Source organism: Rhodoplanes sp. SY1, assembly GCF_046000175.1.
Lineage (GTDB): Bacteria > Pseudomonadota > Alphaproteobacteria > Rhizobiales > Xanthobacteraceae > Rhodoplanes.
The window spans coordinates 1-56330 of record NZ_JBEOMB010000061.1 but is presented as its reverse complement, the minus strand read 5'-3'; the positions used below and the strand labels follow the sequence as shown (position 1 = coordinate 56330).

Annotated in this window: 48 protein-coding genes, 1 tRNA gene and 1 riboswitch (1 of these 50 running past the window's edge); of the genes, 27 read left to right on the top strand and 22 right to left on the bottom strand. The window is 70.9% G+C overall.

Features of this window, described 5'->3' with window-relative positions; translation table 11 throughout:
• The 3 genes in view from ABTU92_RS17040 to ABTU92_RS17030 are tightly spaced (at most 40 nt apart) and all read right to left on the bottom strand, a layout consistent with a single transcriptional unit that may run on beyond the window.
• Positions 1-411, bottom strand: partial view of a glycosyltransferase family 2 protein gene (locus ABTU92_RS17040; protein WP_408092684.1) — the 5' portion only. Its footprint begins 342 nt before the window's first position; only the first 411 of its 753 coding nucleotides appear in the window; the start codon lies at positions 409-411; the stop codon falls past the left edge of the window.
• A 40-nt stretch (positions 412-451) separates the two neighbouring features.
• Positions 452-1300 (bottom strand): phosphatase PAP2 family protein, encoded by an 849-nt coding sequence (locus ABTU92_RS17035; RefSeq protein WP_408092682.1) that lies wholly within the window; start codon positions 1298-1300, stop codon positions 452-454.
• On the bottom strand, positions 1297-3039 hold the full coding sequence (locus ABTU92_RS17030) for an ArnT family glycosyltransferase (RefSeq protein ID WP_408092680.1): 1743 nt from the start codon (positions 3037-3039) through the stop codon (positions 1297-1299). The genes ABTU92_RS17035 and ABTU92_RS17030 overlap by 4 nt, the downstream gene beginning before the upstream one ends.
• Positions 3040-3437: 398 nt before the next feature.
• On the opposite strand from ABTU92_RS17030, the gene ABTU92_RS17025 reads away from it, so the two are divergent.
• Both ABTU92_RS17025 and ABTU92_RS17020 read left to right on the top strand, forming a co-directional pair.
• A complete protein-coding gene (locus tag ABTU92_RS17025) occupies positions 3438-4637 on the top strand; it encodes an amidase (protein WP_408092678.1) in 1200 nt (399 codons plus the stop codon).
• A gap of 366 nt (positions 4638-5003) precedes the next feature.
• Complete coding sequence (locus tag ABTU92_RS17020; RefSeq protein WP_408092676.1) at positions 5004-5180, top strand: hypothetical protein; 177 nt, start codon at positions 5004-5006, stop codon at positions 5178-5180.
• Positions 5181-5364: 184 nt separating this feature from the next.
• Here the strand turns inward: ABTU92_RS17020 and ppk2 are convergent, their stop codons facing one another.
• A complete protein-coding gene (gene ppk2 / locus ABTU92_RS17015; RefSeq protein WP_408092674.1) occupies positions 5365-6375 on the bottom strand; it encodes a polyphosphate kinase 2 in 1011 nt (336 codons plus the stop codon).
• Between the two features lie 139 nt (positions 6376-6514).
• Positions 6515-8005 (bottom strand): IMP dehydrogenase, encoded by a 1491-nt coding sequence (guaB, locus tag ABTU92_RS17010; RefSeq protein WP_408092672.1) that lies wholly within the window; start codon positions 8003-8005, stop codon positions 6515-6517.
• Between the two features lie 269 nt (positions 8006-8274).
• Here guaB and ABTU92_RS17005 point away from each other — a divergent pair, with 269 nt between their 5' ends.
• Complete coding sequence (locus tag ABTU92_RS17005) at positions 8275-9246, top strand: tetratricopeptide repeat protein (RefSeq protein ID WP_408092670.1); 972 nt, start codon at positions 8275-8277, stop codon at positions 9244-9246.
• An 81-nt stretch (positions 9247-9327) separates the two neighbouring features.
• Here the strand turns inward: ABTU92_RS17005 and ABTU92_RS17000 are convergent, their stop codons facing one another.
• Positions 9328-9588, bottom strand: a complete 261-nt coding sequence (locus tag ABTU92_RS17000) for a hypothetical protein (RefSeq protein ID WP_408092668.1) — start codon at positions 9586-9588, stop codon at positions 9328-9330.
• A gap of 403 nt (positions 9589-9991) precedes the next feature.
• Here ABTU92_RS17000 and ABTU92_RS16995 point away from each other — a divergent pair, with 403 nt between their 5' ends.
• Positions 9992-11374: a DHA2 family efflux MFS transporter permease subunit gene (locus ABTU92_RS16995; RefSeq protein WP_408092746.1), complete on the top strand. Its 1383-nt coding sequence runs from the start codon at positions 9992-9994 to the stop codon at positions 11372-11374.
• Between the two features lie 101 nt (positions 11375-11475).
• On the opposite strand, the gene ABTU92_RS16990 is transcribed toward ABTU92_RS16995, so the two are convergent.
• Positions 11476-12369, bottom strand: a complete 894-nt coding sequence (locus ABTU92_RS16990; RefSeq protein WP_408092666.1) for a helix-turn-helix domain-containing protein — start codon at positions 12367-12369, stop codon at positions 11476-11478.
• A gap of 180 nt (positions 12370-12549) precedes the next feature.
• On the opposite strand from ABTU92_RS16990, the gene ABTU92_RS16985 reads away from it, so the two are divergent.
• The 4 genes from ABTU92_RS16985 (at position 12550) to ABTU92_RS16970 (ending at position 15946) form a co-directional block, all read left to right on the top strand.
• Positions 12550-13656 (top strand): aldo/keto reductase, encoded by a 1107-nt coding sequence (locus tag ABTU92_RS16985; RefSeq protein WP_408092664.1) that lies wholly within the window; start codon positions 12550-12552, stop codon positions 13654-13656.
• Positions 13657-13781: 125 nt separating this feature from the next.
• Entirely contained in the window at positions 13782-14459 is a 678-nt protein-coding gene (locus ABTU92_RS16980; protein ID WP_408092662.1) for a formylglycine-generating enzyme family protein, read from the top strand.
• 64 nt (positions 14460-14523) lie between these two features.
• Positions 14524-14667, top strand: coding sequence for a hypothetical protein (locus ABTU92_RS16975; RefSeq protein WP_408092660.1), 144 nt, complete (start codon positions 14524-14526; stop codon positions 14665-14667).
• A gap of 427 nt (positions 14668-15094) precedes the next feature.
• Complete coding sequence (locus ABTU92_RS16970) at positions 15095-15946, top strand: hypothetical protein (protein ID WP_408092658.1); 852 nt, start codon at positions 15095-15097, stop codon at positions 15944-15946.
• Between the two features lie 135 nt (positions 15947-16081).
• On the opposite strand, the gene ABTU92_RS16965 is transcribed toward ABTU92_RS16970, so the two are convergent.
• Positions 16082-16771 (bottom strand): RlmE family RNA methyltransferase, encoded by a 690-nt coding sequence (locus tag ABTU92_RS16965; RefSeq protein ID WP_408092656.1) that lies wholly within the window; start codon positions 16769-16771, stop codon positions 16082-16084.
• A gap of 269 nt (positions 16772-17040) precedes the next feature.
• The gene (locus tag ABTU92_RS16960) at positions 17041-18147 is read right to left on the bottom strand and encodes a Ppx/GppA phosphatase family protein (RefSeq protein ID WP_408092654.1); all 1107 of its coding nucleotides are present in this window, start codon (positions 18145-18147) and stop codon (positions 17041-17043) included.
• Positions 18148-18430: 283 nt separating this feature from the next.
• On the opposite strand from ABTU92_RS16960, the gene ABTU92_RS16955 reads away from it, so the two are divergent.
• Together ABTU92_RS16955 and ABTU92_RS16950 are read left to right on the top strand one after the other, a co-directional pair.
• Positions 18431-20779 carry a xanthine dehydrogenase family protein molybdopterin-binding subunit gene (locus tag ABTU92_RS16955; protein ID WP_408092652.1) on the top strand — a complete coding sequence of 783 codons (2349 nt, stop codon included), beginning with the start codon at positions 18431-18433 and terminating at the stop codon, positions 20777-20779.
• Positions 20780-20995: 216 nt separating this feature from the next.
• Complete coding sequence (locus ABTU92_RS16950; protein ID WP_408092650.1) at positions 20996-22222, top strand: MFS transporter; 1227 nt, start codon at positions 20996-20998, stop codon at positions 22220-22222.
• Between the two features lie 24 nt (positions 22223-22246).
• Here ABTU92_RS16950 and ABTU92_RS16945 read toward each other — a convergent pair whose 3' ends face one another.
• On the bottom strand, positions 22247-22501 hold the full coding sequence (locus tag ABTU92_RS16945) for a hypothetical protein (protein WP_408092648.1): 255 nt from the start codon (positions 22499-22501) through the stop codon (positions 22247-22249).
• A gap of 255 nt (positions 22502-22756) precedes the next feature.
• Here ABTU92_RS16945 and ABTU92_RS16940 point away from each other — a divergent pair, with 255 nt between their 5' ends.
• The 4 genes from ABTU92_RS16940 to ABTU92_RS16925 all read left to right on the top strand — a co-directional run bounded on the left by ABTU92_RS16940 (position 22757) and on the right by ABTU92_RS16925 (position 26604).
• Positions 22757-23164, top strand: a complete 408-nt coding sequence (locus tag ABTU92_RS16940) for a globin family protein (RefSeq protein ID WP_408092744.1) — start codon at positions 22757-22759, stop codon at positions 23162-23164.
• Between the two features lie 201 nt (positions 23165-23365).
• Positions 23366-23439, top strand: a tRNA-Thr gene (locus ABTU92_RS16935).
• 375 nt (positions 23440-23814) lie between these two features.
• Entirely contained in the window at positions 23815-26364 is a 2550-nt protein-coding gene (locus ABTU92_RS16930) for a CHAT domain-containing tetratricopeptide repeat protein (RefSeq protein ID WP_408092646.1), read from the top strand.
• Between the two features lie 87 nt (positions 26365-26451).
• Positions 26452-26604, top strand: coding sequence for a hypothetical protein (locus tag ABTU92_RS16925; RefSeq protein WP_408092644.1), 153 nt, complete (start codon positions 26452-26454; stop codon positions 26602-26604).
• A 52-nt stretch (positions 26605-26656) separates the two neighbouring features.
• Here ABTU92_RS16925 and ABTU92_RS16920 read toward each other — a convergent pair whose 3' ends face one another.
• Positions 26657-28231, bottom strand: a complete 1575-nt coding sequence (locus ABTU92_RS16920) for a caspase domain-containing protein (RefSeq protein WP_408092642.1) — start codon at positions 28229-28231, stop codon at positions 26657-26659.
• Between the two features lie 341 nt (positions 28232-28572).
• On the opposite strand from ABTU92_RS16920, the gene treZ reads away from it, so the two are divergent.
• Together treZ and ABTU92_RS16910 are read left to right on the top strand one after the other, a co-directional pair.
• The gene (gene treZ / locus ABTU92_RS16915; RefSeq protein ID WP_408092640.1) at positions 28573-30450 is read left to right on the top strand and encodes a malto-oligosyltrehalose trehalohydrolase; all 1878 of its coding nucleotides are present in this window, start codon (positions 28573-28575) and stop codon (positions 30448-30450) included.
• 266 nt (positions 30451-30716) lie between these two features.
• A complete protein-coding gene (locus tag ABTU92_RS16910) occupies positions 30717-31439 on the top strand; it encodes an MgtC/SapB family protein (protein WP_408092638.1) in 723 nt (240 codons plus the stop codon).
• 21 nt (positions 31440-31460) lie between these two features.
• On the opposite strand, the gene ABTU92_RS16905 is transcribed toward ABTU92_RS16910, so the two are convergent.
• The 5 genes from ABTU92_RS16905 to ABTU92_RS16885 all read right to left on the bottom strand — a co-directional run bounded on the left by ABTU92_RS16905 (position 31461) and on the right by ABTU92_RS16885 (position 35910).
• Positions 31461-32807 carry a sensor histidine kinase gene (locus ABTU92_RS16905; protein WP_408092636.1) on the bottom strand — a complete coding sequence of 449 codons (1347 nt, stop codon included), beginning with the start codon at positions 32805-32807 and terminating at the stop codon, positions 31461-31463.
• 354 nt (positions 32808-33161) lie between these two features.
• Entirely contained in the window at positions 33162-33458 is a 297-nt protein-coding gene (locus ABTU92_RS16900) for a hypothetical protein (protein WP_408092634.1), read from the bottom strand.
• Between the two features lie 273 nt (positions 33459-33731).
• Entirely contained in the window at positions 33732-34517 is a 786-nt protein-coding gene (locus ABTU92_RS16895) for an SDR family oxidoreductase (RefSeq protein ID WP_408092632.1), read from the bottom strand.
• Between the two features lie 65 nt (positions 34518-34582).
• Positions 34583-35167, bottom strand: coding sequence for a DUF3365 domain-containing protein (locus ABTU92_RS16890; RefSeq protein ID WP_408092630.1), 585 nt, complete (start codon positions 35165-35167; stop codon positions 34583-34585).
• Positions 35168-35319: 152 nt separating this feature from the next.
• On the bottom strand, positions 35320-35910 hold the full coding sequence (locus ABTU92_RS16885; RefSeq protein ID WP_408092628.1) for a hypothetical protein: 591 nt from the start codon (positions 35908-35910) through the stop codon (positions 35320-35322).
• 258 nt (positions 35911-36168) lie between these two features.
• Between ABTU92_RS16885 and ABTU92_RS16880 the strand changes: the two genes are divergently transcribed.
• From ABTU92_RS16880 to ABTU92_RS16860, 5 genes are all read left to right on the top strand, one after another.
• Positions 36169-36693 (top strand): EF-hand domain-containing protein, encoded by a 525-nt coding sequence (locus ABTU92_RS16880; RefSeq protein WP_408092626.1) that lies wholly within the window; start codon positions 36169-36171, stop codon positions 36691-36693.
• A gap of 167 nt (positions 36694-36860) precedes the next feature.
• Entirely contained in the window at positions 36861-37958 is a 1098-nt protein-coding gene (locus tag ABTU92_RS16875) for an NADH:flavin oxidoreductase/NADH oxidase (RefSeq protein WP_408092742.1), read from the top strand.
• Positions 37959-38004: 46 nt separating this feature from the next.
• Positions 38005-39420, top strand: a complete 1416-nt coding sequence (locus tag ABTU92_RS16870; protein ID WP_408092624.1) for a TIGR03808 family TAT-translocated repetitive protein — start codon at positions 38005-38007, stop codon at positions 39418-39420.
• 333 nt (positions 39421-39753) lie between these two features.
• Positions 39754-39999, top strand: coding sequence for a hypothetical protein (locus tag ABTU92_RS16865; RefSeq protein ID WP_111359412.1), 246 nt, complete (start codon positions 39754-39756; stop codon positions 39997-39999).
• Positions 40000-40457: 458 nt separating this feature from the next.
• The gene (locus ABTU92_RS16860; protein ID WP_408092622.1) at positions 40458-43859 is read left to right on the top strand and encodes an acyl-[ACP]--phospholipid O-acyltransferase; all 3402 of its coding nucleotides are present in this window, start codon (positions 40458-40460) and stop codon (positions 43857-43859) included.
• Positions 43860-44063: 204 nt separating this feature from the next.
• Here the strand turns inward: ABTU92_RS16860 and ABTU92_RS16855 are convergent, their stop codons facing one another.
• Positions 44064-46274, bottom strand: coding sequence for a TonB-dependent receptor (locus ABTU92_RS16855; protein ID WP_408092620.1), 2211 nt, complete (start codon positions 46272-46274; stop codon positions 44064-44066).
• Positions 46275-46460: 186 nt separating this feature from the next.
• Positions 46461-46668, bottom strand: a riboswitch (cobalamin riboswitch).
• A gap of 227 nt (positions 46669-46895) precedes the next feature.
• Complete coding sequence (cutA, locus tag ABTU92_RS16850) at positions 46896-47231, bottom strand: divalent-cation tolerance protein CutA (RefSeq protein WP_408092618.1); 336 nt, start codon at positions 47229-47231, stop codon at positions 46896-46898.
• Between the two features lie 77 nt (positions 47232-47308).
• Between cutA and ABTU92_RS16845 the strand changes: the two genes are divergently transcribed.
• The 3 genes from ABTU92_RS16845 to ABTU92_RS16835 all read left to right on the top strand — a co-directional run bounded on the left by ABTU92_RS16845 (position 47309) and on the right by ABTU92_RS16835 (position 49603).
• Positions 47309-48091 carry an NAD kinase gene (locus ABTU92_RS16845; RefSeq protein ID WP_408092616.1) on the top strand — a complete coding sequence of 261 codons (783 nt, stop codon included), beginning with the start codon at positions 47309-47311 and terminating at the stop codon, positions 48089-48091.
• Between the two features lie 239 nt (positions 48092-48330).
• A complete protein-coding gene (locus ABTU92_RS16840; RefSeq protein ID WP_111358567.1) occupies positions 48331-48879 on the top strand; it encodes a response regulator in 549 nt (182 codons plus the stop codon).
• 13 nt (positions 48880-48892) lie between these two features.
• A complete protein-coding gene (locus tag ABTU92_RS16835; protein WP_408092614.1) occupies positions 48893-49603 on the top strand; it encodes an Hpt domain-containing protein in 711 nt (236 codons plus the stop codon).
• Between the two features lie 128 nt (positions 49604-49731).
• Here ABTU92_RS16835 and ABTU92_RS16830 read toward each other — a convergent pair whose 3' ends face one another.
• Both ABTU92_RS16830 and ABTU92_RS16825 read right to left on the bottom strand, forming a co-directional pair.
• Positions 49732-50898, bottom strand: a complete 1167-nt coding sequence (locus tag ABTU92_RS16830; RefSeq protein WP_408092612.1) for a DUF2336 domain-containing protein — start codon at positions 50896-50898, stop codon at positions 49732-49734.
• A gap of 187 nt (positions 50899-51085) precedes the next feature.
• Entirely contained in the window at positions 51086-52411 is a 1326-nt protein-coding gene (locus ABTU92_RS16825) for a transglycosylase SLT domain-containing protein (protein ID WP_408092610.1), read from the bottom strand.
• A gap of 164 nt (positions 52412-52575) precedes the next feature.
• Between ABTU92_RS16825 and ABTU92_RS16820 the strand changes: the two genes are divergently transcribed.
• Positions 52576-53061 carry a MaoC family dehydratase gene (locus ABTU92_RS16820; RefSeq protein ID WP_408092608.1) on the top strand — a complete coding sequence of 162 codons (486 nt, stop codon included), beginning with the start codon at positions 52576-52578 and terminating at the stop codon, positions 53059-53061.
• A gap of 13 nt (positions 53062-53074) precedes the next feature.
• Positions 53075-53959, top strand: coding sequence for an HpcH/HpaI aldolase/citrate lyase family protein (locus tag ABTU92_RS16815; protein ID WP_408092606.1), 885 nt, complete (start codon positions 53075-53077; stop codon positions 53957-53959).
• A gap of 305 nt (positions 53960-54264) precedes the next feature.
• Here the strand turns inward: ABTU92_RS16815 and ABTU92_RS16810 are convergent, their stop codons facing one another.
• On the bottom strand, positions 54265-55155 hold the full coding sequence (locus ABTU92_RS16810) for an SMP-30/gluconolactonase/LRE family protein (protein ID WP_408092604.1): 891 nt from the start codon (positions 55153-55155) through the stop codon (positions 54265-54267).
• A 9-nt stretch (positions 55156-55164) separates the two neighbouring features.
• Complete coding sequence (locus tag ABTU92_RS16805; RefSeq protein ID WP_408092602.1) at positions 55165-56145, bottom strand: Bug family tripartite tricarboxylate transporter substrate binding protein; 981 nt, start codon at positions 56143-56145, stop codon at positions 55165-55167.
• Between ABTU92_RS16805 and ABTU92_RS16800 the strand changes: the two genes are divergently transcribed.
• Positions 56144-56330: hypothetical protein (locus ABTU92_RS16800; protein WP_408092600.1), on the top strand; the 187-nt coding region annotated here is incomplete at its 3' end. The genes ABTU92_RS16805 and ABTU92_RS16800 overlap by 2 nt on opposite strands.

The window sequence follows — 56330 nt, the reverse complement described above, 5'->3', positions numbered from 1 at the left end:
CTTGAAGCCGGTGTCCTTGCGGCCGACCCGCTGGCCGGCGACGAGACCGACATGACCGTCCTTGCGCAGCCGGTCGAGCATCGCCGGGATGAAGCTCGGGTCGTTCTGGCCGTCACCGTCCAGGGTGGCGACGAGCGGCGCGCGCGCCGCGCCGACGCCGGTGCGCACCGCCGCCGACTGGCCGCACGACGTGGCGTGCCGCACGTGGCGCAGCCACGGCCGCTCGGCGCGCAGCCGGTCGAGCACCGCGCCGGTGTCGTCGGTCGAGCCGTCGTTCACGTAGATCACCTCGAACGGGCCCTCGGAGGCGAGGCTCGTCACGATCTCGGCGAGGAGCGGCGCGACGTTCTCGGCCTCGTTGCGCACCGGCACCACCACGGCCACGGCCGGTCCCGATCCAGTCTGGGTCATCGACGAAACAGCTCCTGAAGGTGTCGGCGGCGCCCGGCCCTCACCGCTCGGTCGCGGTGGCGAGCGCCCGCAGGACACGGGGCAACGAAGGTCCGGGCAGCGCCCGGACGGTGCCGTCCGGCGCGGCCGAGAAGCCGAGCCGGCGCGACGCGAACCATTCGCGCACCAGCACGGCCCCGAAGGCGCCGAACGCGGCGCCGGCGATCACGTCGCTCGGGAAATGCGCCGAGACGATCACCCGGCTGAGCGCGATGAGCAGCGCGTAGATCCACATCACCGGCCGCAGCGCCGGCCATACGGCTCCGATGGCGACCAGCGCCGCGAAGGCCGTGACGGTGTGACCGGACGGCAGGCTCGCCCATTCGGCGCGCCACGACAGCGGCTGATAGGCGAACGGGCCGAGATCGGAGGGGCGCACCCGGCCGATCCAGCGCTTGAGGATGGTGGCGACGAGACCCGGCAGGCCGACCGCGACGAACACGAAGCCGAGCCGCACGACCACGGCCGCCAGCACGGCGCGCGAGACGCGGTCGAGGCCGGGCCGCACGAGCGCCGCGATCCACACGATCACGCACGCCGCTGGGATGAGGATCCAGCCCGAACGGCCGAAATCGGTGATGTCCTCGAACAGGTCGATCACCCAGCGCGGCGACGCCTTCACGTGCGGGGCGAGCGGATCGACCACGACCATGGCGGCGAGGACGAGGCCGAGCGCCACCGCCGCCTGCCAGCGATGCGCCAGCACCAGGGCCTTGAAGCCGGGCGTCCGCGGCGGTTTTCGCGGGGCGACGAACAGGACGGCGAGCCAGGCGGCGAGGTTGCGGCCCAGCAGCGCGAGCGCGTTCGGCCGGCGCCCGGGAGCCGCGCCGTATCCGCTCGCCACGGTCACGGATCGACCCCGACGAAGGTCTGGATCGAGACCGCACGGCCGCTCGAATAGTTGACGCCGTCGATCCGGACCCCCTGCGCGTAGCGCAGCCCGATGGCGTCGGCACGCTGCACGAAGGCGCGCTCGTGGCCCTTCTCGACGAAGGCGTAGCGGCACCGCCCGCCGCGCGCCAGGAAGTCGGCGGCGCCGGCCCCGGAGACGTGGCGCACATCGGTGCCGACCAGGAAGACGAGGCTCGGCTCGTGATAGCCGGCCGTCGCGGCGAGCACCTGGTCGCAGCGGCCGAAGGCGACGAAGCGGGCGAGCTGCAGCGACGGGAACAGCGTCCCGATGGTCGGAAAGGTCGCCGAGAAGGCCGCCGTGAACAGCACGATCATGGCGATGACCATGCGCATGAACGACACCACGACGCCGTCCGCCTCGAACAGCCACCAGGCGAACAGCGCGAGCGTCAGGGCGATGCCCGACAGCAGCCAGGTCGTCGGCCCGAAGCGCTGGCCGATCCAGATGTTGATCACGATCAGCCCGACCGACACCACGGCGGTGAGGATGAACCACCACATCGGCGCCCGGCGCAGCCAGATGTTGCGCGACAGCGCCTGATGGTCGATCGCCATGGCGAGCAGGATGGCGACGGCCGGATAGACCGGCAGCACGTAGTGCGGCAGCTTGGTCATCGCCGCCTCGAACACCAGCCAGGTCGGGATCAGCCAGGCCAGCAGGTAGCGCACCTCGGGCACGCTACGGCTCTTCCACACCGCGCCGAACGCCATCGGCACCAGGATCGAGGCCGGGAAGAAGGTGCCCCAGAACAGCAGGAAGTAGTAGCCGGGCGGCGCGCCGTGCGCCTCCTGGCCGCTGCCCACCTTCGAGAGGAGGTCGCGGCCGAGCGACTCCTCGAAGAAGCCCGCGCCGCTCTTGAGCACGATGGCGACGAACCAGGGCAGGACCAGAAGCAGCATCCAGGCGAGCCCGGCGAGCGGCCGCAGGCGCAGCACGAAGCGGGCCGACCGGTCGGCGATCGCCAGTGCCGCCACGGTGAGGCCCACCACCATCACGATCAGCGGCCCCTTGATCAGGAAGCCGGCCGCCATCGCGGTCCAGAAGATCGCCGGCAGCGCCCAGGGATGGCCCGGATCGGGGCGCTGCGCGCGCTCGATCAGGTAGGCGCGCGCCATCGCCCCCATGGAGGCCACCGTGGTGGCGAACAGCACCGCGTCGGTCTTGGCGAGACGCGCCTCGACGGCGAGCAGGATGCAGCTCCCCATCATCAGGCCGGCCAGCACGGCGCCCCGCCGCGACACGAAGGCGAGCGCCGTCCAGTAGGTCAGCAGCACGGCGCCGACCGCCCCGAGGATCGACGGCACGCGGTAGAGCCAGATCCGGGTGCGCGCCTCCGGCAGGCCGAGCGTCTCGGCGGCGCCGACGACGGCCGCCTGCAGCCAGTAGATGCCGACCGGCTTCTTGTAGCGGCTCTCCTCCTGGAAGCGGATGTCGACGAGGTCGCCGGTCTCCAGCATCTGCTTGGTCGCCTGGGCGAACCGCGCCTCGTCGCGGTCGATCGGCGGGAGCTGGAAGATGCCCGGCAGAAAGGCGAGCAGCGACACCGCGACCAGAAGGATCGCGGCGTTGCGGTGGCGCGCCGCGGCCCAGGCCAGCAGCGCCTCGAGAAGCGCGGCGGTCTTCCGGCTCGTTGCGGTTCCGAAGCTCTTGGCCGTTCCGAAGCTCTTGGCGGACATTCCCGGGTCCTGCTGAAGTCGCGCGGACAATAGAGAAAAGGAACCGCCCGCGAAAGCGCCCGCCGGGCGCAGTCCCGGCCGGTGTCGCAGCGCGGCCACACCGTTCTATTTTCATATTTTTTCAGCGCCGTACCGGTGGCTGCCGAAACTTTGGATCAACTGGAGCGGTGACGACCTGCCATCCCGCCGAGCCGCCGCGGCGCGGCGTCGGCCGGGATCCTCGTGCCAACCCGCTGTGGCGGACCGGGGACTGGACCCTCGACCGGCGCCGACGGTCGGGGCACGACGCTCCGCTTCGCACGAGGGGAAGCGATGCGACCGGCTCGGTTGACTCGGGCGCCCTTCGGGATCATCGACGAAACCCCTCGCCTCGCGCAAAAAACTCCCGGACCCGCCCCATGCCGACCGAGACCTTCCGCTCCGCCTTCGTGCCGCACGACCTCGCCGCGCCCGTGAAAGGTGCGCCGGCCGGACCGCTCGCCGGGCTCTCGGTGGCCGTCAAGGACATGTACGACATCGAAGGCAGCCGCACCGGCGGCGGCAACCCGGACTGGCTCGCCGCCCATCCGCCGGCGACCGCGAACGCCGCCGTGGTGGCCGCGCTGCTCGCGGCGGGCGCCACCATCACGGGCAAGACCGTGTGCGACGAGTTCTTCTTCAGCGTCGCCGGGGTGAACGCCCATTACGGCACGCCGCTCAATCCGCGCGCGCCGGGCCACATCCCGGGCGGCTCGTCGAGCGGCTCGGCCTCGGCCGCCTCCGCAGGCGCCTGCGACGTGGCGATCGGCTCGGACACGGGCGGCTCGGTGCGGGTGCCGTCCGCCTTCTGCGGGCTCTACGGCATTCGCCCGACCCACGGCCGCGTCTCGCTCGCCGGCGCCATGCCGATGGCGCCCTCCTTCGACGTCGCCGGCTGGATGTCGACGGCGCCCGGGGTGCTTCGTGCGCTCGGGCCCGTTCTGCTCGACCACCATCCGGTGGCCGGGGCGGTCGAGAAGCTGATCGTGCTCGACGACGCTTTCGCGCAGGCCGACGAGCCGGTCGCGGCCTTCCTCCAGGACGCGCTCGACGTCATGGCAGCCGCCCTGCCCGCCCCGACCCACGGGGCGATCGCGCCGGACGGCTTTGACCCGTGGCGCGAGGCGTTCCGCATCATCCAGGGCCGCGAGATCTGGCAGGTCTACGGCGACTTCGTCGAAACGAAACGGCCGCGCTTCGGCCCCGGCGTGCGCGAGCGCATGGCGTTCGCCGCGACCGTCACCGAGGCGGCCGCCAACGAGGCCTATGCCGTGAAGGCGGCGGCGCTCGCCTGGATCCGCGGCGTGGTCAAGCCCGGCACCGTGCTGGCGCTGCCGACCGTGCCTTGCGTCGCCCCGAAGGTCGACGCGCCGCAGGACCTGCTCGAGTCGTTCCGGGTACGGGTGATGCGACTCACCTGCACGGCCGGAATGGCCGGGCTGCCACAGGTGACGATCCCGGTCGGCACGCTCGACGGCTGCCCGGTCGGCCTCTCCTTCATCGGCTGGGCCGGCGGCGACGAGGCGCTGCTCGACCTCGCGGTACGGCTCGCCCCCTTCGTCGGGGCCACGGCCGGGTAGCAGCGGCGACCTTTCTCTCGGCTTGGTATACGCTTGGTATACGAAGCGTCGACGCGGCGTCCGTTGCACGGGCGCAACGCGCGGCGGCAATCGCGCTCGCGCCTTCGTGATCAGGACGGGGTTTCCTCCGGCGAGCTGCGCAAGACATCCTTCACCGCCGTCGCGGACAGTCTGCAGCCTCGCGGACACTGCCGCGATCGCGCCCGGGATCGAACCATTCCGGTCACCGCCGCACCTTATTTGCGCCCGATCGGCCCACCAGATGACAGGGGCCGGCCGGGCGGAACGACCGCCGGGCCGGCGACAGAAGGCCAGACCGAAAGATCCCCCGGCACGCATCCGGCGTGCCTTTCCGGAGACTGCGCAATGCCCCGTACCGAGCTGCGAACCTTCGACACCGACGCGCCCCAGCAGACCGGCCGTGCCCCGGCCGACAGCAAGGTCGAGCGCGCCGAGACCGGTCGCCCGACCGGCCGCGAAGCCCGCCGCACCCCCGCCGACCGTTCCGCCGTCGCCTACTGCGTCGACAACGACCTGATTTGATCGGTTCTAGACCGTTTCCGGTTGATCAGTTCGCCGTCATTCCGGGGCGCGGCGAAAGCCGCGAACCCGGAATCCAGCGGCGAACTCCGAAAGCTCCGCTGGATTCCGGGTTCGGCGCGACGCGCCGCCCCGGAATGACCACCGAGCTGAAAGGCCGGATCGCGTATAAGCTCGACGACCTCCCTCAATACTTCATCGGCACGTAGAGCTCGGCCGGGAGCGTGCGGCGCTCGTAGTTCGGGTTGAACACCCGATCCGGCAGCGCGATCGGCACGTGCGGCACCGGCGCGTAGGGAATCTGCTTCAGCAGGTGGTCGATGCAGTTGAGCCGCGCGCGCTTCTTGTCGTTGCCCTCGACGATGAACCACGGCGCCTCGCGGATGTTGGTGCGGAACAGCATGTCCTCCTTGGCGCGCGTGTAGTCCTCCCAGCGCACCCGCGACTGCAGGTCCATCGGGCTCAGCTTCCACTGCTTCATCGGATCGTGGATGCGCATGAGGAAGCGCATCTGCTGCTCCTCGTCGGTGATCGAGAACCAGTACTTCAACAGGATGATGCCGGAGCGCACCAGCATGCGCTCGAACTCGGGCACGTCGCGGAAGAACTGCTCGACCTCGTCCTCGGTGGCGAAGCCCATCACCCGCTCGACGCCGGCGCGGTTGTACCAGGAGCGGTCGAACAGCACGATCTCGCCGCCGGCCGGCAGATGCGGCACGTAACGCTGGAAATACCACTGGGTGCGCTCGCGCTCGGTCGGCGCCGGCAGGGCCACGACGCGGGCGACGCGTGGGTTGAGCCGCTGGGTGATGCGCTTGATGACGCCGCCTTTGCCGGCGGAGTCGCGTCCCTCGAAGATGACGACGATCTTCGCCTTGGTGTGCTGCACCCAGTCCTGCAGCTTGATCAGCTCGGCCTGCAGCGTGATCAGGTTGCGCAGATAGTCGCGGCGATCGATCGAGGGCGGATGCGTCCGCTTGTAGATCTTGCGGATCTCTTCCGACAGCGCCGGCTCGGACAGCTCGAGCTCGTAGTCCTCGTCGAGCGTGTCGGCGAGCTCGGCGTCGAGCCAGTCGAGGCCGCCGTTCTCCGGCCTGCCCTCGGCGCCGTGACGGTCGCCGGCACGGCCGTCGTCCGAATTGCCGTTGCCCGGTCTCTCATTGCCCGGCTTGCCGTGTCCCGGCTTGCGGTCGTCCATCTGTCGCTCCGGTGAAGTCTCTGAACCGGCGATGGGAATCGCCGGACCAGACAGTGCCGGCGAGTGTGCGACAGTTCGATGACGATGTCCGCGCGGCGGTCGGTCGCGCGGAGTCTCCCGGACCTGGACCCGTCCCCCGTCACACCCGCGTCGGGTAGTTCGGGCTCTCGCGCGTGATGGTCACGTCGTGGACGTGGCTCTCGCGCAGCCCGGCGCCCGAGATGCGCACGAACTGCGCCTTCTCGTGCAGCTCGGCGAGCGTCCGCGCGCCGACATAGCCCATGGCGGCGCGCAGGCCGCCGGTGAGCTGGTGGAGCACGGCGCCGGCCGGTCCCTTGTAGGGCACCTGGCCCTCGACGCCCTCCGGCACCAGCTTGAGCGAGTCCTTGATGTCCTGCTGGAAGTAGCGGTCGGCCGAGCCGCGCGCCATGGCGCCGACCGAGCCCATGCCCCGGTAGGTCTTGTAGGAGCGGCCCTGATAGAGGAACACCTCGCCGGGCGTCTCGTCGGTGCCGGCGAGCAGCGAGCCGATCATGGCGCAGTCGGCGCCGGCGGCGAGCGCCTTGGCGAGATCGCCCGAATACTTGATGCCGCCGTCGGCGATCACCGCCACCTTGGCGTCGCGGGCGACCCTGACGGCGTCCATGATGGCGGTGAGCTGCGGCACGCCGACGCCCGCCACCACGCGGGTGGTGCAGATCGAGCCGGGGCCGATGCCGACCTTCACGGCGTCGGCGCCGGCGTCGATCAGCGCCTTGGCGCCGTCGGCCGTGGCGATGTTGCCGGCCGCCACCTGCACGGCGTTGGACAACTTCTTGATGCGGGTGACCTGCTCGAGCACGTGGCGCGAGTGACCGTGCGCCGTGTCGACGACGATGAGGTCGACGCCGGCCCCGATCAGGTGCTCGGTGCGGGCATAGCCCGAATCGCCGACCGTGGTCGCCGCCGCGACCCGCAGGCGCCCCTGCGCGTCCTTGCAGGCGTTGGGATTCGCGACCGCCTTCTCGATGTCCTTCACGGTGATCAGGCCGACGCAGCGATACTGGTCGTCGACGACCAGCAGCTTCTCGATGCGGAACTGATGCAGGAGGCGCTTCGCCTCCTGCTGGCTGACACCCTCGCGCACCGTGACCAGGCGCTCCTTGGTCATCAGCTCGGAGACCTTCTGGTCCGGATCATGGGCGAAGCGCACGTCGCGATTGGTGAGGATGCCGACCAGCCGGCCCTCGATGCCGGCGTCGGTGGTGACCACCGGGATGCCCGAGATTCGGTTCTCTGCCATCATCCGCAGCGCCTCGGCGAGCGGCGCGTCCGGCCCGATGGTGAGCGGGTTCACCACCATGCCGCTCTCGAACTTCTTCACCTGCCGCACCTGGGCGGCCTGCGCCTCGGGCTCGAAATTGCGGTGGATGACGCCGATGCCGCCGGCCTGGGCCATGGCGATCGCCATGGCGGACTCCGTCACCGTGTCCATGGCGGAGGCGATGATCGGGATGTTGAGCGGGATTTCGCGGGTCAGGAAGGTGCGCACGTCGGCCTGCGAGGGCAGCACGTCGGACAGGCCGGGCTGCAGCAGCACGTCGTCGAAGGTGAGGGCCTCGCGCGGGGGGGCGTCGGACAGAACGGCCATGCCAAGCTCCTGGTCGCCGCAGGGGTCTCGGAGAAAGCGAATCCGGCCCGGTCGTCGTCGACCGGGAAGACTCGAACGCCCCTGTACGGAGTTGGCGAGGGTGGTTAGCACGCGCCTGCGACAATGGGAAGGCGGTAGCGCCGTGGCGCGCCGGGCGGGCCGGGGCGATCGGCGGGACCAGGCCGAGCGGCCACCGGCCCGAAGCCGCCGTGAACCGAGCCGGCGCGGAGGGCTACCAACCGGCAGCCCGTCGGTAGAGAGATACACCCATGCCCACGCTCCGATCCACGCTCGGCCGGATGGCCGGACCCGTGCTGTCGCTCGCCGTTCTGATGGCGGCGGGGGCGACGCCCGCGGCCGCGACCGAGACGGCCGGCGTCCCGGACGCACGCTCCTGCTTCGATGCGCGGACCTCGCTCGACGCGCGGTTCGCCGCCTGCAGCCGGGTGATCGACGCCGGCGGCGAGGCGGGCCGCGACCTCGCCGTCGCCCACTGCAACCGCGCCCATGTCCGCATCGAGCGGCGCGACCTCGACGCCGCGCTCGCCGACGTCGACGCGGCGATCCGCATCGACCCGGCCTTCGCCTGCTCGTACAGCAACCGCGGCCGGGCGCTCGCCTTCCAGGGCGACCTCGACGCCGCGATCGCGGCCTACGACGAGGCGCTGCGCCGCGACCCGGACTTCGCCGTCGCCTACAACAACCGCGGCGACGCCTTCCTGAAGAAGGGCGAGATCGACCGCGCCATCGCCGATTTCGATCGCGCCGTGGCGCTCGCCCCGGACCTCGTCCTCGCCTACGACAACCGCGCCGGCGCGTATCTGAGGAAGCGCGATCACGTCCGCGCGCTCGCCGATCTCGACAGGGCGATCACGCTCGCGCCGGATCGCGCCATGTCCTATCTGGTGCGCGGCAACGTGCATCGCGGCATGCAGGACTACGAGCGGGCCATCGCGGACTACGGGAAGGTGATCGAGCTGTTGCCGGACGACGCGCGCGGCTGGCGCAATCGCGGGCTGATCCATCTCTTGCGCTACGAGGACAGGAAGGCGCTGCCCGACTACGACCGGGCGATCGCGCTCGATCCGGCCGACGTCTACTCCTACAACAACCGGGCCCGCGCCCGCATGGCGGTCGGCGACCGCAAGGGCGCGATCGCCGACTTCCGCAAAGCCCTGGCACTCAGCCCCGGCCTGCCGCAGGCGCTCGACGGGCTGAAGAGCCTCGGCGCCAAACCCTGACGACGACGCCAAGCCCTGGCGACGCGACGCCCCCGCCGACGGGCACGCCCTGCGATCCACAACGCGACGACAGCGCCGCCCTCACCGCCGCCAGCCGGGCGGCGGGCCGTGGCGCTCGATCGCCTCGACGATCTCGCGGTGCTTGCGGTTCTCGCGCGTCATGTAGACGCTGATCACGGCGTGCGCGGAGGGCACCAGCATGATGATCGGAAACGTGAAGATCGTCAGCAGCGTGAGGACGACGGAGATCGCCAGCAGCACGAGATTGAAGATCGCGGCGAACGGCTGGCCGTTCACCAAGAGGCCGAGGGGAGGCAGGAAGACCGCCAGGACGTAGATCATCGCCGCATCGCTCCGGGGGCACGGGGTGAGGCGCGCGAAGGCGCCGTCATCCGTCATGTAGGGACTCGCGCGACGCGCGCAATCCGGGGTGCGGCAGGGCGATCCGGGCGGTGTCCGGTCACCTCGCAGCGCAGCGCCACCGGACCGCTTTCCCCTCTCGGTGAACCACTATCCCCCTCATGGCGAGGAGCGGACCGGAGGTCCGCGTCTCGAACCATGGGGCCCCCGACGCAGCGGCCGTCCTCGCCCTTCGAGACGGCCGCTTCGCGGCCTCCTCAGGGTGAGGACGGAGGGAGGTCGGCTCCATGGCACGACGCTTCGCGACACGCCCCCTTGCCGGCCGGCGCGTCCGGGCGCATAGCCGGGACCCTTTCGTGTCCGGCCCGGTGTCCCCCGCATGCCCCTGCCCCGCGAGCGCATCGTCCCGTTCATCGTCGCGGTCGCCCTGTTCATGGAGAACATGGACTCGACCGTGATCGCGACGGCCCTTCCGGCGATCGCGGCCGACATCGGCACCTCGCCGATCGAGCTGAAGCTCGCCATCACGTCGTACCTGCTGGCGCTCGCGATCTTCATCCCGATGAGCGGCTGGATGGCAGACCGGTTCGGGGCCCGCACCATCTTCCGCAGCGCCATCGTGGTGTTCGTCGTCGGATCGATCCTGTGCGCGATCTCGGGGGCGCTGTGGCATTTCGTGCTGGCGCGCTTCCTCCAGGGCATGGGCGGCGCCATGATGAGCCCGGTCGGCCGGCTGGTGCTGGTGCGCAGCGTCGACAAGAGCCGGCTCGTCGACGCCATGGCGCTCGTCACCCTGCCGGCCCTGATCGGCCCACTGCTCGGCCCGCCGCTCGGCGGCTTCATCACCACGTTCGCGAGCTGGCACTGGATCTTCATCATCAACGTGCCGATCGGCGTGATCGGCTTCGCGCTGGTGACGGCCTTCGTCGACAATGTGAAGAGCGACGTGCCGGAGCCGTTCGACACCGCCGGCATGGCGCTGGTCGCGCTCGGCATCGGCGGGCTCGCCTTCGGCGCGACGGTGAGCACCGTCGAATTCGTGCCGACCTGGGTGGCGGCGACGCTGCTCGGGCTCGGCGCCGTAGCGACCGCGGCCTATGTGGTCTATTCGCGCCGCGTCGCCAACCCGGTGATGGACTTGACGCTGTTCGCGCTGCCGACCTTCCGGGCCGGCGTCGCCGGCGGCTTCCTGTTCCGCATGGGGGCCGGCGCCCTGCCCTTCCTGATGCCGCTGATGCTGCAGATCGGCTTCCACATGACGCCGTTCGAATCCGGCCTGGTGACGTTCGCCACCGCGATCGGCGCCATGGTGATGAAGACGCTGGTCCCGCGAATCCTCCGCCGCTTCGGCTTCCGCGCCACCATGACGGTGAATGCGCTGCTCGCCGCCGTCACGATCGGAGCGCCGGCGCTGTTCACGCCCGCGACGCCGGTGTGGATCATGATCGCCGTGCTGCTGGTCGGCGGCCTGTTCCGCTCGCTCCAGTTCACCAGCGTCAACACCATCGCGTTCGCCGAGGTGGAGCCGCGCCGGATGAGCCGCGCGACCTCGCTCACCAGCGTGTCGCAGCAGCTCTCGGTCTCGGCCGGCGTGACGGTGGGCGCGCTGGCGCTGGAGACCGCGATGGCGCTGCGCGGCGACGCGGCGCTGTCCGCCGCGACCTTCCCGCCGGCCTTCATGACCATCGCCCTCCTCTCCGCCTCGGCGACGCTCCTGTTCGCGCTGATGCCGAAGGACGCGGGCGCCGAGATGGCGCAGCGGAAGTGAGTTTTTGGAACTCGGAGGGTGGGCGCGCCATGGACGTGCCCATGCCGTTCGCGCGCCACCGAGCCGCGGATCCTCGGCCCATTGCGATCCGCGTCGGCAGTTCAGCCGTCGATGGGCTGATCGACGACGACGGCCGCGCCGTTGCGGTAAGCCGACGGCGTCATGCCGGTGGCGTCTTTGAAGGCGCGGGCGAAATGGGTGGGATTGGCGAAGCCGACCGCGAACGCCACCGCGGCGATCGAAGCCTCCGATCCGGCCAGAAGCAGCATCGCCCGCTCGACCCGTTGCCGGACCACGTACCGCAACGGCGTCTCGCCGGTCGTCGCCTTGAACGAGCGATGGAAATGCCGTTCGGAGAGACCGCAGAGCGCGGCCAGCTCGGCCAGCGAAAGCCGCTGGTCCAGGTGGCTCGCGACGAAGTCCTTGACGCGGCGCAGCTTGAACGGAGGGAGGGCGCCCCCCTCGTCGACCCTCCGCCGAGCGTCGAAGCGATTGACCAGGTAGCGCGTCAAAGCCGCCGCCATCGTTTCCGCGTAGATCGGCTCGATGCCGCCGGCCAGAGCGTCCAGCCGCTCCATCTCCCGAAGGAGCCCGAAGACGAAGGGCTCCTGCTTCAGCGACATGGACGGAACCCGGGCGAGCGACGCGCCGACGTCCTCGCTGGAGGCGTCGAGCGCGATCGCAGCCCAGCGCCATTTCACGTCGTGCAGCTCGAGCCGGCGCGCGCACCCCGCCGGCAGGAACGAGACCGAACCCGTCAGGTCGGGGCCTTCGTGCCTGAAGCCATCGGCGGTGGTGAAGACATGCCGCCGGGCGCCGCCCTGCAACGTCGCCATGATCAAATGACGGCCGGAAACGATTTCGCCCGCCACATGCGGCGTGTGAGGCCGATGAGCGGTTTCAAAGACCCCGGTCGCCCAAGACGTGCGCCGCCAACTGTCGGGACGCGACGACAGCCTTCCGAGGGGCACAGCGACGACCGTGACGGAGGCCATGACCGGGTGTTTTCGATGCCGACTTGCTCGTCCATCCTATCGGCGGACGCCCGCCGAACTCAAGGAAGCGCTCGATTTTTTGTCCGCATCCGGTCAGCCGTGGCAGGATCCGAGGCGACAGCATCGGGCCGGCCGGCGATCCTCCATCGCGCACGTCAACCGTGGACGATGGAGAACGTCATGAGCCCGAACCCCTCCGGCCTGGGCCAGGCCACGGATCGCCGAACCTTCATCGCCGCGGCCGGCGCGGCGGGGGCCGCCGCCGCGTCAGGCGCATCGCTGGCGGGAGTTCAGGTCGCGCAGGCGCAGCCCGCCCCCTCGGCCGGTCCGGCCGATCTCCGCCCCGTCATCACCCGCAAGGCCGGCAAGGCCGACGTCACCCTCACGGCCCTCGGCCTCGGCACCTTCCTGACCTTCGATCTCCTGCCCGGCGCCGACCGCCGGCACTTGCGCGACGTCACGCGGACTTATGTCGACGCCAATGTCGGCGTGGTGGACACGTCACCCCTCTACGGCACGGGCGAGGTCTCCACCGGCGCCTTCCTCAGCGCCATGGGCGTGTCCGACAAGCTGTTCATCAGCAACAAGATCTGGTCGACCGGCGACTTCCTGGCCGACGAGAGCCACGCGCTCAGGAGCTTCGAGCAGTCGCTGCTGCGCCTGTGGCGCAGCAAGATCGATCTGATGTTCTGCCACAGCCTCGTCAACGTCGATGTCGCCCTGCCGATCCTGCGCGCCTGGAAGAAGGAGGGCCGGCTGGGCCATGTCGGGGCCTCGCACCACGAGAACCCCTATCACCCCATCCTCGCGGCGCTGGTGGAGCGCGACCAGCTCGACTTCGTGCAGGTCAACTACTCGATCTTCAATCGCGGCGCGGAAGAGCGGCTGCTGCGGGCCGCCGCCGACAAGGGGGTCGGCGTCTTCGTCAACATGCCGCTCGAGAAGGGGCGCCTGCACAAGGTCGTCGGCACCAGGCCGCTGCCCGATTTCGCGAAGGAGTTCGGCGCGACCACCTGGGCCGAGTTCTTCATCAAGTGGGTGATGGGCAACCCCGCCGTCACCACGGTGCTGACGGCGACCTCCAACCCGGCGCATGCCGCCGAGAACGTGGCGGCCTTGCGCGGTCCGCTGCCCGACCAGGCGATGCGCCAGCGCATGGTGCGTCACATGGAGACGATCCCGGGCTTCGACACCCTCGCCTCTCTGCCTTGGTATCCGGACAAGCAGGCACAATATCAGGGTGTCATTCGTCGGGAGCAGGCCCGTCTGCGCCAGCGCTCGGCCTGAGCAACCAAAACCGCCGGGGCGGCGCGTGCGCCGTCTGCCGCGACGCGCGCCGCCCCGCTCCCTTCGACCCGTCACGATAACGGCTCGCCATGATCAGACAATCGCCCGGCCCGTCAGTGATTTGCGTGTCGCTCTTTGTCGCTTGCGCCGCGATCCCGTCGGACGGGCTGGCGCAGGCTTCGGGCCGCGTCCGCATCGGATCCTTCGCGCTCGACCGCACCGAGGTGACGATCCGGCAGTTCCGCGCCTTTGCCGACGCCACCGGCCTGAGAACGGCGGCCGAACGGGAGGGCGGCGGCTTCGAGTTCGCCGGCGGCTGGACGCGACGGACCGGCTGGACCTACGCGCGGCCCCAAGGCCAACCGGGGAGCGACGAGGAGCCGGCGGTCCACGTGAGCTGGCACGAGGCCGCGCGCTACTGCGCCCATGTCGGCGGGCGGCTTCCGACGATGGCGGAATGGCGCTCCGCCGCCTACACCGAGCAGCGCGACCAGCCGGCCGACGGATTCGTCAAGGGACGCACCTACCCCTACCCCGTCGGCGACGAACCAGACGGCATGAACACCAACCGCCGCGGCCATCTGACGGTCGGCAGCACCAAGAGCGGCGTCAACGGCCTGTACGACATGGGGGCCAATGTCTGGGAATGGATCGCCGACCGCCGCGGCGACGAGGCGCTGACCGCCGGGGGGTCCTGGTGGTATGGCCCCGCGCAGGCGCGCGCCGAGGCCGCACAATGGAAGGCCGCGAGCTTCTACGCCGTGTATGTCGGCTTCCGCTGCGCCTACGATGGGCGCAGTTGAGCGGGCGTCGTCTGGATCGTCGGAGCACGGCGGCGAGGCTGTTCGGCGCCATCCGGAGACCGCGATGGCGCTGCGCGGCGACGCGGCGCTGTCCGCCGCGACCTTCCCGCCGGCCTTCGTGACCATCGCCCTCCTCTCCGCCTCGGCGACGCTCCTGTTCGCGCTGATGCCGAAGGACGCCGGGGCCGAGATGGCGCGGGGCAAGTGAGGCCGGCACGCGATCGCGCGCGGCCTCTCTCCGCCCTCGTCCTTTCGCGCACAGCGTCTCGCCGCCCTCGTCCTGAGGAGGCTGCGAAGCAGCCGTCTCGAAGGGCGGGGGCGGCCTCCGCGTCGGGGGCCACATGGTTCGAGACGCGGCCGGAGTTTACACTCGGGCCGCGCGTAGCGCGGACCCGGGTGGCCGCTCCTCACCATGAGGGGGTGAGTCAATACGATTGTGCGACGCCGGGGAGACCGTAGGGCGCAATAGCGAAGCGTATTGCGCCGAAACTCTGCGCCGGCCGCGATGCCGAGCCGGCGGAATACGCTCCCCTATTCCGCCCTCCGACGATCCGGGCTACGCTTGCTCAGGCACTCCTGAAACGAAATCGTTTCGAGGCTCGCCGAGGGTTGAGCAGTTCCCCGTGGAAGCGTCCATGCATAATGAGCAAGAACGGCGTGAGTTGGCTCGGCTGCACTTGGATGCGGTGGAGATTTGGCTTCGCCGAACCATAAACCACGAACTAACAAAGGCGTTTGGGCAGGATTATTGGAATGCGGCGTACTCCGCCGATCAGCAAACCATAATTCCGGCGAGAATTCGGGATCACGCTACAAAAAGGCAGACGGCTGAGCCGAGCCGCTTCAAACGGCCACTGGACGCAATAACCTTCAATGATGCTATCGACATCGTGCTGCATCCACGCCTATTTCCGGAGTATTTTCGGCAAGCCCTCAGCGCCGCCTTTCCCAACGGATCAGCCGAAGCTCGCACTTATCTATCGCGGTTAAAGTCGCACCGCGACCAACTCGCCCACGGCGGAATCTGTAGCCAGCGCTGCCTTGAGCAGTGTACTTGCTATTCAAACGATGTCATCGATTCACTAAAGGCACATTTTCGGGAACGCAAGATGGAGCAGATATTTAACGTTCCAAGATTCATCCGTCTAATCGACAACAAAGGAAACGATTTTAGTTTGGATATCGAAAATGAACATGGTCACTTCATCGATTGCCGGACCGGCGGCAAAGGAGATGTTTACATCGGAGACCGGCTTATAATTGAGGTCGAGGTAGACGAGAGCTTTTCTGATTTTACCATAGAATGGATTTCATTCAATGACGACCGCGGCAGCGGAAAAGTTGCAACCATCGCGATCGAGCCTAAACATGTCGGAATCCAAATGATTGTCAGGTTCCAACTAAGATCGAAGGAAACTTGGCATCGTTTACACGGCGGCATAGATGACTTACTCGACATTTACTATCGTGTTTTACCGCCAATCTGAACAATCAAATAACACGACGCTCCAGTAACAGCAGGCGGAGGTTGGCAAAGCCGCGCAGCGGCGTGCCCACGCCGTCCACCCTCGCCGGCTCCGACCGCGTGGGCACGGCGCGCCTTCGGCGCGCCTTTGCCCACCCTACTCGTCGGAAACCTGCCGGAACCCCATCGCCAGCACGTAGAGCTCGGCCGAGTCGGCTCGGCTGGCGGCGGGTTTTACGTGCTTGACCTTGGCGAAGTCGCGCTTGAGGTCGGCCAGGAGATCACCCTCCGTGCCCCCGCGAAGGACCTTGCAGAGGAAGGAGCCGCCGGGGCTCAGGACTTCGCGGGCGAACAGGGCGGCGGCCTCGGCCAGCGCCATGATTTTCAAGTGGTCGGTCTGGCGATGGCCGGTGGCGTTGGCGGCCATGTCGGAGAGCACCACGTCGGCCGGGCCGCCGAGCAGGGCCTTCAGCTTGGCGGGCGCGGTGTCGGCCAGGAAGTCGAGATGCAGGAGGTCGACGCCGACGATCGGCGGCATGTCGAGGATGTCGATGCCGACCACCCGGCCCTTGCCGCTCTCGGCGCCGACGCGCTTGGCCGCCACCTGGCTCCAGCCGCCCGGCGCCGCCCCGAGGTCGACGACGCGGCCGCCCGGCCGGAACAGCTTGAAGCGGTCGTCGAGCTCGATCAGCTTGTAGGCGGCGCGCGAGCGAAAACCCTCGCGCTTCGCCCGCGCCACATAGGGGTCGTTGAGCTGGCGATCGAGCCAGAGCTTTTGCGCGAGCGTGCGGCTCTTCTTCTTCTTGACCTGGACTTTCAGGGGCCGGTTGCGGTCGTTGGTGGTCATGGGGCGTTGATCTCGACGTCGATGGCGCGCGCCTGACGTCCGAAACGCCTGCGCCGGAAAGAACCTCGTGTCCCGGGCGCGGCGCTCCGCGCCGTGACCCGGGACCCAGGGCGGTTGGACGAGGCGGTCCGAGGCCCCTTGCCGAGCCGCCCCTGGGCCCCGGCTCTGCGACGCATCAGGTCTTCGACCCGATGCGTCTTGTCCGGGGCACACGGCCGAGGAACCGGGAGCCGCTTCATACGTCGCGTCCGGGCGTGCGCAAAGCGCAATCACCCCTGCGCCCACACCCCGTCGGCCCGCATCATCTTCACGAGAATGCCCTCGCGCAGGCCGCGGTCGGCGACGCGCAGGCGGGGGCACGGGAAGGCGCGGCGGATCGCCTCCAGGATGGCGCAGCCGGCCAGCACCAGGTCGGCCCGCTCGGCGCCGATGCAGGGGTTCGCCACGCGCTGGCGGTAGCTCATGGTCATCAGCCGGTCGATCACGGCGGCGATCTCGTGGCCGCGCAGCCAGCAGCCGTCGACCCGGCGGCGGTCGTAGCGCGGCAGATCGAGATGCACGCCCGCGATGGTCGTCACCGTGCCCGACGTGCCGAGCAGATGCATGCCGCCGAGGTCGCGCGCATGCGCCTTGGCGAAGCTCACGAGCGCGACCGACACGTCGGCCACCATGGCGTCGAAGGTCGCGCGGTCGACCGTGACGCCGCCGAACCGCTCGGCCAGCGTGACGACGCCGATCGGCAGCGACACCCAGCCCTGGATCACCGGCTTGGGCGGGCCACGCCCGGCCGGCTCGGAGCGCCCGAGCCGGACCAGCTCCGAGGAGCCGCCGCCGATGTCGAACAGGATGGCGCCGCGCGCGTCCGGGTCCATCAGCGGCGTGCAGCCGGTGGCGGCCAGCTCGGCCTCGGTGCGCTGGTCGACGATCTCCAAATCGAGCCCGACCAGCTCGCTGATGCGGGCCTGGAACTCGGCGCCGTTCTTGGCCGCCCGGCACGCCTCGGTGGCGATCAGCCGGGCGCGGGTGACGCCGCGAGCCCGCATCTTGTCGCGGCACACCGCGAGCGCGTCGACGGCGCGCGCGATCGCGGCGTCGCCGATCCGCCCGGTGAGCGAGACGCCCTCGCCGAGCCTGATGATGCGCGAGAAGGCGTCGACCACCCGGAACGCCGAGCCGGTCGGCCGCGCCACCAGCAACCGACAGTTGTTGGTGCCGAGGTCGAGCGCCGCATAGGTCGGCCATGTCCCGGGGGCCGGCCGAGGCGTCGGCGCCGTGCCGGCCGCAGTCGGCCAGCCCGGTTCGGGGCGCTCGGGCGCCCCCTCCCTCCCCGACCGCGGCGGTCCGAGGAGGCCGGTGGTGGGGGCCTCTTGATCCATCAATCGCCTTCGCGCCGGCCGCCGTCACAGGCGCCGAGCGTCATCACGATGTGTTGTTTCGTCGACTCGAAGTGTAACAGGCCTTCCGGTCGACGCAATTGCCACAGTGTGACGACGCATTTGCTGCGTTGCGATTTTTGGCGAAGCAATGAACTGCGAGACACTCCTTTGTCGCGGTTTGTCCAGGGCGCCCGGATGGTCTAAGTCTGCCGCATCCCATGCCCCCGGCTCCTGGACACCGATGACCTCTCCCGACGCCCGTCTCGCAGGGTCGCGCAAGCCCATGCCCGACTCGCTGCCCCATTGGTCCGACGCCCGCTTCGCGGTCGGCCAGCCCGTCCCGCGCACCGAGGATCCGGTCCTGGTGCGCGGCCAGGGCCGCTACACCGACGACATCGCGCTCCCCGGCCAGGCCTATGCCGTGATGGTGCGCAGCCCGCATCCACACGGCAACATCCGCGAGATAGACACGGACGCCGCGCGAAAAATGCCGGGCGTGCTGGCCGTCTACACGGCCGCGGATCTCGCCGGCTGCGGCACGTTGAAATGCGTCACGCCGCTGAAGAGCCACGACGGCACGCCCTTGGCGAAGCCGCCGCGCCCGCCGCTCGCGACCGACCGGGTGCGCTTCGTCGGCGATCCGGTGGCCGTGGTGATCGCCGAGACGCTCGCGCAGGCCCGCGACGCCGCCGAGGCCGTGGCGCTCGACATCGAGCCGCTGCCGGCCGTCACCACCACGGCGGCGGCGATCGCGGAAGACGCGCCGCAGCTCTACGCGGAAGCGCCGCGCAACATCGCGCTCGACTGGCGCACCGGCGACAGCGAGGAGGTCGCGGCAGCCTTCGCGACCGCCACCCATGTGGTGCGGCTCGACCTCACGGTCAGCCGCGTCGTCGTGGTGCCGCTCGAGCCGCGCGCCGCGGTCGCCGACTTCGACCCGGCGAGCGGCCGCTTCACCCTGCATCTCGGCTGCCAGGGCGCCTTCGGCATGCGCGGCCAGATCGCCGACCTGATGCAGGTGCCGGTCGACAAGGTTCACATCCTCACCGGCCATGTCGGCGGCTCGTTCGGCATGAAGGCGGCGGCGTTCCCGGAATATGCCTGCGTGCTGCACGCCGCCCGGGCGCTCGGCCGGCCGGTGAAGTGGACCGAGGACCGCAGCGCGAGCTTCCTGTCCGACACCCACGGCCGCGACCAGGAGCGCACCGCCGAGTTGGCGCTCGACGGCGAGGGGCGGTTCCTGGCGCTGCGTCTCACCGGCCACGCCGACATGGGCGCCTATCTCGGCCTCGTCGCGCCGATGCCGCCGACCGTCAACGCGCTCAAGAACGTCGCCAGCGTCTACCGCACGCCGCTCATCGAGGTGCGCACCCTGTGCGTGTTCACCAACACGACGCCGATCGGTGCCTATCGGGGCGCCGGCCGCCCGGAAGGCAACTACATCATGGAGCGGCTGATCGACGCCGCCGCCCTGCAGACCGGCATCGACCGGCTGACGCTGCGCAGGCGCAACCACATCCAGCCGGAGGAGATCCCCTACGCGGCCGCCTCGGCGCTGACCTACGACTCGGGTGACTTCCCGGCGATCTTCGAGCGGGCGCTCGCCGCCGGCGATGTCGCCGGGTTCGAGGCCCGCAAGCAGGCGAGCCGGGACCGCGGAAAACTGCGCGGCTTCGGGATCGGCAGCTATCTCGAGGTGACGGCACCGGCGAGCCCGGAGATGGGCGGCCTCGGCTTCGAGGCCGACGGCACCGTGACGTTCACGACCGGCACGCTCGACTACGGCCAGGGCCATGCCGCGCCCTTCGCCCAGGTGATCGCCGAGAAGCTCGGCATCCCGTTCGAGCGCATCCGGCTGCGCCAGGGCGACAGCGACGCGCTGATCGCCGGCGGCGGCACCGGCGGCTCGCGCTCCTCGGCGGCGAGCGGCACGGCGGCGGTCGAGGCCTGCGGCCGGGTGATCGAGCAGGGCCGCGCCATCGCGGCGGCGCTGCTGGAGGCCGGCGTCGCCGACATCGAGTTCTATGGCGGCCGCTTCACGGTCGCCGGCACCGACATGGGCGTCGGCCTCCTGGAGATCGCGCAGCGTCTCAACGACGGCGTCGAACTCCCTGAGGGTGTTCCGCAAAAGCTCGACGTCGCGCTGGTTAGCCCGGGGGCGCCGTCGACCTTCCCGAACGGCTGCCATGTCGCCGAGGTGGAGATCGACATCGACACCGGCGTGCCCGAGGTCGTGCGCTATCTCTCGATCAACGACTTCGGCACGGTGATCAACCCGCTGATCGTCGACGGCCAGATCCATGGCGGCGTCGTCCAGGGGATCGGCCAGGCGCTGTTCGAGCGCGTCGTCTACGACGCCGACGGCCAGCTGATCACCGGCTCGTTGACCGACTACGCCCTTCCCCATGCCAGCGACGTGCCGCCGATCGACACCGGCTATCACGGCGTACCGGCAACGACGAACCCGCTCGGGGTCAAGGGCTGCGGCGAGGCCGGCTGCGCCGGCGGGCTCGTCGCCGTGATGAACGCGGCGATCGACGCGCTCGCCGAGCACGGCGTCCGCCACGTCGACATGCCGCTGACGTCCGAAAAGCTGTGGCGGCTGATGCACGGCGCCGGCGCGGCGGGGTGACGTGACCCGGGGTGTCGCTGACGACGCGCTCTCTTCCTTCTCCCCGCACGCGGGGAGAAGGTGGCTCGCCTCGAGGAGGCGAGTCGGATGAGGGCTTCCGTAGAGCACGGACTCGCGGAGACGCCCCCTCGCCCGACATCCGCGCTGGATGCGCCAATGTCGACCTCTCCCCGCACGCGGGGAGAGGTAACAAGGACCGCCTTCGGAGGCCCCGCGATGACCGAGAGCCGCCCGCCGCTCGATGCCGCCGCCGACGGGCGGGCGGCCGACATGCGCGTCGTCATGGCGGTGAGCGCGGCGCACTTCGTCTCGCACTACTATATCCTCGCGCTGCCCCCCGTGTTCGAGATGGTGCGGGCGAGCTTCGCGGTCTCCTACACCGAGCTCGGCCTCGCGCTGGTCGTCTTCAACGTCGCCTGCGCGGCCGGCCAGACGCCGGCCGGCGTGCTCGCCGACCGCATCGGGGCGCGGCGCGTGCTGGTCGCCGGCCTCGCGCTCGGCGGGCTCGCGCTCGCCGGCGCCGGGCTCGTCTCCTCGTTCTGGCTCTTCGTCGTGCTGTTCGGGCTCGGCGGCCTCGCCAACGCCGTCTATCACCCGGCCGACTACGCGGCGCTGTCCGAGCGCATCGCGCCGGAGCGGATCGGCCGCGCCTACTCGATCCACACCTTCGCCGGCATGATGGGCGGCGCCGTCGCCCCGCCCCTGATGCTGTTTCTCGACAGCCAGATCGGCTGGCGCGGCGCCTTCGTGGCCTCCGCCCTGCCCGGCCTCGCGCTCGCCGCCTGGCTCGCGCTCGCCGGCCGCTCCATCCTGCCGGTGACGCCGCGCCCGACCGCCGCCCGGGGCACCGCCGCCGAGGCGAGCGGCTCGGTGCGGCTGCTCACCTCGCCCGTGATCCTGCTGAACTTCGTGTTCTTCGCGCTGTTCGCCGTGTTCCAGCTCGGGCTGCAGACCTATTCGGCGGTCGCCCTGGTGGCCGCACATGGATTGCCGCTCGCCGCCGCCAGCCTGGCGCTGACCGCCTATCTGCTCGCCTCGGCGATCGGAGTCCTGCTCGGCGGCCTGCCGGTCGGCCGGATCAGCCCGGCCGGGCTCACCATCGCCGGCATGCTGGTGGTCGCCGCCTGCACGGTGGCGCTGGGGATCGGCACGGTCGGGACCGTCGCGGCCGTGCTGCTGCTCGGCCTCGCCGGCCTCGCCGGCGGCATGACCATGCCGGCCCGCGACATGATCGTCCGCGCCGTGACGCCGCCGGGCGCCTTCGGCAAGGTGTTCGGCTTCGTGACGACCGGGTTCAACCTCGCCGGCGTGCTCGGGCCGCTGCTGTTCGGGCTCCTGATGGACCACGGCCGGCCGGGCGGCGTGTTCCTGGTGGTCGCCGGCGCCTGCCTGCTGTCGATCCTCACCGTCCTGGGCGGACGGAAGCCGGTCGCCGCCGGGTGAGACGCGGCGCCGATGGCGCCCGCCTCACTGCAGCGGCTCGCCCGGCACGCGGCCGCTGCGCAGATCGACGGCGATGCGCTCCAGCATGTCGGCCGCCCAGCGCTGGCCGCCGACCGACACCATCCGGGACAGCGCCTCGCACAGCAGGACCGAGACGACGGTCTCGATCGTGATCCCGTCGCTCTGCGCGTCGGCGATCGCGTCGCCGACGAGCGCTTGCGCATCGCCGAACCGCGGCGGGCCGGACGGGGCAGTCCTGTCGTCGTCAAAGACGTTCATCGAAATCTTCTGCATCTGGAGAAGGGGGTCGGCGCGGGGTGGCCCCTCTCCGCGCCCGAGCGGTCCGGTGGACCGATCGATTTCGTCCAATCTTGTAATACTATAACAAGTCCGTCAATCGATCGCTGGTTGCGACCGCAGCGCACCATGGTGGTGGCATTGTGCGGCATATAACGTTACGGTATCCCCCATAGGAGCAAGCCATCCCGATCGGCGTGGCGGCGCCCCTGATCCTGCGAGCTGCCCATGGACCGGTTGTCCCCCGTCGACATCGAGCGTGTGCGCCACTCCTTCGACCGGGTGTGGTCGGAGTCGCAGCGCCTTTCCGACCTCTTCTATGCCCGACTGTTCGAGACAGCCCCTGAGGTGCGTCCGCTGTTCCGCGGCGACCTCGCCGAGCAGAAGCAGAAGTTCCTCGGCACGCTCGCCGTGATCGTCGGCAGCCTGGAGAATGCCGCCGTGCTGATGCCGGCGGCCGAGACGCTGGCCCGCCAGCACGTGGAGTACGGCGTCGCGCCGGATCATTACCCGGTGGTGGGCGAGGCGCTGCTGTGGAGCATGGCGCAGTGCCTCGGGCCGCAGTGGACACCCGAGATCGCCGCCGCCTGGACGAAGGCCTACGGCGCCGTCACGGGCCACATGATCACCAGCGCCTACGCCTGACCGGACGGACCGCCGGCCTCACTTGCGGCGGTCACCGGCGCCGGGACGGAGCACGAGGACGTGCGGTCCCACGTCCGGCACGCCGGCATCGCGGACGACTCGGCTCCGCGGCCGCACCACCCTCGACAAGACCCTTCACGTCGCGGTATTGCGGACGCAGCACCGGTCGCGGAAGAAATCCCCGCGGGATTCCTGCCGCCGGCCCCCAAAGCATTGTGGTGATGCAGCGGTTTTGTAAACCGCAGAGCCTGGTTCGATTCCGGGTGGGGGCACCACGCCGTCGCGGGCGCCGGTCCTGACCGGGCACGCCGTCCGGCCGGCCGGGACCATTCCCACAGGCGCCACCGCTCGGCTCCATCTCCCGCGGCGGACGGTTGCGCGTGCGGGGTGAACCTGCCTCGCCGCGAACGAGACGAAAGCGGGAGCACCGTCGCACCGTCTTCGCCGTCACGTCGCCGGCGCGGTCCGCGAGTCACCCTTCGATCGTCGGGACCAACATGACGCAGCACCTTGTCGTCGACCTTGTCGTCGTCATCGACCCTGTGGTCGCAAACCCGGGCCGTGCCGCAAGGGCCGCCCCGGTGCCGCCCGCAAGGCCTCCCGAGCCGCGCCGGCCGGCCCGCGGCGCGAAAACGTCCGGCCGTCGCCTGATGCTGGCCGCATGTGTGGCCCTGGCCGCCGGCATCGGCCTGCCCGAGCGATCCGCGGCGGAAGGGCTCGGCGCGCGCAGCGCCCGGATCAACGCGCTCGGCGCCGCCGGCAAGTACTCGGAGGCGATCCCGCTCGCCGAGGCCATGCTGGCGGACCTCGAGAAAGGCCGGCCGTCGAAGGACCTCGCCGGCGCCATGAACAATCTCGCGGAGCTCTACGGCCGCGTCGGCCGCGACGCCGAGGGCGAGCCGCTGCTCAATCGCGCCATCGCCATCATGGAGCAGACCGGTGCGCTCGACTCCGTCGAGATCGGGCCGATGCTCAACAATCTCGCGGCGCTCTATCAGCGCCAGCAGCGCTACGCCGAGGCCGAGCCGCTGTTCCGCCGCGTGCTCGCGCTGTCGCAGAAGCAGCTGCCGCCCAATCATCCCGACCTCGGCCGCGCCATCAACAATCTCGCGACCAACTACGAGCGGCAGGAGCGGCATTCCGAGTCCGAGCCGCTGTTCCGGCGGGCGCTGGCGCTCTACGAGAAGGCGGCGGGTCCCGAGAGCCCGGCGGTCGCGACCGTGCTCAACAATCTCGGCCAGGTCGTGAAGGTCGAGGGGCGCTACGACGAGGCCGAACCGCTGATCAGGCGCTCGCTCGCCATTCGTGAAAAAGTGCTCGGCAAGACGCATCCCGACGTCGCGCGCTCGCTGAACAATCTCGCCGACCTCTATCAGCGAAAGGCCCGCTACAACGACGCCGAGCCGCTGTTCGCCCGCGCGCTCGCGATCCGCGAGGCGGCCGTCGGCCCCGATCATCCGGACACCGCGACCGCGATCAACAATCTCGCGGCGCTCCATCTCGCCGCCGGCCGCATCGCCGACGCGCTGCCGCTCGAGGAACGGCTGATCGCCGGCGGGCGCGCCCAGCCCCGCGTCGCGCTGCCGGTGCTGTTCGAGGCGGAGCAGCGCGGGCTGCTGCCACGCGAAAAGGCGCTCGACGAGGCGCTCGACGTGATCCAGCGCGGCACGCGGTCCTCCGCCGCGGCGGCCGTGAACAAGCTCGCGGCGCGGCTCGCCGCCGGAACCGATCGCCTCGCCGCGCTGGTGCGCAAGGACCAGGATCTCGCCGCCGAGGCCGTGCAGCTCGACAAGGCGATCGTCGCGGCGGTGTCGAAACAGGCCGGACGCGATCCCGGCGCCGCCCGGCAGACCCGCGACCGGCTCGCCGTCGTCACGCGAGAGCGCGCCGCCCTGCAGAAGACACTGGCGATCGAGTTCCCGGACTACGCCGCGCTCTCCGATCCCCCGTCCCTCCCGGCCCGGGACGTGCAGGCGCTGCTGTCGGGCGACGAGGCGCTGGTGCTGTTCTCGGTCGGCGAGACGAAGAGCTTCGTCGTCGCCCTGACGCGGGACGCGGCCACTTGGAAACGTATCCCGCTCGGCGCCGGCGCCGTCACCGAGAAGGTCGTGGCGTTCCGCCGCGGGCTCGACCTCGGCCGGCCGCGCGACGCAGACGAGCGGGTCCAGCCGTTCGATCTCGCGCTCGCCGCCGATCTCTATGCCGCGCTGCTCGGCCCCGTCGAGCCGCTGGTCGCGGGCAAGACGAGCCTGCTGATCGCGCCGGCCGGCGCCCTCACGGCGCTGCCGTTCCATCTTCTGGTGACGTCGGCGCCGCCGGCGGGCGTGCCCGAGGGGTTCGAGGGCTATCGCGCGGCAGACTGGCTCCTGAAGCGGCAGGCCGTGTCGGTGCTGCCGTCGCTCGGCAGCCTGAAGGCGCTGCGCCGCGCCGCGCAGAACGATCGCGCCGCCAAGCCGATGGCCGGCTTCGGCGATCCCCGCTTCGATCCCGCGGGCGACCGCAGGGACGACCGCGTCGCCATGCGGAGCGTGACGGGCGTCGCCTACACGGAGTTCTGGAAGGGCGCCGGCGTCGACCGGGCGCGGCTCGCCGAATCCCTGACGCAGCTTCCGGAGACGGCGGACGAGCTGACCGCCGTCGCCAAGGATCTCGGGGCGCCGATGTCCGACGTCCATCTCGGAAGCGACGCCAGCGAGACCACGGTGAAGCGGCTGACCCTCGCCGACTACCGCGTCGTCTATTTCGCCACCCACGGCCTGGTCGCCGGCGACGTGAAGGGTCTCGCCGAGCCGTCGCTGGCGCTCTCGATCCCGGCCCAGCCGACGGCCCGCGACGACGGCCTGCTCACGGCGAGCGAGGTCGCCGAGCTGAAGCTCAACGCCGACTGGGTGGTGCTCTCGGCCTGCAACACGATCGCCGGCGACAAGCCGGGCGCCGAGGCGCTGTCGGGGCTCGCCCGGGCCTTCTTCTATGCCGGGGCGCGCGCCCTGCTGGTGACGCATTGGGCCGTGGATTCGGCCGCCGCCACCCGCCTCACGACCTCGACCTTCGCCATGCTCAAGGCGGAGCCCGGGATCGGACGGGCGGAGGCGCTGCGACACGCCATGCTGGCCTATCTGAACGACGATTCGTCGCCCAAGAACGCCTATCCGGCGTATTGGGGAGCATTCGCCTTGATCGGCGAGGGACGGAGCCGGTAGCTTCCCGAAGCCGGGCTCGCTGACCACCGGCGGACTGTCGTGCAAGCTTCGCGAAAGCCAGCCGGCCAGCCGCGACGAGGGGCCCTCATGGAAACCGCCGTGCCGCCGATCATGGAGATGGTGATCTACGGCGCCGTGGTCGCCGCCTGCGTGCATCACATGATCTGGGGGCGCCGGCGCGACGCGGAGCGGCTCGCCGAGATGCGTCGCCGGAAGGCGGCGGGACGGGACCCGGGCTGAGCCGCGGGTCCGTCCGCCCCTCGTTCCGTCCCACGGCCGCCGCGTCGCGGCGTCAGTTCTCGATGGTCGCGCGCCACGGGAAATCGCGGCCCGGCGCCCAGTCGCAGCGGTAGGTGCCCGACAGCGATTGGCGGTCGGGCCGCAGGGCGCCCCGGTAGGTGCAGCGGCCCTTCTCCTGGTCGCGCAGGATCGTCATCGCGTCGCCGTCGATCCGGATCAGCATCGCCGCCATGTCGGTGCCGCCGGCGGGGTGGCGCCATACCGCGTCGAAGATCTCGCTCATCCCGCGCCGCTTGACGGTGGCGCGCCAGCCGTCGTCCTCGACGATCGACCACACCTGCCCGCGCCAGTCGTCGCGCGGCCCTTCCGGCAGGGCGTTGCTGATCGTCGCGCTCCACGGGAACGCACGGTTGATGTTGTTGCAGCCGTAGGTGCCGGACGCCGACAGCCCGTCGGCGGCGAGGCGGCCGCGATAGATGCAAGCGACCCGCGGGGCGCGCCGGACGATGTGGATGTCGTCGCCCGTGATCGCCATCTCGGCGACCGAGATGTCGAAATAGGCCCGCGTCGGATCGAAGTTGATGGCGTCGAACGTGTCCGAGGTGCCGCGCCGCGTCCAGGTGCCCCACCAGCCGGCCGTCCCCTCCTCGGTGTGCCAGACGCGACCGATCGAGCCGCGCCGGTCGGCCGGCGGGGTCGCCGGCACGGGCGGGGCGATCACGAACGCAGTGTCCTGTCGCGGGGGCGTGCCGGCCGGCGTGGCGGGCTTCGCCTTCGGGGCGGGGGTGTCCGCCGAGGCGGCCGCCGGCGGCGCGCCGAGATAGATGCGGCCACCCTGGGTCTGGTCGTAATAGGCCGGGCTCTGCTCGTGGCCGACCGAGCGGGCGAGCGCCGCGACCTCCTGGCGCACGTCGATCACCATGTCGGCGAGGTGCTTCCTGGGCGCGGCGAGCTCCGGCACCAGGGCACGGGTGAACACCGAGTTGGGCGAGCGGTCGGCGCCGCCGAGCCCGTCGAGCGCCGACTGGCCGAATCCCGCGCTGTAGATCGCGAACACGCCTTGTGCCTCCGCGACCCGGGTGAGCCCGCGCGCCGCGCCGACCGAGCGGGTGACGCCCGGCTTGCGGAACGGGTTGTCACGGCAGGCGTCGAGGATCATCAGCGTGACCTTCGCCTTGCGCTCCTGGATGTCGGCGACGATGTCGGCCTCGCCGATCGCCATGTTGCGCAGCCGCGTCTCCTGCCCCGGATCGATCTCGGGCACATCGGCCGGCAGCAGGAAGTTCGCGCCGCCGATCGCGACCCCGTGGCCGGCGTAGAAGAAGGCGGCGGTGTCGCCCGGCCGGATCGCCTGGGTGAAGGCGAAGATGCGGTCGACCATGCCGCTGCGATCGAGATTCTCGCCGCGCATCACGGTGAAGCCGAGCTTCTCCAGTGCGTCGCCGACCGCGTTCGCGTCGTTGACGGCCTTGGCGAGCTGCTGGACGGCACCGAGATTGCGATAGTCGTTGTTGCCGATCACAAGGGCGACGCGGGCCGCCTGCGCCGGGACCGAGACCGCCAGCGTGGCGACGACGAAGGAAGCGAGGGCGACGAGAATGGAAGCGAGACCGGCGGGCACGCGCATGTCGAGATCCTGAACTGTCACGCCGCCTCGCGCGGCGATCGATCCCGGGAGATCGACCGCAGCGCCGCGGCCCGTCTGGTCTGTCGCCGATGCCGGTGCGGTGGTTCTGGCCGCCGGTGCTAATCCGCCCCGCGGCCCTCCGCCCCACCGCCCCCCGGGTGCGATCGTGCCGCTCCCGCGATACACTGTCTCGACCGTCCTGCGGAGCCTACGTCGCCTGATCGCCGAACGGTCCGTACCTCGTCACCATTGCGGACGGCATCGGAGCGTCGGTTCGACTGACGGAACGATGACGCGCAACGGAGTGTTGCACACGCGAACCCATCGATCAGACAGGTGTCATGCCCGCTCCGTCCCTCGCCCCGTCAGCCTCTGCGTCGACCGTCGTCGCCGATCGGTCCGCGACACCTGCGCCGCGCTTCGGACCCGTTCTGGGACCGGACGGCACCTGCTTCCGCCTGTGGGCGCCGAAGCATCCCCGCATCGTGGTCGAGCTGCCGGCGTCGCAGCAGCGGGTCGCCATGACCCCGGTCGGCGACGGCTGGCACGAGGCCGTGGTCGCCGACGCCGGGCCGGGCACCCGCTATCGCTTCGTGCTGCCGGACGGGCTGGCCGTGCCGGACCCCGGCTCGCGCTTCCAGCCCGACGACGTCCACGGGCCGAGCGAGGTGATCGATCCCGACGCCTATGCCTGGGCGACGCCGGATTGGCGCGGCCGCCCGTGGGAGGAGGCCGTCGTCTACGAGCTGCATGTCGGCACCTTCACGCCGGAGGGCACGTTCCGGGCCGCGATCGAGAAGCTCGACCACCTCGTCGACCTCGGCGTCACGGCGATCGAGCTGATGCCGATCGCCGACTTCCCGGGCCGGCGGAACTGGGGCTACGACGGCGTCCTGCCGTTCGCCCCGGATGCGAGCTACGGGCGTCCCGACGACCTCAAGGCGCTGGTCGACGCCGCCCATGGGCGCGGCCTGATGGTGCTGCTCGACGTCGTCTACAATCACTTCGGGCCGGACGGAAACTACCTCGCCGCCTATGCGCCGATCTTCACCGAGCGCCACCACACGCCGTGGGGCGCCGCCGTGAACTTCGACGCCGAGGGCGCCGAGATGGTGCGCGCGCTGGTGATCGAGAACGTCCTCCACTGGGTCGACGAGATGCGGCTCGACGGGCTGCGCCTCGACGCCGTCCACGCGATCCTCGACGACAGCGCCGAGCACGTCCTGCACGAGATCGCGGCGGCCGTGCATGCGGCGACGCCGGACCGGCACGTCCATCTGATCCTCGAGAACGAGGAGAACGAGGCGCATCTGCTGGTCCGCGCCGCCGACGGCGCGCCCCGCCTCTACACGGCGCAATGGAACGACGACGTCCACCACGTTCTGCACTGCGCGGTGAGCGGTGAGAGCACCGGCTATTACGCCGACTATCGCGGCGACACCGACAAGCTCGGTCGTGCGCTCGCCGAAGGCTTCGCGTTCCAGGGCGAGGAGATGCCCTATCGCGGCTCGGCCCGCGGCGAGCCGTCGCGCGACCTGCCGACGACGGCCTTCGTCGCGTTCATCCAGAACCACGACCAGGTCGGCAACCGCGCCTTCGGCGACCGCATCGGCGCCTTCGCGCCCGCCGCCGCGGTGCGCGCCGTGACGGCCGTCTATCTGCTGCTGCCCCAGGTGCCGATGCTGTTCATGGGCGAGGAGTGGGCCGCGGCCGAGCCGTTCCCGTTCTTCTGCGATTTTCAGGAGCCGCTCGCGACCGCGGTGCGCGAGGGTCGCCGCGCCGAGTTCGCCCGCTTCCCCGAGTTCCACGACCCGGCGCAGCGCGACCGCATCCCCGACCCGACCCTGCCGGCGACGTTCGAGGCGGCGAAGCTCGACTGGAGCGCCCTGCACCGCGACCACCACGCGCGCTGGCACGCGCTGTATCGCGATCTCCTTCACATCCGCCATCGCGAGATCGTCCCGCGGCTCGCCGGAACCGGCGCCGGCCGGTACGCGGTGCTCGGCCCCGGTGCGGTGGCGGTCGAATGGGATCTGCGCGGCGCGCGGCTGCGTCTCCTCGCCAATCTGTCGCCGGAGCCGCTCGACCGCCTCGACCCGATCCCGGGCCGGACGCTGTGGTGCGAGGGCGAGATCCGCACCCGCGGCGGCGCGAGCCCGGCCCACGCGCTCGGTGCCTGGACGGTCGTCTGGGCGGTCGACGAGACGGCGCAGGGCTGATCCTGCGCGTGCCCCGGACAAGGCGCTGAAGGCCGCAGGCCTGATGCGCCGCAGAGCCGGGGCCCAGGGGCGTAACGACGGGCGGCAAGTCGGCCGCCACGGTGAAGCCCTCGCCCGATCGCCCCTGGGTCCCGGTTCGCGGCGCGTGGCGCCGCGCCCGGGACACGAGGCGGCGGCCCCGCACCGCCCCTGCGTTTTACGAATCTCGACGTCGCGATAGAACGGCCGGAGCTTCAACGCGCGCCCCGAGCGGGCCGGAGGCTCGGATGAGCGTCGCCGCGCTGTCGAACTTCGACCTGCCCCAGTTCGTCAACACGCTGGTGAGCCTGGGCACCGCCTTCGTGCTCGGCACGCTGATCGGCGCCGAGCGGCAGTGGCGGCAGCGCAACGCCGGCCTGCGCACCGCCGTGCTGGTGGCGGTCGGGGCCGCCGCCTTCGTCGACATCGGCATGCGGCTGAACGGCAACGCCTCCGCCGTGCACGTGCTGGCCTACGTGGTGTCCGGGGTCGGCTTTCTCGGCGCCGGCGTGATCATGAAGGAAGGCCTCAACATCCGCGGCCTCAACACGGCCGCGACCCTGTGGGGCGCGGCCGCGACGGGCGGCGCGGCCGGCGCCGACCTGATCGGCGAGGCCGTCACCATCGCGGTGTTCGTGCTGATGGCCAACACGGCGCTGCGGCCGCTGGTCGATCTGATCAACCGCCAGCCGCTCGACGAGGCGACCACCGAGGCGACCTACGAGGTGCGAGTCACCGTCACGGCGGAGGAGATGCCGGTGGTGCGCGCCGCCGTGCTCGATCAGCTCGACGCCAAGTCCTACGCGGTGCGCGGCACCGCGGTCGAGGAGCAGTCGGAGGAGACGCTGGATCTCGCCGTGACGCTCGCCGGCTCCTCGGCGCGCTCCACCGAGCTCGACGAGATCGTCGCCCGGGTCGAGCGGCTGCCCGGCGTCGAGCACGCCGGCTGGACGATGCGCACCGCCGACTGAGCGCCGCCCGCGCCGCCGACTCTACGCCTCGACCGGCACCCGGATCTCGAACGCCGCGCCGGCGTCCTGCGGCAGCTGGCGCAGCGTCCCGCCGAGGCGCTCGACGGCGCTCTCCGCCATCCGCAGCCCGAGCCCGCGCGCCCGGCCGAGTTCGAACCCGGCCGGCAGACCGTGGCCGTCGTCGGCGACGACGACGACGAGCGCCCCCTCCTCGCGGCTGCAACGGACCCGCACCGTGGGCCGCTGGCCGCCGGCATGGGTCACCGCATTGGTGACGAGCTCGGTCACCGCGAAGACCACGGCCAGGGCGACGTCGCTCGCCAGTCGCACCTCGGACGTGCCGAAGATCTCCATGTCGACCGGCCGCCCGGCGACCCCGACCATGTCGCCGATCAGCTGCCGCAGCGCGGCGCCGATCTCGACGGTGCCGTGCTCGGCGGCGCGATGAAGCTGGTCGTGGATCCGCATCACCACGCCGATGCGCCGCTCGAGCGCGACGATCGGGCCGCGCGCCGGGTCCGGCTCGGCCGCGCGGCCGCAGGCCTGGACCAGGCCACAGACCATCTGCAGCATGTCGCGCATGCGCTGGTGGCTCTCCGACAGCAGCGCGATATTGTGCCGGTTGGCCTCGCGCAGCGCCCGCTCCGCGGCGACCTCCGAGCCGATGTCGCGAACGATGGCGGCGACGCCGATCCAGGTGCCGTCGGCGAGATGGACCGGCCCCGTCGTCACCGCGACCTCGACGCGCCGGCCGTCCTTGGTGATGCCGCGGGTCGTGAATCGGGCCGGCTCCCGGGCGAGCAGCTTGCGCGTCCCGCCGCGCCCGTCGTCGTCCTCGAACAGGATCGAGGCCGGGCGGCCGACGATCTCGTCGGCCGTGCAGCCGAACAGGCGCTCGGCCGCGGCGTTCCAGTCCTCGACCATGCCGTTGCGGTCGAAGCCGACGATCGCGTCGACACTGTTGGTGACCACGGAGACGAGGCGCGCGGCGGCCGCCGCATTGGCCTCGGCACGGCGTCGCGCGCGGTCGTAGACGCCCGTCGCCCACAGCACGAGGACGCACAAGATCGCATAGGCGACCAGATTGCCGACGTCCTTGAAGGTCGGCACCGCGAACAGATAGTACGGCTCGACGAACGCCCATTGGGCGACGATGCCGCCGAGGACCGCCGCGACCAAGCCGGCGCCGAGCCCGCCGGCGAGCGCCGCGACGACGACGGCCGGCAGCATCGCCGTGAAGGAGAGATCGGTCGGCAGCACCAGGCCGAGCAGGACACGCAGGCCGGCCGCCATCGCGACCGCCGCAGCGCCGACGAAGACGGCCCACGCCACGGCGACGAACGCCCTTCCGAGATCCCGGTCCTGCATCCGCAAACCCCGCGCCGAAAGAGCAGGCTGCGGAAATTCCTACCACACCGCCGTGCATCCCGGCGACGACGGCGATCGAAGATCGTGACTTTTGTCCGAAGGCGACTGTGTGACGCTGTTTCCGGCGCGGCGGCCCGCCAGCTCGCCCACTCGTCTGCAAGCCTGCTCGAAAGGGCGCGACCAGGCTGGAAGCTGCGCGACCAGGATCGCCGTAATGCCGCTCTGCGCCACGGTGCGGCGCCCGGCCCATCCCGCAGCTCGAAATCAAGACGGCGCACCGGGTCATTCAGGCCCGTGCGCCGTCAAAGCGTTTTCCGCCCTCCTCGGCCCAGCGAGGGCCGGAGACCGGTCAGGTCACTGCCCGTAGGCCACGACCGGGATGTCGGAGGCCATCGGACCGCGCAGGCTGTCGGGCCGCGGATCGTCGTTGAGGGCGATGGTCAGGTCCGGGGCGGCCTGCTGCTCGAAGGCGGCCTGGACGGTCGCCGCATCGGCGGTCGGGCAGGTCCAGGTCTCGCCGGTCGGCGCCGCCGCCATCCAGCGCTGCTCGATGAGCTGGCGAACGTCGAGCTGGTCGGCCGTCGCCACGCCCGCCATGGCGGTCCCGGCGAGCGCGAGCATCAGGGTCAGGGTCTTCGTGCGAAACGTCATGTCCACCTCCCGTTCGGGCCGTCGCTGTCGATGGGCCACGATGGCCGGACAGCATCGGCATGGGTCCGTACAACACCCGGCCGGTCACGGACGTGGTGGACGACGGTGTGCCCCCCGCACCACCGAACCGGCTCCCGATACAACCGGGAAGACCGCTGCCGGTTCCCTGCCCGACAGCCGCATTCGTCCAGAAAAGCTTAAGGGCGCGGCCGATTCACGCGGTCGTGATCAGAACGTGGGGGCGAGCGGACGCGCGCGGCGCGGCAGGCGCCTTCAGTAGCTCGCCTGGCCGCCGGTGAGGTCGAACACGGCGCCGCTGTTGTAGCTGCAGGCGTCGGAGCACAGCCACGCCACCAGCTCGGCGAATTCGGCCACCGCGCCGAGGCGCTTCATCGGGCTGCGCTGGACCACGGCCTCGACGGCCGACGCCGGCATGGCGCGGAGGAACTCCGTGTCGACGGCCGCCCAGACGATGCAGTTCGCCCGCAGCGGCGTGTCGCCGAGCTCCTTGCCGAGCGCCTTGGTGAAGGCGACGATGCCGGCGCTGGCTGCCGAGAAGGCGGCGAGGCCGGCCCGGCCCTCCTTGGCGGCGAGCGAGGCGACCGTGACGATGCGGCCGCGCCCGACCCGGCGCATGTGCGGCACCACGGCGCGACAGACCTGGAAGGCGCCGGTCAGGGTGACGTCGATCACCTGGCGCCATTCCGACTCGCTCACCGCGTCGACCGATTTTCGGGTGCCGCCGTAGCCGGCGGCGAGCACCAGCAGGTCGATGCCGCCGGCCGCGACCGCCCGCGCCGCCGCGGCCGCGACCTGGTGCGACGAGGTGACGTCGACGGCGACCGGCACGATGCCGTCGACCGCCACCGGGTCGACGTCCCACGCCTCGACGACGGCACCGGCGGCGCGCAGCCGCTCGGCGACGCCGCGGCCGAGCCCCCGCGCCCCGCCCGTCACCACGGCGCGACGGCCGGAGAAATCGTAAGTCACCGACCCCGTCGCCGAACCGGCGAGCGAGCCGGCGGCCGGCTTGCCGGCCGTGCTGGCAGCGTCCGTCATGGCATCCTCCGCCCGCGGGGCCGCGACGACCGGCGGCCCGGCACGCGGTGCCATCATACGGCGGCTCAGGGCCGGCGGGCGAGCGTGAAGGCGCCGCGCATGTCGCCGGCCTTGAAGCCGGTGGCGGTGTCGTCCGGATAGAGGCGCTTCAGGGCGGCCACGACGTCCGGCTTCAGCTCGGATCCGTGGCAGCCGAGGCAGGGCTCGCCGGTCGGGATCGCCTTCATGAAGCGGAACATCGGCCCGTCGGCCGCCTCCACGGTGGCGCTGCGCGTCTGCGCCGCGACCGGCGCGCCGGCGGCGATGCGGTCGGCGAACAGGTCCAGCGTCGCGCGCTCGAAATCGTCCGGGGCGGCGGCGCGGTTGCGCGGCTTCAGGCTGGTGCGGGCGATCCGCCAGCCGGTGCGCTGGCCGTGCTCGGCGGCGATCGCCGGCGCCTGCTCCTTGCAGAAGCCGATCGCGCCGACGAGGCCCGAGGTCTCGATGGCGCTCTTCACGGCGGCGAGCAGCGTCGCGCCGTAGTCGGCCGCAACCGTCGCGGCCTGCGCGGCGAGACGCGCCTCGCGCGCGGCGCGGTCGCGCTCGGCGCCGAGCCAGAGTGCAGCGGCGCCGACGACAGCGGCCCCGACGACGATGATCCTGAGCGACATGATCCGACCCTCCGTGCGACCGGACGGCAGGCGTCCGCGACGGAGGCGACGATGGCGAACCCCACCGGCCCGGTCTGTGACGGAGTCACCGGCGGCCCATCAAACGCCGCCGGCGACGGGGCGGCGCCGGCGTTGTCCGGTCGCTCCGGTGATCAGGCGGCGCCGGCGTCGCGGGCCGGCGGATCGGCGTAGCGGGCCGCCGCCTCGCGCAGGATGCGGGCGACCTGGCGGGTGCCGAGCGTCCGGGCGAGGTTTTGGGCGGCGACGTCGAGCAGCACCACGGCGCCGTCGCCGATGCCGTGCGCCTCGGCCTCCGCCTCGAGCCGCGCCACCCCGTCGCGCCAGAAGGCGTCGGTGCGGGCCCGCTCGGCCGCGACGATGTCGGCGATCGGCGCGCCGGTGTCGGGGATCGCGGCCGGGGCGAGCGGCGCCGGGTCGATGTCGACCGCGCGCTGGGCCGACCGGACGACGTTCGCCTTCGGGGTGTCGCGCTTCGGGGTGCCGCGCGGCGGCGCCCACTGGTCGGGATAGCGCCCCTCGCGCATCGCCTCGGCGGCCGCCTTGCTGCGGCGGATGTCGGCGCGCAGCCCCCACAGCCCGACCACCATGGCGAAGGCCGCGGCGCCGAGCACGAGATAATTCCCGCCGTCGCCGCGCAAGAGCATGACGCCCTGAATGCCGACGAGCGCCGCCCCGAACGCGGCCGCACCCGCCGTGAAGAAGAATGAAATCAGCCGGATCATCTGGTCGTCCCATCGTGCCGCCGCACCCGAGATCGCCGGCGGGCGCGCCGATCCTCGCGCGCCGGGCCGCCCGGTTGTCAAGCTGGGAGAGTTGCGGGATGTCGCGCCGGATTGACACCGCCGGACAGGTTTTTGACCTGCCCCTGCGCCGTGACACTGCGGGCGCCGGAGCGGGCGCTTGGGCTGGAGGCCGCGGCGTGCCCAAAAGCTGCCGCCTTGCCGGCGTCACTCGGCCGCGACGGGCGGGAGAGGACCTTCATGCGATACGTGCTTGTGATGATGGCGTGCCTGGCCGCGGCTGGGAGCGCCGCGGCGCAGTCCGGCGGGGCGCCGGGCCTGCCCGGCGTCTACGACCGCCAGCCCGACTTTCGGGCCGCCAACCGGCCGGGCGAGGACCCGGTCCGCCAGTCGGCCCCGGCCTGGGACGCCAACCGCGACGGCGTGTTCACCTGCGACGAGTGGAAACAGTATGTCGGCCGCATCTTCGTCAACGCCGACGCCAACCGCGACGGCTTCGTCGACGCCAAGGAGTTCGACGCCCTGCGCCGCGCCGACCCGGCGTTCAAGAACGCCGAGCTCGGCTACTTCGACGACAACCGCGACGGCCGCATCGCCCGCGCCGAGTTCGTCGATCGCCCGAGCCCGTTCTTCGCCCGCTTCGACCGCAACGGCGACTGCAAGGTGACGGCCGAGGAGATGCGGGGCGGCGGCAGGGGCGGGCCGAGCATGCGACCCAATCTCGGCGGCGGCGGCATGGGCGGCACGGTCGGCATCCCGTTCTGAGCGCCGGATCGGACGGGCGCAGGCCGATCGCCTCGGTTGCCGGGTCGCGCGGGTCTGCGATACGACTGGGCCGTGCCCCGCACGGCCTTCTCGCCATCCCTGCGCCGTGCCCGAGATTCCCCCGATCGAGTGCCCCCATGACCAGCGCCGAAACGACCAGCGCCACAATGACCAGCGCCCTGTTCACCCCCATCGAGATCGCCGGCCGCACCTTCGAGAACCGCATCGCGGTCTCGCCCATGTGCCAGTACAGCGGCGAGGACGGCTGCGCGTCCGACTGGCACATGACGCATCTCGGCATGCTGGCGAACTCGGGCGCCGGCCTGGTCGTCGTCGAGGCGACCCATGTCGAGCGGCGCGGCCGCATCACCCATGGCTGCCTCGGCCTCTATTCCGACGCCTGCGAGGCGGCGCTCGCCCGCATCGTCGCCCATTGCCGACGCATCGGCACCGCCAAGCTCGGCGTCCAACTCGCCCATGCGGGTCGCAAGGCCTCGTCGCAGCGCCCCTGGGAGGGCGGCAAGGCGCTCGCCGTCGACCAGGACCCGTGGCCCACCGAGGCGCCCTCCGCCCTGCCCTTCGGGCCGGGCTGGCACGTCCCGCAGGCGATGACCGAGGACGACATGGAGCGGGTGATCGCCGCCTTCGCGCAGGCGGCGGCGCGGGCGGTGCGGATCGGCTTCGACGCGGTCGAGCTGCACGCCGCGCACGGCTATCTGGTGCACGCGTTCCTCTCGGCGGTGTCGAACCAGCGCACCGATGCCTACGGCGGCTCGCGCGAGAACCGCATGCGGTTTCCGCTCGCCGTCGCCCACGCGTTGCGCGGCAGCGTGCCGCGCGACGTCGCGCTCGGCGCCCGGATCACCGGCAGCGACTGGCTCGGCGGCGGCATCGAGATCGAGGAGACGATCGTGTTCGCCCGCGCCCTCAAGGACATCGGCTACGACTATGTCGACGTCTCCTCGGGCGGCCTCACCGCCGAGGCCCGCAACCCGACCACGCCCGGCTACAACGTGCCGCTCGCCGAGGCGGTGCGCCACGCGACCGGCCTCGTCACCCGGGCGGTCGGCCTGATCGTCGACCCGAAGCAGGCCGAGGCGATCGTCGCGGAGGGCAAGGCCGACATGGTGGCGCTCGCCCGCGCCATGCTGGACGACCCGCATTGGGGCTGGCACGCCGCCCGCGCGCTCGGCGCCGAGACGCGCCGGCCGCCGCAGTATCTGCGCGCCGGCCCGAGCCTGTGGGCGCCCGCGGCGCGCGGCTGAGCGGCTCGCCGGCGACAGGCCGGCCCGGTGCGGATATCGTGGCGGGATGCAGCAGCACCCACCCACCGACGGCCCGACCCGCCGTGCCGTGCTCGCCGGCCTCGCCAGCGCCGCCGCACTGGCCGGATCGACCGCCGCCGCCCTGCCCGCCTTCGCCCAGCCGCGCCCGCCCCGCGCGGCCGTGACCGGCCCGGTCTCGGCCTTCGGCATCGATGCGGCGACGCTGGGCCTCCGGCCCGGCAGCCCGGACGACCAGACCCTCGTCCTGCAGCGCGCCCTCGACCGGACCGCGGCGAGCGGCGCGCCGCTGGCGTTGCCGCCGGGCGTCTACAAGGTCGGCGGCGTGCGGCTGCCGGACGGCGCGCGGCTCGTCGGCGCGCCTGGTGCGGTGCGGCTCCAGTTCCTCGGCGGCGCCTCGCTGCTGTCGGCCGCCAATGTCGGCCGTGTCTCGCTCGACGGCCTGGTGCTCGACGGCGGCGGCCGGCCGCTGCCGCCCGACCGCGCCCTCCTCCACTGCGAGCAGGTCGATGCCCTGGCGGTGACCAACTGCACGGTGGCGGGCGCCGACGGCACCGCGCTCTACCTCTACCAGTGCGCCGGCACGATCGCGGACAACCGCGTCACCGACACGGGCGACGTGGCGATCCAGACCCGCGACAGCCGCGGCGTGGTGATCGCCCGCAACGTCGTCGCGCGGGCCGGCAACAACGGCATCCAGGTGCTGCGCTTCGAGGCCGGCGAGGACGGCACCCTCGTCGTCGACAACCGGGTGACGGACATCCGCAACCGGGCCGGCGGCCAGGGCCAGTTCGGCAACGCCATCAACGTGTACCGCGCGAACGGCGTGATCGTGCGCGGCAACCGCATCGCCGACTGCGCCTTCTCCGGCGTGCGCGGCAACTCGGCCTCCAACCTGCAGATCGTCGGCAACACGGTGACCCGGGTCGGCGAGACGGCGCTCTACTCGGAGTTCCAGTTCGAGGCGGCCGTGGTGGCGAACAACATCGTCGACGGCGCCCAGATGGGCGTCTCGATCGCCAACTTCGCCAGCGGCGGGCGGATCGCCGTGGTTCAGGGCAACATCCTGCGCAACCTCGCGCCCGGAACCGTCAATCCGGACCCCGAGTTCCTGCTCGGCGTCGGCATGTATGTCGAGGCCGACACCACGGCGACCGGCAACGTCGTCGAGAACGCGAGCGCGGTCGGCATCGCGGTCGGCTGGGGCCCCTATCTGCGCGACGTCTCCGTCACCGGCAATGTGGTGCGTCAGTGCGGCATCGGCGTCGGCGTGACGGTGGTCCCGGGCGCCCGCAGCACCGTGCTGTCCGCGAACGTCATCTCGGGCAGCCGCGCCGGCGCCATCGTCGGGCTCGACCACAAGGTCCCGGTCACCGGCGACCTCGCGACCGGCGGGGCCGAGATTTATCCGCATCTCTCACTAAGTGGTAATAAGGTTTCGTGAGCCAAGCGACACGGCGTGCGGTGCCAGATCCCAATGTGTCGCCCACTGTAAATACAGCCCATCCAACTAGTCCGAAGTTGCGCTGCGGCATCGAATTTCCGCGTTCAACCCTGAATTCTTGCTGGCGTGAACTACGGCTTTTCTGTTAGACTAAAGTCCAAGCTGCAGTCGACTTCGCCTCGGCTGGCAGTCTTCCAAAAACAGGCAGAACACCAAGGGGGGTCTCGGCTGTCGCGTCAGCGAGGCGCCGAGATCCAAACTGCGTCGGCGCGGCATCCCCATCCGCATCCCGAACGCAGGGCATGGTGACAACACCGCCACGACAGGGAGGACTTGATTATGATGAACGGCGGCTACCTCGACACGCGGGCGCCCGACAGATCGTTGTTCGGCAAGCAGCACTGCCCGCGTTGCGCCTATCTGCTGGTGGCGCCGGACGAGTCGCATCACATCGCCGATCGTGTGGTCCGCCACCTGTGGACCTGCGAGGCCTGCGGCACTGGGTTCAGCACCTGGGTCAAGTTCCAGCCGGAGTTCGGCGAGATGCACTGCGAGCCGCAGTGCGCCGAAGCGGCCTGAGCCGCTCCGCCGGGCGACCACCGGTCGCCCGTGCACGCACCGACCGCAGCCGGGCGGGCCTACGGCCTGCCGCTGCGGCGGTCCCGAGTGATCTCGCCTACGCGAGTCGTGTCGTCTGCCCGAAGTCGGGTCGCCTGCCGGTGCCGTATCGTCCGCTCGGCGCGTGTCGTTCCCGGCATCGATCACATTCTCGGTCGTATATTCACCCGTAATTGATTGCTCCGGGCCCTCGGCCTCGCGCCTCTTTCCGACAGCTCGGCGCTCGTGCGGATGAGCCCGTCTCGGCGCCGCCGGACGCCGGCGCGTGCAGGCGTCGTCCCGGACCGGCGGCCCGGATGTCGGCCGGACGGGATGCCCCGGCGGTATTGCCCAAAACCGTGAATCCCGGCTAACTCCACGGCCCGACCAAGTGCCCGGCCTCCCCCGACCGGCGGCCGCGCCATCGCACAGGACCGCCGATGTTCTCGCATCTGATGACCACCAGACGGTTCGCCCCCCTGTTCTGGTGCCAGTTCTTCAGCGCCTTCAACGACAACTTCCTGAAGAACTCGCTGGTCTTCCTGATCCTCTATCGGATGACGGGCTCGAACTCGGAAGCCCTTATCACGCTCGCCGGCGCCACGCTGATCTTCCCGTTCTTCGTCCTGTCGGCCGTCGGCGGCGAGATCGCCGACCGCTACGACAAGGCGATCGTGGCGCGCTGGCTCAAGCTCGCCGAGATCCCGGTGGCGCTGTTCGCGGTGCTCGGCTTCTGGCTGCACTCGATCGCGCTCCTGTTCGTCGCACTGTTCCTGATCGGCGTCATCGCCGCGCTGTTCGGCCCGATCAAGTACGGCATCCTGCCCGACCATCTGGAACGCTCCGAGCTGCCGGCCGGCAACGCGCTGGTCGAGGGCGCGACCTTCCTGGCGATCCTGCTCGGCACCATCGTGGGCGGGCTGGCCGCCAAGGACGGCGGCGACCCGGCCTCGTTCGCCGGGCTGATGATGATCGTCGCCATCCTGTGCTGGCTCGCCGCCCTGCTGATCCCGAGGACCGGGCAGGCCGCGCCGAACCTGACGATCGACACCAACATCGTGCGCTCGACCACCCGTCTTATGGGCGAATTGAAGGCCGAGCGGCGGCTGTGGTGGTCGGCCCTCGTGGTCTCCTGGTTCTGGCTCACCGGCGCGATCGCGCTCTCGCTGATGCCGCCGCTGATCAAGACCACGCTCGGCGCCGCCGAGGAGGTGATCACGGTCTATCTCGCCGTGTTCTCGATCGGCATCGCGGCCGGCTCGGCGCTCGCCGCCTGGCTCGCCGCCGGCCGCATCGTGCTCTTGCCGACCGTTCTCGGCGCCGCGCTGCTCGGCATCCTGTGCATCGATCTCGGCTGGTGGATGTCGGGCGTCGCGAGTCCGCTGCAGGGCCGCGGCATTTCCGAGGTGCTCGGCTCGGTGCGCGGCATCCATGTCGGCTTCGACCTGTTCGGCATGGCGGTCGCCGGCGGCCTGTTCATCGTGCCGGCCTTCGCGGCCATGCAGGCCTGGGCCGGCGCCGACCACCGCGCCCGGGTGATCGCCGCCAACAACGTTCTCAACGCCGCCTTCATGGTGGCGGCCGGCCTCGGCGTCGCGCTCCTCCAGCTCGCCGGCCTCGCGCCGGCGACGCTGTTCATGCTGCTCGGCGTCGCCAACCTGGTCGTCGGATACGCGATCTTCAAGACGCTGCCGACCAACCCGGTGCGCGATTTTCTCTCGACGGTGGCGCGCGCGTTCTTCCGCGCCGAGGTGCACGGGCTCGAGAACATCGAGAAGGCCGGGCCGAACGCCATCATCGCGCTCAATCACGTGAGCTTCCTGGACGCGCCCTTCGCGCTGTCGGTGCTGCCCAAGGATCCGGTGTTCGCGATCGACTGCCACATCGCCGAGCGCTGGTGGGTGAAGCCGTTCCTGCGCTTCACCCGCGCCATGCCGATCGACCCGACCAATCCGTGGGGCACCCGCCAGCTCATCCATGCCGTGCAGGGCGGCGACAGCCTGATCATCTTCCCCGAGGGCCGCATCACGGTCACCGGAAGCCTGATGAAGATCTACGACGGCGCCGGCCTGATCGCCGACAAGTCCGGCGCCATGGTGGTGCCGGTGCGCATCAAGGGGCTGGAGCAGACGCCGTTCTCGCGCCTGAAGGACCATCAGGTCCGCCGCCGCTGGTTCCCCAAGATCACCATGACGATCCTGCCGCCGGTGCGCATCTCGGTTCCCGAAGAGTTGCGCGGAAAAAAGCGCCGCGTCGCCGCGGGCGCCGCGCTCTATCGCGTGATGTCGGATCTGATCTTCCGCACCACCGAGATGGACTGCACCGTGTTCGAGGCGATGGTGCATGCCGGCGAGTTCCACGGCATGAGCCGCATCGCCATCGAGGACCCGGTGTCGGGCGCCCTCACCTACAAGCGCATGCTGGTCGGCGCCGCGGTGCTCGGCCGCAAGCTCTCGGTCCATGCCGGGCCCGGCGAGTATCTCGGCGTGCTCTTGCCGAACGCCAACGGCGCCGCCGTGACGCTGCTCGGCCTGATGTGGGCCGGCCGCGTGCCGGCGATCCTCAACTTCTCGGCCGGGCCGACCAACATCCGGGCCGCCTGCAAGGCCGCCGGCCTCACCACGGTCGTCACCTCGCGCGCCTTCATCGAGAAGGGCCGGCTCGACCACGTGATCGCGGCGCTCGCGCCCGACTACCGCATCGTCTACCTCGAGGACGTGCGCCCGACCGTGACGACGCTCGACAAGCTGAAAGGCCTGCGCGAGTTCAGGACGCCGCTGGTGGCGCGGCAGCCGTCGGACCCCGCCGCCGTGCTGTTCACGTCGGGCTCGGAGGGCGTGCCGAAGGGCGTCGTGCTGTCGCACCGGAACATCCTGTCGAACGCCGCCCAGGCCAAGGCGATCGTCGACTTCGGCTACTCCGACAAGCTGTTCAACGTGCTGCCGGTGTTCCACGCCTTCGGCCTGACCGCGGGCTTCATCCTGCCGCTGGTCAACGGCGTGCACGTCTATCTCTATCCCTCGCCCCTGCACTACCGGCTGGTGCCCGAGCTGGTCTACGCGACCAACGCGACCATCATGTTCGGCACCGACACGTTCCTCAACGGTTACGCCCGCACCGCGAACCCCTACGACTTCCGCTCGCTGCGCTACATCTTCGCCGGCGCAGAGGCCGTGAAGGAGGCGACGCGCAAGACCTACATGGAGAAGTTCGGGGTGCGCATCCTGGAGGGCTACGGCGTCACCGAGGCGGCGCCCGTGATCGCGCTCAACACGCCGATGTTCAACAAGTTCGGCACGGTCGGCCGGCTCTTCCCCGGCATCGAGGCGCGGCTCGACAAGGTCGAGGGCGTCGACGAGGGCGGCCGGCTCTACATCCGCGGACCGAACGTGATGGTCGGCTACCTGAAGGTCGACAAGCCCGGCGTGATCGAACCGCCGCACGAGGGCTGGCACGACACCGGCGACATCGTGACCATCGACGCCGAGGGCTATGTGGCGATCAAGGGCCGGGCCAAGCGCTTCGCCAAGGTGGGCGGCGAGATGATCTCGCTCGCCGCCGTGGAGACGATCGCGTTCGACCTGTGGCCGGACGCGCTGCACGCCGTCGCCACCATCCCGGACGCCCGCAAGGGCGAGAAGCTGATCATGGTGACGACCCAGAAGGGCGCCACCCGTTCCGACTTCATCGCCTTCGCGAAGTCGCGCGGCGCCTCCGAGATGCTGATCCCGGCCGAGTTCGTCCATGTCGAGAAGATGCCGCTGCTCGGCTCCGGCAAGGTCGACAACCTCACCGTCGTCCAGATGGTGCGCGAGCGCGCCAAGCTGGAAGGCGCGGCGTAGCGCCACGCCGGCGCCTCCGAGACCCTCTCCCTGAGGGAGAGGGTCGGGCGTCCGCGAAGCGGACGACCGGGGTGAGGGTTTACGGCGCCAGTTGGATGCCTCGGCACCCCCTCACCCGGATCTCGCGCCTGTCGCGCGAGATCCTACCTCTCCCCGCTGGGGAGAGGTGAATCTGTCGTCTGCCCAAAGAACGACGACGATCTTTCAAAAATTCGCCCCGACGCGCAGGACGAAGGTGCGGCCGGGCTGCGGATAGGCGTTGTAGACGCCGTACTTGCTGCCGAAGCCGTCCGGATAGGGGCTGGCGACCGCGTAGTCGAAATAGTCCTCGTTCAAGAGGTTCTGCACGGCGAACGACCAGAAGTAGCGGTCCCACTCACCGGCGATCTTGGCGTCGAGGATCGTGTAGGTCGGCGTCATCGGCTGGAGATTGCGGCTGTCGTTGTCCATGCGGCGCGAGCCGACGAAGCGCACGTCGCCGGTGAACACCAGGCGGCTGTCGAGGATGTTCCAGACGACGCCGACGCCCGCCGTGTTGCGCGCGACGAGCGGCACGTCGTTGCCGGCATAGACGCCCTCCCGGAACACGGCGCGCGTATAGGCATAGCTGCCCTTCAGCCGCACCGTGTCGGAGACCCGCATGGTCGCCAGCGCCTCGGAGCCGTAGCGCCGGGTCGGATCGAGATTCACGTTGGTGGTGGTGAACGGCGAGTAGAAGATCTCGTTCTCCAGAACCATGTCGTAGATGCTCCATTGCAGGAACATCGGGCCGGCCGTCACCTTCACGCCCGCCTCCCAGTCGCGCGAGGTCTGGGTCTTCAGCGCGAAATTGCTCGGCATGCCGTAGGGCGCGCTGCCGATGCGCTCGTCGACATTCGGCACCCGGAAGCTCTGCGCGGTACGGCCGAACAGCGTGAGCTGCTGGTTGAAGCGGTGCTCGATGCCGATGTGCCAGGCGCGGTTGGTCTGGGTGTCGTCGAGCGGGTTCGCCTGCACGACGGTCGGAAAGCCGAAGTAGAGATAGCCCGGTGCCGCCGCGTTCACGGCATCGCGCGCCGACAGCGAGGTCCGCTGCACGCGCCCGCCGACCGAGACGTCGGTCGTGGAGAACAGCGTCACCGTGTTCATCGTGTAGGCGGCGAGCGAGGTCTGGTCGAGATCGTACTGGTGCAGCGGCGCCGCACCCTCCGTCAGGGCGCGCGGCGACGAATAGTCGGTGTGATAGACGTCGACGCCGCTCAGCGACTTCAGCGGCAGGCCGAACGCCGTCGTGTCGACCTTGAGGCGCGGCGTCACCGACGAGGTGACGAGCGAGGACTCGAAATAGGACGTGTCGTAGGCGGAGCCGATCTGCTGCCGGCAGGCCGAGTTGTAGACGCCCGTGAAGGTGTCGAGGCAGGACGGGAAATAGGCCGCCTGCTGCTTGCGGACCCGCACGCCGCCGTCGACGATCAGCTCGGCGCCCGGCGTCAGGTCGTAGGTCACGCCGGTGGTCGCCGTCGCCTGCTGCTGGTTGGCGAAGTCCCACGGCGTGTTGGTGCCGCGGCGGTCGGTCGCGAGCTGATTCAGGCCGAGCGTCGGGTCGACGCGGCGGCCGGCCGGAAGCCCGAGCACCTGGTCGCTCAGCGTCGTGTTCAGATAGAAGCTGCCCCAGTCGCGGGTGTAGCGATAGTCGCCGCCGGCGTTGGTCTGATGATACTGGCCGTTGTCGCGATAGCCGTCGGAGCGCACCGCATTGGCATAGAGCGCCAGCGCGTGCGGCCCGCTCGACGCGAAGGCCGTGCCCCTGCCCTCGACCTGGTTGAACGAGCCGTAGGCGACCTCGGCGCGGGCGCCGTTCGGCCGTCCGGTCGCCTTCTTGGTGACGATGTTGATGACGCCGCCGACGGCGCCGTCGCCGTACAGCACGCCGCCGGAGTTGCCGCGCGTCACCTCGATGCGCTCGACCGCGTTGATCGGCACCGAGCCCCAGTCGAAGGTCTGCAGATCGGGCAGATCGACGCGGCGTCCGTCGATCAGGATCAGCGTGTTCTGGGCGCCGGTGGCGCCGAAGCCGCGGATGTCGACGGTGGCGCGCGCCCCGTTGACGCCGCCGTAGAGGTTCGAGACCTGGACACCGGGCTCGCGGGCCAGGATGCCCGGGATGGTCTGCTCGGGCGAGCGCTCGATCTCCTCGGCCGTGATCACGGTCGTGGACGCACCCGTGATTCCGAGCGCGCCGCCGGCGCCGCCGCCGAGGCGCGTCGCGGTGACGTAGAGGTCGGGCAGCGCGGTGTCGGTCGTCGCCGGCGCCTGCTGGGCCTGCACGTCACCGGCGAGCAGCAATGCGCTGCCGAGCAACGCCGTGCTGCCGAGCAGAACGGCGAGGCCGGCGGCGCGGGCCGCCCTAGCGCGGTTCGAATGGTCGTGGGTCATTCCTGTCGTCCTTCGCGAAAGGGTCATGCGGTTCGCGTTGCATGAGCCGACGCGAAAGACGCCCGTCCGGCCGTCCCGGCCGATCGGTGTCCAAACGCTTCACGAGACGAACGAGCATAGCGGTCCCCGCGCCGGTCACGGTGTCACCGCTGCGAAAGACCGCTCCGTATGGGGCTTCCCGCCCACCGGTTGGGTGACTGTGCGGGCAGGTCTCCTGGCTCGCGGGTCGTCGCTGCATCCGGCCTTCCCGGTTTCCCAGTGGCCACGGTGGATGCGGCTCGCCGCTCACAGTTGCGGGTCCAGCCACGGCTTCACGACCCTCGCGGGGCGCGTTCCGTGTTCCCTCTTTCCTCCCGGCGGTCGCCCGCCGGGAACCAGCACACCCGCACCTTCGGTCGCCCGCGCCCCGCGCGTCAATCGTGCAGGCCCCGACCCGAGTGCATTAGCCGGAGAAGTGTTGCGCGAAGCCCACACCCGGAAGAGTCATTCCGGGGCGTGTGCCGTGAGGCGCACGAACCCGGAATCCAACCAAGTCCTTCGGATTCGCCCGCTGGATTCCGGGTTCGCACCTTCGGTGCGCCCCGGAATGACGGCGTCCGGAGCATCCTGGAACACGGGTCTTCAGTCCTCGGCGTCGTCCGCCTTGGTCTCCGCCAGGAGCCAGCCGAGATAGGCCTGGTCGACGCTCTCGATCGGCAGCACCAGGATGGCCGGCGTCGTGTAGGAATGGCGCGCCTTGACGGCGGCCCGCACCGCCTCGGCGCGCGACGCCCGGGTCTTGATCAGCATCACGACCTCCTCGCCGCGCTCGATCGCGCCCTCCCAGCGATAGAGCGAGACCATGCCGGGCAGGATGTTGACGCAGGCGGCGAGCCGCGCCTCGACCAGCGCGCGTCCGGTCTCCTCCGCCTCGACAAGCCCCGGAAAGGTCGTATAGACGAACACCACCCGTTCCATCGCCACTCCTTCGCGTCGGCGGCGGTGCGGCGCCGGTATCGCACGAACCACCGAACGATCCGCCGCACGAGCCGCGCATGACCCATCTGCCTGCCGAGATCGAGCGGATCGCCTTCGTGGCGAGCCAGACCCCCGAGGCGACGGCGGCCCTCGCCCGGTTGACCCAGCGCTACGGCAATGTCGATCCGCACGAGGCCGACGTCATCGTCGCGCTCGGCGGCGACGGCCTGATGCTCAAGACCCTGCACGTCTTCATGAGCACCGGCAAGCCGATCTACGGCATGCATCGCGGCACCGTCGGCTTCCTGATGAACGAGTATCACGAGCACGGGCTGAAGGAGCGCCTGCACGACGCCGAGGCGACCGTGATCCACCCGCTGCTGATGCGCGCCCTCGACGTCGACGGAGGCGGCCACGAGCACCGCGCCATCAACGAGGTGTCGCTGTTCCGCCAGACCTACCAGGCGGCGCGGCTCGACGTGATGGTGGACGGCAAGATGCGGCTGCGCGAGCTCACGGCCGACGGCATCATGGTGGCGACGCCGGCCGGCTCGACGGCCTACAATCTTTCGACCGGCGGACCGATCATCCCGATCGGCTCGCCGCTGCTCGCACTGACCCCGATCAGCGCGTTCCGGCCGCGGCGCTGGCGCGGCGCGCTCCTGCCCGACAGCGCCGTGGTGACGATCGAGGTGCTGGAGGCCGACAAGCGGCCGGTCGCCGCCGTCGCCGATCACGACGAGGTGCGCTCGGTCAAGCACGTCGAGATCCGCATGGACCACGCGATCGAGATGCTGATGCTGTTCGACCCCGGCCACAATCTCGACGAGCGCATCCTGCGCGAGCAGTTCAGCCATTGAGGCGACGAGCTCCGTCATTCCGGGGCGCGCCCAAGGCGCGAACCCGGAATCCAGTGGCATGCACGGACTGCGGGGCTGGATTCCGGGTTCGCCGCTGCGCGGCGCCCCGGAATGACGTGCTCTGATATCGACAACCGAATGGCGTCCGCCCCCGCCCGGTTAACCTAAACCCTTCCTTAAAGCTTCGCGGGCAGGATCGAGCCTGATCCTTCAGGCATCGTGTCAGTCTCGCGTGAGCCATGGTCCGCATCGACTTCAACCGGCTGCGGTTTCTTCTGATCGACGACAACGCGCACATGCGTCGCATCCTGCGCACGCTGCTGCACGGCTTCGGCTCCCGCGAGGTCTACGAGGCCGAGGACGGCGCCGCCGGCCTCGAGGCGTTCACGCACAACATTCCGGACATCGTGATCACCGACTGGGCGATGCCGATCTTCGACGGGCTCGAGCTCACCCAGATGATCCGCCAGCCGGGCGCCAACGCCAACCCGTTCGTGCCGATCATCATGCTGACCGGCCATTCCGAGAAGAAGCGCGTGATGGCGGCGCGCGACTGCGGCGTGACGGAATTCCTGGTCAAGCCGATCTCGGCCAACGCGCTCTACCAGCGCATCTTGACCGTGGTCGTGAATCCGCGTCCCTTCATCAAGACCAAGACCTTCTTCGGCCCCGACCGGCGACGCCTGGTGAACCCGAACTATGTCGGCGTCGAGCGCCGCAAGGGCACGGCGAAGGCCGAGATCATCCCGCAGCAGGCGCTGCTGGAGCGGGTGAAGATCACCGAGTGAACAGGGTGACCCGATGACCTCCGGGCGAGGCGGCGGCAAGACCGGAAAGCCGACCGGAAAGCCGACCGGCAAGACGTCGGCTGGCGAGTCTTCCTCGAACAAGTCTTCCTCGAGCAAGTCTTCGTCGAGCAAGTCTTCGTCGAGCAAGACTCCGGACGCGCCGAAGGTGACCAATTACGGCGACCACGCCGTGATCGTGCCGAAGAATCTCCTGCGCAAGGCGTGGGCCCGCAATGCCGCGCCCGGCCTGCCCGATCCGGTCGCCGACGCCGAGCGGGCGCTCGCCGCCCTCTCCGGCGAGTTCGCCGGCTGGATGGACAACGAGTGCGAGCGCCTCGACGCGGCCCGCAAGGCCGTCAAGGCGAAGGGCTTCGACGCCGAGACCCGGCAGGCGCTCTATCACGCCGCGCACGACATCAAGGGCCAGGCCGCGACGCTCGGCTTTCCGCGCGCCGCCGCGGCGGCGGCGAGCCTGTGCCGGCTGATCGAGCGCACCATCGACAGTAAGCGCATCCCGCTCGCGCTGGTCGACCAGCATGTCGACGCCGTGCGGGCGATCGTGCGCGAGCACGGCACCGCGCGCGCCGAGGTCCTGGCCGACACGCTGTCGGCGAAGCTGCGCGAGATCGTCGACGAGCACCTTAAGAGCGAGAACGGCGGGCGCCTCCCCGACGACGACGAGGTGCTGAGCCCGCCGACCGTGCCGCGCAGCGACGGGCCTTGACCGTAGGGTGGGCATGGCGCGACGCGCCTTGCCCACGCGGTCTTCCTCCATCGGTCACCAGACAGCGGTCGTTTTCATCGACGTGAGACGGCGCGGGTAACGCGTTCCGCGTCGCCCGCCCTACGCCGCTACGCCGCGAGGCGAATCCGCATCAGGTCGGCGACCAGCTCCTGCTCGAGCTTCTCGCAGGCGATCAGCGCCTCTTCGCGCGCCGCCTCGGCGGCGAAGCGGCGCAACAGCGCGAGCAGCGGCTCGACCTCGCCGATGTCGGACTGGCCGCAGGCGGTGAGCACCCGCTCGACCATGCGGCGATGCAGGCGCGCGGCGCCGTCGAGATCGGGCCCCTCGCGCCACGCCTCGAGCGCGAAGCGGAACGCCGGGAAGGTCGAGCCCGGCAGCCCGGCGCGGGAGAAGATCGCCCGGAAGCCGACCCCGGTGCGGTCGTGGATCAGCAGGCGCACGCGGCGCAGCGGCAGGCCGGCGAGCTCGGCCAGCGCCTCCTCGAACAGCCCGAGATTGCCGGACAGGAGCGCGCGAAGAATGAGGCCGGCGGTGAGCTGGCCGCTCGCCCGCAGATGCCGCACCAGCGGCGCGGCGCCCTCCTCGCCGGCGCGGGCGGCGAGCGCGACGGTCGCCTTCTCGCAGGCCTCGCGAGCGACCGTACGGGCGTGGCTGCCGTCCATCCAGGAGCGGCCCGACACGAAGGCCGCGAGCGTCGCGGAGAGCCGGGCGATCAGCGCCTGGCGGCACTCGACCGGCAGGTCGGGCCGCCCCAACAGCGCCTCGCGCATCGCGCCGAGATCACCGAAGCGCTCGACCAGCCGGGCGAACGACAGGGCCGCGATCTCGGCCTGCGGATTCTCGATCAGCACCAGGCAAGCCTCGGGGCCGCCCACCTCGGCGATCGCGGCGGCGACGGCGCGCGGCAGCGGCGCGCGGCCGGCGATCGCGGTCTGCACGGTGTCGCCGCCCGTCGCGGCGAGGTCGACCAGCTCGGCGTCGATGAACAAGGGCGACGAGGCCAGCACGACGGCGGCGATGTCGGGGCGGTCGTGCGCCAGGAGGTGCACCACGGTCGACGGCGCCTCGCGGCTCGGCGCCAGCACGCCGGCGAGCGCGCCGCGCACCAGCGGCGAGACGTCCTCGGCCAGCATCACCAGCACGCCCTCGACGGCGTCGCGCTCGTCGTCCGGCAGATCGGAATAGAGATAGGCCCGCGCGAGCGCGCTGGTCGCCTCGGCCCGCTCGCCGGCGGGCGCGGTGCGGACCCACTGAAGAAACTGGCGGACGATCATGCTGCTGAACCCGACGCGACAGAGGGCGACACGGAGAACTCGTTCGGGACCGGCTGCCCCGCTCCGAGGCCGACGAGTCCCGCCATGCACCAGCCTACGGCCGCGCCCTTAACAAAGGGTTCACCATAAATCTTTGTGTTTGTTGCTGATTTGTTAACGCCAGCGGGCCGGCCCGGCAGCCGTCGCCCTATCCGCGCCGGCCGAACAGGCCGCCGGCGTTGGTGCCGGGGGCGGAGAACAGCTCCGAGGCGCGGCTCGGATCCGGGACCGCGAGGGATGCTGGCGCGGCCGTGCTCGCCGCCACCGGCATCGCCACGACGGGAGACGGGGCCACAGGAGACGCGACGACCGGCGTGGGTCCGACCGGCCTCGTGGCGACCGACGTGGACACGACGGCGGGCGACGCGACCGGAGGCATGGCCCTCGCGGTCGCCGAGACGGGGATGACCGTGATCAACGGGGCGCGCGCCGGCGCGACGGTCGGCGCCACCGTCGACGGCATGGAGGCTGCCGTGGCCGCATAGGTCGAGCGGGCCATGGCGGCCGATGCGGCGACCGGTGCGGATGTGGGTGCGGCTGGGGGTGTGGATGCCGTCGCGCCACGCGGCGTCGCCTGGGCGGCGACGCCCGAGAGGGCCGCCGCGACATGGGGGCGGGTCGACCACAAGTCGCTCACGATGTCGGAGACGGCGCCACGCTCCGGGCCGCTCTGGAACAGGCTGTGGAACAGCGGCCCGCTCGCCGCGGTGCGGGCCGTCTCCGACTGGTGATTCGTCGCCTCGGTCGTCGGAACGCGCCGGTCGCCGCCCTGCCCGGCCGGCGCGACGGCCACCACCGGGCCAGAGCGGCCGGTGGCGGTGCTGCTGGCCGTCATCCCGGCGGTGCCGGCGAGCGCCCGGTCGTAGCGACCCACCAGGTTGCCGTACACCTGGGCGAAGCTCCGCGCCGTGCCGTCGCGCTCGTAGAAGATCGACGGGTTGGCGGCGGCGGCGTTGGGGAAGACCTCGGCGGCGACGCCGCCGGGGTTGCGGCTCGCTTCGGTGATCAGACGGGCCGCCCCGCCGGGTCCGAGGAAATGCGCGATGTAGAGCTCGCCCTCGTTGGGCGCCCGGCCGATCAGCGCCTCGACCTTCGCCGCGTTACGCTGCGTGAAGGCGCCCGCCATGGCGGCGTTGGCGCCGGCGTCGCCGCGCAGGTTCATGACCGCCTGCTGCAGGCGCGGGTCCGTCACCTCGTAGCGGCCCGAGGCGGTCCTGGTGATGGCGTCGGCATACTGGCCGAAGCCGAGCGCGGTGCCGGCCTCCTTCAGCATCATCAGCCAGGTCTGGTCGATGAACTGGAACAGCCCGCGGGCCGACGACGTCGTCGACGCGGCGTTAGGGTTGAGGTCCGATTCGACCTTCGCAGTCGCCAGCAGATAGTCGAAGCTGGTGCCGGTCGACTGCGCGGCGCCCCGAATGGCGTCGTTGACGACCCATCCGGAGGTCGAGGAGCTGGTGCCGGAGACGGGCAAGGTTCAACCTGCGGCGCGGGCGCGAGACGGGAGCGAGGACGACACCGCCGAGGCTGCGCCGGTTATGGTAAACAAAGTATGAATCGCGCCCTGCCCGGCCACGGCAGGCCTCACGGCGGCAGCGCAGGCGCGGCCCGGGGACGAGCCAGAGGGGAACCAGAGGAATGTCCTGGACGACGGCGGTCCGGCACCCGCGCGGCGGGATGTATTTCGAGGATTTCGTCATCGGGGAGGTGGTCGAGCATCGCTATCGGCGGACCGTCACCCAGATGGACAACATGCTGTTCTCCAACATGACGCTGAACCCGCAGCCGCTGCACATCGACCGGCACTTCTGCGAGAACGAGACGCAGTGGGGCCGGCCGCTGATGAACTCGCTGTTCACGCTCGGCCTGATGATCGGCATGTCGGTGTCGGACCTCACGGTCGGCACCACCATCGCCAATCTCGGCATGACCGACGTGGTGTTCCCGCATCCGCTGTTCGAGGGCGACACGCTGCGGGCCCAGACCGAGGTGATCAACAAGCGCGAATCATCGTCGCGCCCGAACGCCGGTATCGTCGAGTTCCACCACCGCGGCTTCAACCAGAACGACAAGCTGGTCGCCGAATGCCGCCGCCAAGCCTTCATGCTCAAGCGCCCCGCCTGAGGAGACACCCCGCATGCGCTCCCTGCTGTTCGTGCCGGCCGACGCCGAGAAGAAGCTCGCCAAGGCCATGGAGTGCGGAGCCGACGCCGTCATCGTCGACCTCGAGGATTCGATCGCGGCCGACCGCAAGGACGCGGCCCGCACGGCGGCGGCCGAGTTCGTCGCCGCCGTGTCGGAGTGGCCGTCACGGCCCCGCATCCTGGTGCGGGTGAACGGGCTCGACACCGGCCTGACCGACCAGGATCTCGACGTCGTGATCCCGGCCCGGCCGGACGGCATCATGCTGCCCAAGGCCGAGGGCGGCCCGGCCGTGATGCATCTCGACGCCAAGCTGGCGGTGCGCGAGGCGGTCGCCGGCCTCTCCGACGGCCACGTCGCCGTCTATGCGATCGCCACCGAGACGGCGCATGCGCTGTTCGTCGCCGGCAGCTACCGGGGCGCCAGCCGTCGCCTCGCCGGCCTCACCTGGGGGGCCGAGGATCTCTCGGTCGATCTCGGCGCAGAGGCGAACCGCGACGACGACGGCCGTTTCCTCGACGCCTTCCGGCTCGCCCGCACGCTCTGCCTCGCCGCCGCCGCCTCGGCCAAGGTGCAGGCGATCGACACGGTGGCGGTCGACTTCCGCGACGAGGCGAAGCTGTGGCGCGAATGCGAGGAGGCGCGGCGCGACGGCTTCACCGGCAAGATGGCGATCCACCCGGACCAGATCGGCCCGATCAACGCCGTGTTCACGCCCGACCCCGCCCAGGTGGCGAAGGCGAAGGCGATCGTCGCCGCCTTCGCGGCGCAGCCCGGCGCCGGCGTCGTCGGCCTCGACGGCGTCATGTACGACCGCCCGCACCTCGTCCGCGCCCTGGCGCTGCTCGCCCGCGCGAAGGAGATCGACGAGACGGCGTGAGTCGAAAGGCCTGCGCTTCGGCCGCCTTCGCCGTCATGGCCGGGCTCGTCCCGGCCATCCACGATCTCGAGCGGTGTCCGCTGGAGACGCCCCCCACGCTCCGCTCATCCCCGCGAAGGCGGGGATCCAGGAGTCACACGTCGAGGCACACGTCGGGACGCCCCTGGGTCCCCGCCTTCGCGGGGACGAGCGGAAACCTCGTCCGGTTCGTCGTAACCGAAACCCGCTCGAGGTCTGCGCGGCTGTCAGGTCGTGGATGCCCGCGACGAGCGCGGGCATGACGAAGGTCACGGACCTGATTGGTCTCACCCCGGCAGCACGGCTTCCAGGATCTGCCCGCTCTCCGACTCGGTCATCAGCAGCGTGCGACCGTCCGGCCGCAGCACCGCATTGGTGAGGGTGCGGCCGGCGCAGCTGCGGATGCGGAAGAGCGGCTCACCGAGCCGCGACAGCACCCAGGCGCTGCCGTGCCCCGGATCGCAAACGATCAGCCGCCCGTGCGGATCGACCACCAGCCCGTCCGGCCCGGACAGCCCGCCCGGGAGCTGGGCGAACAGCTGCGTCTTCGCCGACAGAGCCGCCGGCGCGAGCGGCACGCGCCAGATCTGGGCGGCGCGGGTGAGCGCCAGGAAGGCGTGGGTCCCCTCCGGGTTCACGGCGACGCCGTTGGGCGAGGCCGCGTTCCCGATCAGCCGGTCGAGCCGGCCGTCCGGCCACAGCCGGTAGAGCCGCCCGGTCGGATCGTGCAGCCCCGTCTGGCCCTGGTCGGTGAACAGCACCGCGCCGGCGGCGAGCAGCGCGAGATCGTTCAGCCCCTTGAAGCTCTCGCTGTTCACCGTGGTGCAGACCGGGTGGATCGTCCCGCTTTCCGGATCGATGCGCAGCAGGCCGCGGCGATAGTCGGCGACCAGCAGGCTCCCGTCGGGCCGGAGCTTCATGCCGTTCGGCCAGCCGTCATACTCGTGCACCAGGCTCCAACGGCCGCTGGCGTCGACCGCGAAGATGCGGCCGTAGGGGATGTCGGTGACGTAGAGGGTGCCGTCAGGCGCCAGGCACGGCCCTTCGAGAAAGCTGTCGATCGCGGCGCCGGGCTTGTTGGCGGCGCCCCATTCGTTCGGCCGAGCCGCGCGGAACACGTCGGGCAGCCGCGCGAAGACGCGGCTCTCGACATCGGTGGGCGGGGCGAACCAGCTCATGGCGACAGCCTATTGCAGCTTGATGTCGGCCGCCTTGGCGATGGCGCTCCAGCGGGCGATCTCCGACTCGATCAGCGCCTGCGCCTGCGCCGGCGTGTTGCCGACGGCGTCCATGCCGAGCTCGGCGAGCCGCTTCTTGGTCTCGGGCTGCGCCAGGCCGGTGCGGATGTCGCGGTTGAGCCGCTCGACCACGGCAGGCGGCGTCGCGGCCGGCACGGCGAAGCCGACCCAGAACGTCATCACCATGCCGGGCAGCCCCGCCTCGCGGGCCGAGGGCACGTCGGGCAGCACCGGCGAGCGCGTCTCGCCAGCGATCATCAGGGCGCGGAGCTGGCCGGACTGGATCAGCGGCAGCGCGGTCGGCAGCGACGTCACCAGCACCTGCACCTGGCCGGCGACCAGATCCTGCAGCACCGCGCCGGCGCCGCGATACGGCACGTGCACGAGGTCGACGCCGGCGAGGCTCTTGAACAGCTCGCCGCCCATATGGGTGTTGGTGCCGTTGCCGCCCGAGCCGAAGAAGTACTTCCCGGGGTTCGCCTTCAGGAGCGTGATCAGCTCGGCGACCGTGTTGGCCGGCAGCTTCGGGTTGACCACCATCACGTGCGGGTTCTCGACCGCGGTCGTCACCTGCACGAAGCTGGTCTTGGCATCGAAGGGCAGCGTCGGGATCAGCCCGGCCGCGATCGTGTAGGACATCTCCAGCGTCAGCAGCGTGTGGCCGTCCGGCACCGAGCGGGCGACCGCGCTCCAGCCGACCACACCGGCGCCGCCGGTGCGGTTCTCCACCACGGTCGGCACGCCGAGCGGCTGGCCGGCCGCTTGGGCGACGATGCGGGCGACCGTGTCGGTCGAGCCGCCCGGTGCGAACGGCACCACGAAGGTCACCGGACGCGACGACGGAAACGTCTGGGCCGGCGCGGAGCCGGGTGACGACGTGACGGCGATCACGCCGGCCGCGAGAGCGAGCGCGCGGACGATCGACAGCATGGCTTTCCCCTGGGCAGTCCTGGACGGAATCTTCGACGAAGGACGCGACGAGCAAAAGACGCGTCGCACCGAAGAGGCGGCACTCCGAAGCCGCGGCGCGACGAAGGCGACGGGCCGGCGCCCGCGCGGGGGTTCCTCCAGTATGACCATCGCCGCGAGCCTTGCCAATCGTCGAGGCCCGGCCG

Bases quoted from the DNA above. Each gene is read 5' to 3' on its own strand.
- ABTU92_RS17030 (WP_408092680.1), bottom strand. From the start codon at position 3,039: ATGTCCGCCAAGAGCTTCGGAACGGCCAAGAGCTTCGGAACCGCAACG.
- ABTU92_RS17025 (WP_408092678.1), top strand. From the start codon at position 3,438: ATGCCGACCGAGACCTTCCGCTCCGCCTTCGTGCCGCACGACCTCGCC.
- ABTU92_RS17020 (WP_408092676.1), top strand. From the start codon at position 5,004: ATGCCCCGTACCGAGCTGCGAACCTTCGACACCGACGCGCCCCAGCAG.
- ppk2 (WP_408092674.1), bottom strand. From the start codon at position 6,375: ATGGACGACCGCAAGCCGGGACACGGCAAGCCGGGCAATGAGAGACCG.
- guaB (WP_408092672.1), bottom strand. From the start codon at position 8,005: ATGGCCGTTCTGTCCGACGCCCCCCCGCGCGAGGCCCTCACCTTCGAC.
- ABTU92_RS17005 (WP_408092670.1), top strand. From the start codon at position 8,275: ATGCCCACGCTCCGATCCACGCTCGGCCGGATGGCCGGACCCGTGCTG.
- ABTU92_RS17000 (WP_408092668.1), bottom strand. From the start codon at position 9,588: ATGATCTACGTCCTGGCGGTCTTCCTGCCTCCCCTCGGCCTCTTGGTG.
- ABTU92_RS16990 (WP_408092666.1), bottom strand. From the start codon at position 12,369: ATGGCCTCCGTCACGGTCGTCGCTGTGCCCCTCGGAAGGCTGTCGTCG.
- ABTU92_RS16985 (WP_408092664.1), top strand. From the start codon at position 12,550: ATGAGCCCGAACCCCTCCGGCCTGGGCCAGGCCACGGATCGCCGAACC.
- ABTU92_RS16975 (WP_408092660.1), top strand. From the start codon at position 14,524: ATGGCGCTGCGCGGCGACGCGGCGCTGTCCGCCGCGACCTTCCCGCCG.
- ABTU92_RS16970 (WP_408092658.1), top strand. From the start codon at position 15,095: ATGCATAATGAGCAAGAACGGCGTGAGTTGGCTCGGCTGCACTTGGAT.
- ABTU92_RS16965 (WP_408092656.1), bottom strand. From the start codon at position 16,771: ATGACCACCAACGACCGCAACCGGCCCCTGAAAGTCCAGGTCAAGAAG.
- ABTU92_RS16960 (WP_408092654.1), bottom strand. From the start codon at position 18,147: ATGGATCAAGAGGCCCCCACCACCGGCCTCCTCGGACCGCCGCGGTCG.
- ABTU92_RS16955 (WP_408092652.1), top strand. From the start codon at position 18,431: ATGCCCGACTCGCTGCCCCATTGGTCCGACGCCCGCTTCGCGGTCGGC.
- ABTU92_RS16950 (WP_408092650.1), top strand. From the start codon at position 20,996: ATGACCGAGAGCCGCCCGCCGCTCGATGCCGCCGCCGACGGGCGGGCG.
- ABTU92_RS16945 (WP_408092648.1), bottom strand. From the start codon at position 22,501: ATGAACGTCTTTGACGACGACAGGACTGCCCCGTCCGGCCCGCCGCGG.
- ABTU92_RS16930 (WP_408092646.1), top strand. From the start codon at position 23,815: ATGCTGGCCGCATGTGTGGCCCTGGCCGCCGGCATCGGCCTGCCCGAG.
- ABTU92_RS16925 (WP_408092644.1), top strand. From the start codon at position 26,452: ATGGAAACCGCCGTGCCGCCGATCATGGAGATGGTGATCTACGGCGCC.
- ABTU92_RS16920 (WP_408092642.1), bottom strand. From the start codon at position 28,231: ATGCGCGTGCCCGCCGGTCTCGCTTCCATTCTCGTCGCCCTCGCTTCC.
- treZ (WP_408092640.1), top strand. From the start codon at position 28,573: ATGCCCGCTCCGTCCCTCGCCCCGTCAGCCTCTGCGTCGACCGTCGTC.
- ABTU92_RS16910 (WP_408092638.1), top strand. From the start codon at position 30,717: ATGAGCGTCGCCGCGCTGTCGAACTTCGACCTGCCCCAGTTCGTCAAC.
- ABTU92_RS16905 (WP_408092636.1), bottom strand. From the start codon at position 32,807: ATGCAGGACCGGGATCTCGGAAGGGCGTTCGTCGCCGTGGCGTGGGCC.
- ABTU92_RS16900 (WP_408092634.1), bottom strand. From the start codon at position 33,458: ATGACGTTTCGCACGAAGACCCTGACCCTGATGCTCGCGCTCGCCGGG.
- ABTU92_RS16895 (WP_408092632.1), bottom strand. From the start codon at position 34,517: ATGACGGACGCTGCCAGCACGGCCGGCAAGCCGGCCGCCGGCTCGCTC.
- ABTU92_RS16890 (WP_408092630.1), bottom strand. From the start codon at position 35,167: ATGTCGCTCAGGATCATCGTCGTCGGGGCCGCTGTCGTCGGCGCCGCT.
- ABTU92_RS16885 (WP_408092628.1), bottom strand. From the start codon at position 35,910: ATGATCCGGCTGATTTCATTCTTCTTCACGGCGGGTGCGGCCGCGTTC.
- ABTU92_RS16880 (WP_408092626.1), top strand. From the start codon at position 36,169: ATGCGATACGTGCTTGTGATGATGGCGTGCCTGGCCGCGGCTGGGAGC.
- ABTU92_RS16875 (WP_408092742.1), top strand. From the start codon at position 36,861: ATGACCAGCGCCCTGTTCACCCCCATCGAGATCGCCGGCCGCACCTTC.
- ABTU92_RS16870 (WP_408092624.1), top strand. From the start codon at position 38,005: ATGCAGCAGCACCCACCCACCGACGGCCCGACCCGCCGTGCCGTGCTC.
- ABTU92_RS16860 (WP_408092622.1), top strand. From the start codon at position 40,458: ATGTTCTCGCATCTGATGACCACCAGACGGTTCGCCCCCCTGTTCTGG.
- ABTU92_RS16855 (WP_408092620.1), bottom strand. From the start codon at position 46,274: ATGACCCACGACCATTCGAACCGCGCTAGGGCGGCCCGCGCCGCCGGC.
- cutA (WP_408092618.1), bottom strand. From the start codon at position 47,231: ATGGAACGGGTGGTGTTCGTCTATACGACCTTTCCGGGGCTTGTCGAG.
- ABTU92_RS16845 (WP_408092616.1), top strand. From the start codon at position 47,309: ATGACCCATCTGCCTGCCGAGATCGAGCGGATCGCCTTCGTGGCGAGC.
- ABTU92_RS16840 (WP_111358567.1), top strand. From the start codon at position 48,331: ATGGTCCGCATCGACTTCAACCGGCTGCGGTTTCTTCTGATCGACGAC.
- ABTU92_RS16835 (WP_408092614.1), top strand. From the start codon at position 48,893: ATGACCTCCGGGCGAGGCGGCGGCAAGACCGGAAAGCCGACCGGAAAG.
- ABTU92_RS16830 (WP_408092612.1), bottom strand. From the start codon at position 50,898: ATGATCGTCCGCCAGTTTCTTCAGTGGGTCCGCACCGCGCCCGCCGGC.
- ABTU92_RS16820 (WP_408092608.1), top strand. From the start codon at position 52,576: ATGTCCTGGACGACGGCGGTCCGGCACCCGCGCGGCGGGATGTATTTC.
- ABTU92_RS16815 (WP_408092606.1), top strand. From the start codon at position 53,075: ATGCGCTCCCTGCTGTTCGTGCCGGCCGACGCCGAGAAGAAGCTCGCC.
- ABTU92_RS16810 (WP_408092604.1), bottom strand. From the start codon at position 55,155: ATGAGCTGGTTCGCCCCGCCCACCGATGTCGAGAGCCGCGTCTTCGCG.
- ABTU92_RS16805 (WP_408092602.1), bottom strand. From the start codon at position 56,145: ATGCTGTCGATCGTCCGCGCGCTCGCTCTCGCGGCCGGCGTGATCGCC.